A 50,773-nucleotide genomic window follows, 5' to 3' on the forward strand; every position below is an offset into this window, starting at 1 on the left:
CTGTCTTGCCGCAGATGATGTAGATGTTTTGCACGCTCGTAAAATCCTGTTTCATCCCTTCAGCTCCTTCATAATGGTTTGGATAATGCGCTCATCTACGCCATTGAAGAAGGAAATTTCAGCCACAGCGGTTTTAATTACACAACTTGGCTCAGCAGTGTATTGGAGAGAATGATTCGAAGAAATTTCAACTGGAATAGGATCGAGTTTGACGGGAACAATGGTTAATTTGTTTGTAGACATAATGGCACCTCCTTTGATTGATACATTTATCGTACCGGAGGTGCCTGATGTTTTATATGCGTTGTTTGATTACGGGCTTACACTTTACTTATAATGACTAAATTTCTATAAAAATTACCTAAGATTTTTTCCAATTATTTATTATTAATAAGGCACTTCACAATTTCTTAATACCCATTAGATGTTAAAACTTGTTCAATATATTTTTCGAAAGCATGTTCACTAATATCCTTGTTTAGCTCTTTAATAAAAGAAAGGTCAATGTTGAGGCATAATGTTTCATTTATCTTTAGATTAATAGAATCAACATTTTCTTCATATGCTTTAGCCAATTCTAAGTAGGAAATACTATACCTTAATAAGGATATTACGGTATCACCCATTTCAGAATCAGTAAATGATTTTATATGGAAAACTAATTCCTTTTCTTCATACTCATAATCTTTAATTGTAAGTTTAGATACCAGTAAGTGTTGGTTTAATGCCGAAAGCTGTTCATCAAACTCAAAATTGGAAGAAGTTTCTGGAAATACTTTATGTAGTTCATAATAAAACAGTTCATAAGCTATCGCAATTTGTTTAGCAATACATGAGAGCTTAATGATCTCATCCTTAAGTTCGTTAAAACTAATTTGTGCATAACTTGGATTATTTTTACTCCCTTTTTTATATGTAATTTTCTCATTTTTTGCATCTATACTATAGTCAAAATGTGCATCAGCATTTCTTAGGGAGTTATCAGTTTGAACATAAAGGATTGGAAAATTGTTAGCAATTGTCTTAAAACTTCCATTACTTGAGTAATTATAATACTTTTGCGAAAAAAAACGTTTATCAACTTCTGATAAATTGATATTCGGATTATCACTGTATTCAAGCATGAAAACTATTGGTGTTAATAAAGGGTTCAATACACCCTCGATTGTGTCTTTTAAATTATCTAGATGCATCATTATTATATCCCTTTTAGATATATTTTTCTGATTAATAGAATTTTGTGCTTGTGCTTTTGAACTCATATAGGTCATATTGCGAAAGGCTTTAAGCCGTATTTTATCAATTTGTATATAGTTTGAATTGAAAGCAGCGTTATTTATTTTAAAAAAGCTATGGAACAGTTCTAATATACTGATTACCCTTTTATCGATCTTATCTACTTCATTACAATTATTAATTCCAACAATACTTAATTCTCTAACATATTTGGAATATTCTTGTATCAAACTTGGATATTGTTGTATACCATTACTATTAACCTCATTTATGAGATTATTAGTAAAGGGTTTATATTTTATTAACCATTCATTTATACCTTTAGAAGTGATTGATAAATCTGGATCACTTTCCATTAATAATTCAAAATCAATTACGTTTCTTACTTTTTTCAATACTTCTCCTCCTTTTCTATATATTATTTCTACAGGCAGTAACTTAGTTATATTACTTCACTACCTTCAAGTTGTTTCATTGTTGGTAAATATAATGTCTGAATTAATGGGTTTATTATTCCAGAAGATAAAAAATCGATATATTCTTGATTTATCCTCATCTTCTTTTCAAATGTTTTATATGCTTTATTTGTTTCGGTGTACCTATTATGTATTGGTTGTTCCGCTAAAAATAATAATTGCTCCAAATATTTCCTTGCAAATAACTCATCTAGTCCACTTAAACAATATATGTCAACAGTATAGAAATACATATAAGGGCTCTTTCTATATATTTTATTTATTATGTTACCTTCAAAATCCCTTTTTGGTATTTTCCTTCTTTCATCTACCCACTCAGGCTTTTCAGGCATTTCAATATTAACCTCATAGGTAGTACTTTTTCTATCAGTTGCCATTAGATGCGTTCTAATTCGTTTATAAATGTTGTCACCTTCTCCTACATATATTGCATTACCTTTTTGATCACGAAAAACATAGCAACCACTTTGATCAGCATATTCTCCTAATGTTTCAACATCATTAATCTGTATATTTTTTACGATACTTTTAATTCCTTGTAACTGCGTATTTATAATAGAGGGTTCATCAAGACCTGTTGTTTCAAAGATTTCTGCATAAAAACCAAAACTATCATCACCATCGGAATGTGTCTTTTCTTTTAATGAATTATAGACAATTCGCCTATTATGTGTTGCTAATAATTCCTTCTCACTCTTTGGATTTGGTGCCAAAAACCTCACTCCCATTTTTTATTTTACTTATAGAAAATAATACCATACTGTTATATTTTAGTAGAGTAAGAAACCATTTCAAAGAGGGTGATTTCGACTATCTCTATTACTTTCAGCTCCTCCTTATCAAACTATACTTGTGGTTTTCTCTTATACGGCTTTAGAGCTAAAGCAGATATCCCTAACATCTACAATCTAATTAACAGAACTGATAATAAAGGTCCATTCTTTTGGAATGGACCTTTTAGTGTTACTTAATTTTTAGGTTTACCGTTATTTATGATACGGTTCTCCGTGATGTATCTAAATGAGGTTTTTTATCGTTGTATTAATAAATTCTATAGCCTTAAATAAGTAATCATTCATTTGCTCATTCCATAGGGCTAAGAATACCAAGAAACTTCCTAGAAAAATAACAACCTTTTTATATGAAAGCCGGCTTTTGGAATCATCCACAAACATTACAGCACCAGGAGATAAATTTCTCGTATATATGGTAGAATTTAGCGGGACATCTTTTCCTTTTTCTGATACTACAATTAGATTTTCACCATTTTCACCTTGTGTAATATTAATATCATAGAATAAACTTAATATCGGATTGATATGGTAAAGGTTATTATGCATATAAAGATATCCTATTACTAGAAAAAGCACTATAAATGCAAATATCGTTGGGATATTAAAGTCTCCGTCGCTGTTAGTAATATTTGAGTTAAATGAAATAAAAGGAATTATATAAGTTACTATATAATTTAAAGCTTCACTGCCCTTACTATTTATCATGACTAATTTAATTCGAAAATTAGGACTTGCCTTTAATGGTTTCTCTAAATATAATTTTAAAGTTAAAAGAGTGATTGACATAATCAACCAAATAAATAGACACAATACAAGGTTATTTATGTTCATTAGGAACAAGATAATAAATAGAGGCAAGTAAGAACTTAAGAAAAGCATATACCTAAATACTCTATTAATCATAAATTCTACTTTATCCCCCATGATATTATCCTCTCTCCTCATAAGTTAGCCTATGTTTATTCTTTGGTTAGCAAATATCCTTGTCTCACTTACTAATGTTTCTGCTGCCTCATCATTAATAATCCTTATTATTTGGTCCACTGACTTATAACTATTTTCTTCATCGATGCTAATTGTTTCCTTTTCTGAATCCAAACTAAAAAATAGACCTTCATGTATTGCTTCCTTGACCTTCTTAAAAGTCTCAAACGTAACATTCTCAAACTTACTCGCAGAACTTATCGTAAAGAGCTTCTTCTTAAAGTTCTTATTCCTGTTACAATGAGACTCTAAAACAAGAAAGTTATCTATTAAGCCGCTCCCATTAATACTTCCTAAGATAGCCTCGGAGTGCATGTTTATATGTTCTTCGTACTTAAATAAGCGTTCAAAGAAAAAGCCATGCGTTACAAAAATCTCATCATCAATACTAAATGCACAACATTTTTCATTTAACTCTAGGTGTGATACTTCTACTTTTTGAAGCAGGTCACCATCTTCATTTCCAAAACTATATAAGCTTTTTTTCGGCTTATAGAAGTTAGATTTTGAAAGTGTCGAAAATATTTGAACATGGAATTCTTTTGTTGTGTTATTATTTGTTACAATCACATCAATAACGTATCCCTTCATAGAGCTTGAAGACTCTTCGAAAACCTTCTTAGTAAGTCCAGTAGAGTTATCTTCTATGATGAGTTGCTCAATATCTAGAAAGTTCGGTACTTCACCTTTCTTCAAACACGAAACACTTTCATTACCATCTGGTGATGTATTATTGTGATATTCGAACAATTGAGCATCAATAGCATTTTCTAGATTCTTACAAATGATTGTCCTTAAATCTTCATGGGTGGACATATTCAGCTTATATAATTTAAAAGGTTCCTCTTCATCTGAAAGTAGAAATGCTGACAAACCATTAATTGAATAGTTTTCAGTACAATTAACGAAAATATCTTGTAAAACCTTAAAGTTAGTTTCCATACAATAACCTCGTTCAAAGTAGTTTAGTGATTCATATTTACTATTTTATCACAATCTTCTTTAAACGAAGGCTCTTGAATTTAAAAGTTCAATGCATAATGGAGTTGGATATCTTGAAAATTCTGTATTCCAATTCTCTTAATATAGATATTTTCTAAATGTATTCCATCAATAAACTCCAACTCTATTTCTGATGTTTTTTTGAATAACATATCGAGCTCCTTTTCATTTTCAATAACCACCATGGCTTGATACGTTGGTAACTTAAATTCTTGAATCTCTTCTCCATTACTTAGATACTCGAATAGACTGGAAAACTCACTGCGTAAGTAGTTTACCATTTCATTTGGTAAATCACCTGCAAGGTTATTAAGGTCCTTTAAGCAATAAATCATTTTCATTAACGATAACTCCTTGAAGGACTCTGTGTAAGCTCTGATACTATACAAGCTACGATTCCAACGACTGTTCCCATTAAAAAGTATTGCATTATTATTCCCCCTTTATTTTTTCAGATTAGTGTTCTTCTTCACATATACGTAAATAGATACGCCAAACGCCACGCCTGCTTTGAATAGGTCAATTGGTGTCATGAACTCACCTCCTTTACCGGAAAATCAAACACGTAAAAAGAGACGAAAACTCTTATAGAGCAAACCTCTCTGACTTGTAAACGTATTGATTGTTCTACCTTTCCGACTGCCATTTCTTCATACGAAGCTAATAGGCTTAACAAGTTCACCATCTTTCAGCAAACCAATTCCGATATCCTTCAAACCATGCTTATCCTGTAATAAGAACACAACGTTCGATGCACCGCCATCGTAGAAGAATACCCAACATGTTAGTTCTGGTTTGTTTTCATCTGGAATAGTAGCCTTAACCTCTTCGTTGCTTATGTCATCCACTGATAGGGTCCTAACGTCGGCTTTCCAGTCCTTCTGTGCTAAATGTGGATGATGCTCCTCCATGTAATTCCTGAATACATTAATAATGCTCATAGGTTATTTGCTCCTTTTCATAGGTCGATTAAAATAGAAAAAGGGGGAGAGAACTCATCCGTAATAGATGAATCCTCTCCCCCTTTAAAGGTGAAGTGTTTTGCAACTTCTTTATTGAGTTGTATTTGTATCGTATCAATCTTTCGGTCCTCATTGATGGTGATTTGACGGATGAGCAGGTGCATCAGCCTTTTCCTCTGCTCCCTGGTCAATGACTCTTGATAGGCACTTTTGAAGTTCTGCATGACCTGTTTGACCATTGAAAAGTTTATGAGTTGTGTACCACCTTGCCCCATTTGCAGTTCAATTGGAGATAGTCTCTCTTCAAGTCGTTCCTTTTCTTCATTCAAAGTGGATAACCGCTGCACAAGGTCTGCTTTTTGAATCAAATCATCCTCGTACAAACCAAGGACCTTCTCTTTCTTTTGTTGATTGGATTCTAGTGCCTTCTTCAAGGTCTCATATTCGTGTTGAAGCGGAGAAGAATCTCGTTCTTTCTTATTATTAATCCGTTCAACGATTTGCTCTATAAGCACGTCACTTGTGGCTATGTTTGATAGCTTTTCAAGTACATGAGGGTCTGCATAATCCGTTCTTACTCCATTCGAGCGACAAACCGCTGAACCTTTGTTCTTCCAAGCTCCACATACATAATACTCCAGAACCTTTTTTGTTCCGTCTTTGAGTGTATTCGTTGTCCTCCCAATCACCATTCCTGCTCCACATGCAGGACACTTCATGATACCAGTGAGCGGGAACTCGCCGTCATGTATTCGATTAGGCTTGCCGGTTCTACTAGCCATGATATTTTTCGCTTTTTCCCATGTTTCTTCTGAAATAATGGCTTCGTGCTGCCCCTTTTCAATCACAGGGTGAGGATTAATATTGTTTCTTCTCTTCTCGTTCCAATCTCTCCGGACATTGTAACGTATAAATCCTGCGTAAAGGGGGTTGCTTAGAATCGTTTTTACCCCGTTGATGGAGAAGTCTTTGTTCTTTTTTGTCCGGTGTCCTTCATTGTTGAGTTTGTTTGCGATAGATTTGTAACCATTGCCCTCAACGTAAAGGTCAAATACCTTTCGGACCGTTTGTGCTTCTGCTGGATTAACTACAAGTGTTGAGAGTTTTCTCTTTCGTTTTTCTCCTGGAACACTCACAACATCATAACCAAGCACCTGACCCCCATTCCAGGAACCCTCCTTCGCTCGTGCCAACATCCCCATTTTTACGTTTTGTGCAATATTGTCTCTTTCAAATTCAGCAATGACCGCCAACATCCGAAATTGCATTTTTCCTGCTGGAGTTTCTGTTTCGTAGCGTTCCGTAAATGAACGAAAAACAATGTTTCTCATTTCCAGTTCTTCGACAATATTTAGTAAGTCTTTTGTTTTACGAGAAAAACGATTCACCTTCCAAACGAGCACTAAGTCAAAGTCTTTACCTTTGGCATCATGTAGTAATTGTTGCAAGGCAGGTCGTCCCTTAATATTTTTCCCACTTTTACCCCTATCCACGTATTCCTTATGGACAATGTAACCTTCTCGCTCACACATTTCCCTTAGTACTCGGACTTGTTCATCAATACTGTAGCCTTCCTCTGCCTGTTCTAATGTGGAGACTCTAGCATATATAGCTGCTCTTTTCTGTGTTCCAGTTCGGCTGAATTGGTCAAGCTGGTCGTCGAGCTTTCTCGCATAGTTCGGCATCACGTTCACCCCCTTTCTTGTTTTCATCTTCAATTAACCAACGTGCTACCAGTGACAGCGGAATCCCTTGCATGGCTGCCAACCTTAAATGTCTCGTATTGAGTAATTTGCACATGTACTCAAACACTATCAATCCTTCTCCTGTAGAAGTGTCGAAAGTTTCCGTTACTGAGCAAATTTTCACACCATATCTTGCAAGCTCTCTTTCTATTTGTTGAAGTTCTTCCCCATCAGGAGAAAGCGTAAATATATCCCAAACAAGGACTACTCCGAACAAACCTTCAGCAGCATCCTCCAACATTTGCTTCAATACTTTTCTCTTTTCATGGGATTCCGAGCTTGGTTCCCAGTAGACTCTACTGACTCGATATCCAGCACGCTCACACTTTTCTTTTAATACCTGGACGTCTCGATGAATTCTGTACCCCTCCGGTTGAGTCCACGATGTATTTCTTGTGTAAATTACTATCCTGTCTTGGTTCTGCTGTGCAGTTTCATCTCTACTTATCATTGGAATCTCCTCCTTTGGGGTGTTTTGCAAGGTATTCTGTGACCATTTCTGCTAACATGTCTAAAAGATTTTGATATTCGTAGATAGAACCTTCTTTTTCGTTCATGGCAAGCTCTCCTCGTCGTAGTAATAATATATATTTCATTTCTTTGTAAGAAAGTGGGGGTAAGGGTGGTTAGCTAAAACAAAACTTTTTTCATGGGTTTTAAGCATTTGGTATTGAGCAGTTTTTTTGCTTTTTACACACCCCCTACACCCCCTTAGAACTGAAGAATATCGCCAGCGAGAGTAGGAAACTGTAAATCTTCTAAATCTATCAGCTTTACTCCGTCATAGTAGACAGTTCCTTTGACTTTCTTCTTCACAATCGGAATATTTTCACTGTCTAAAATTACTTTGAAATAGCGCCAAAATACTTGACGTGATTTCGTTCCTTTGTCGTCAATCCCCTGAACATTTAGCCATTGACTATACATATTGTAGAAGTCTGACTGTTTAGTGCGAGAACCGTCCTCTTGGACCACATGAGAGTGAAAAAAATCTCTCACTGGATTTTGCTCATCATAGTAGGCATTTTGGGTTTCTTCAATTGCTTTACAGGCACTGAACTGATAGTTATTGCTTCTCAACCGCTTCAATCCTAATATCGCCCAATTAAGAATTCCAGGCAGTTCCTTAAGCAGTTCGTCTTTTAAATCTACGTTTCGTTCTTCTTTCTTAAAGGTTCTTGAAAAAGGTACGATAATAAGTTTTCGAAAATAGCCTTCTGTAACGTCTGATGAGTCAGGAAGGTTGTTGACTAGAAACACCAAACGGCAGTATGGGCGGTAACTAATCGCAGGACGATACTTAATGTTAATAGTGATGTTATCTCCACTAACAATCGCCTTAAAGTTTTCCGTTTTAAGTGCCTTGCCACCCATTTCGTTCTCAGCAGATATGTTAAGTGATTTGCCAATCATGCTTTCCATACCAAATTGGTCATTAAACTTAGATAGAGGTACGCTGCTAACGTTTTGAGGACCCACTAATTCAGTGATAATGGAAGCCAAAACACTTTTACCATTCGCTCCACTACCATAGTAATAGACCGCCTTTTCTGCTTTGGTTTCCCCAGTCAGCCAGTATCCAATCAACTCTTGATGTACAGCGATTAGTTCAGGATTGTTGAGTGTAATATCACGCATGAAATCATCAAACTTAGGTGCTGTTGCATTCGCATCATAAGGAATGGGAATTTGAACTGTAGAAAGGTACATTGGCGAATGTTCATGTAGCCTGAACGTAGACAGATTTAACATGCCATTCTTTAAGTTGATAAAGTTGCGCCCTGTGTTCATCTCTTCAACAATAGGTGCTTCACGTTGGAGAGCTCGAATAATCTCAGTTTCATATGTGCTTTTCCAACTGTTCCATCTACCTTCATGCATCACTGCCCTGATTATTTTTCCGAGATTCACTTCAGAAAGCTCTTCATATACACCCATTTTGTTGTATAGAAAGAGTCTTCCGTCTCTTGTTGAACGCACATGGCAACGCTTGAGGAAATGCCTTGCAAAAACGTTGGCGTTAAAGTGGTATCGTTTCTTTTTGTCATCGTAAAGAAACCCTCTTTCTTCCGCCTTTCCAACCTTCAGAACTTGCCCCAGTTCCAAAAGCAATGCTTCCGGAACCAGTGAGTCAGCAATCAATTCGGCAGACTTGAATCGTTCTAAAGACTTGTGTTTAGGCATATCGTGGACATGTTCCATTAAAGCAGAGAAGAACGAATCTTCCTCTCCAACCACCTCCGTGCTAATAGCAGTTACCAATAAGGATTGTTTTTCTGGAACATCAATCTCCTGTACCAAAACTCTAAGGGTCTCCGAAGATTCTAGCAATCTTAGTTTGCTGATTGGATGATTTGATAAAAAGTTGTGAGCTTCTTTTTTATCCAGACGAACATTCTCATTTTTACTTACATTTACCTGTCCTACATCAAATCGCTCGTTTGCTTGAATAGGGTGATTTTGAGAAGCACTTGACTCCTCGCTGTTTGTATTAGGTTTACTATTGTGAAGCACCGGTCGCCTAACCTTTTTCAATGCCATTACGCTACCTCCCCATACAAGGCAAATGAACTGCAATTAATAATCTCTATAGGCTCGTTGTCCCTTGCTCCAAAGCATTTAGAGTTAAATTCAGGAAAGAAGTTAATTGAGCCATTACTTACAGATTTAACTGAGCATTCAGGGTCATCCATGTAGCAACCATCTTGAATCACAATTCCCCAAATTCCAGTCTGGTTAAGAAACTCTGCAAACTCTAGTTGTAACCCAGCGTATTGCCCTCTAGTCATTACCATCTGAAAACCCTTAGGGTAGAAGTCAATCTCTAAAAATTCTTCATGAATATTGATTCGATTCGCTAGTACTTTCTGACCTGAAAGGTCCTTTACTATTCTTTTAATATGTCTTTGCAATCCATCTCGAGAAGTGCCTTTAGGTATTGGAACCTGAGCCGCTAGACGGTAGATTGCATTGACACCGTCATAGTGGTCGTTCCTTGCCGCAGTTAAGGATGAAATTGCAATTTGATAATTATCTTTTTTTAGAATCATAATCTATACCTCCGTTGTTGTTTTGGTTTACGATTCTCATTGTATTTGGGAATTAATGAATCATCACGGAAAGATTTTAGAGGAAATGCTCAAAAAAATATTCCTTGACATAACAAAAACCTTCTGAGCCATTAACGCCCAGAAGGTTTTTGTTGTTTTTGTTCTATTAGCTCTTGTATCTCTTGTTGAATAGATGGAGGAAGTTCAAGGAAATCTGCCGTAGTATACATCTTCTTTTTATTTAATTGCGGATAAGAATTTACTACTTCAAGAAAGCATTCTTGGAATAGTAACTGCTGTTCTGCTTGCTGTCTATACAAAGCACTTAATCTCCTTAAATCATTCATATATTGTTCCTGAAATTCTAGCTTTGACTTTAGGCTGCTCAGGTCATCGAATAGAGAAAAATCATTCTTTACAATGCTCATTACCTCATTAATATTTTTCTCGCTCTCCAAGTAATAGTCATCGCTCATTTGGTCTTGCAGCCAGTCTCCAAATAACTTATTGTCTTCTTCTGTCAACTTTTGGCTTTCAATTTCTGCTAAAATCTCAATTAAGGTTGTCAGAGCTTTTTCATCTGTTTCTTGCTGTAATGTCTTTCCCTTAACCAGTTTTTTATTTAACAGGTCTAATGCTTCTTCATTTTTTGGATTTTCTAACATATTTCTAATCAACTTAACATAGGCATCTAGTTGCTCTATCGGAGCTTCAAACCTCTTAGTCTGATGCCCCAACATTTTACGGACTTTATTTATATGACTTCCAATTCTCTTTCTATTGGATTCAAACACACTGGAGTTAGTATCTTCATCTCCATAAACTTCTTTCGTTAGGTCTGTTATGTTAAAAGTATTCTTAGACACCTTAAAATCCGCCTTTCATTAAATCATTCTAAAAAAAACCGGAAATGAGAATCCGATTTTCATCTTGTACTCCTTATCTTACACTATTACATTTTATATCAATATCTCCTTCTAAGTAATCCACAAACCACCAATCTTCAAATCCTATTTTTCGTTGATAGATATTTTCGTTTTCAAGACAAATCTTTATTTCGATTTCTTCCCCATTATCTTTGCCTGTAAAATATACAAAAGACCAATCTTCCATATCGAAGGTTACACACTGATATGAGCGTTCTTCTAATTCAGTAATATACGCTGTATATATCATTTCTCAATATCCTTTTCTTGCAGTAATACTTCTTCATAAATTTTCTCGTCATTCTTCAGACAAACTAAATAGAGTGGTTGATTCGTATCAGCATTAGATGCTACACAAACCAACCACTCATGTTCTGCATTATTGTAAACACAAGAATGTACCATTACTATTTCCGGAGTAATGGTAAGCAATTCTTCTGTCACAAGTTTTTCATCAAGTTCCTCTTTATACAAAAGAACTGACTCCTCTCCAACTTGTTCTTCATCAACTTCAATTCCAAATTGTAAAGACATAAAGATAGCGAAATGTTCGGCGTTATAGTAACACATTACCCTTCCCCCCTTATATGTATCCTTTTTCTTTCAAGGATGTATACTTTCCCTCTCCAATAATAAGATGGTCCAACAGCTCAATACCCATCAGCTTACCTGCTTCAGCAAGACGTTTTGTAACATCAATGTCTTCTCTTGATGGAGTGGTTTCTCCTGAAGGGTGATTATGGGCTACCATGATGCTCGCTGCAGATGACAAGATAGCCGATTTCATAACTTCACGAGGACTAACGATGCTGGCATTTAAGCTACCAATATGGCAGACATTTATAGATACAGGTTGGTTCTTGGTGTCTAAGTTTACAACAATGAAGTGCTCTCGGTCTTTGTCCTCCAGGAAGGTTTTGAGTAAGTCATAGGCATCCTGAGGTGAACGGATACTTCTTTTCTTATAAAGAATACTAGACTCTCTAACCAATTTAACAGTTACAATATTAACTCTCTTTGCAGGTGAATTTTTCATTTATCATTACTCTCCTCTAATTAAAATTAAAGAGTATGCTCTCATGTATTATAGTAGATACGAAGCATACTCTTTTTTACTCAAATAAATAATATATACTTATAATCCCTTTCTTTACAGCCATCCATTGTTCGATGAATGAGTACGTGTAAAAAATAGAATCTTACGTTATAATGGTAAAAAATACTAAACGTTTTATGTAAATGGTGGTGATAGCAATGGCTAAAAATATTTCATTTTTAGAATTAGCTCGAAAAATACTATTAGAGACAAAGAGACCGATGACTGTTGAAGAGATATGGGACTATTCTATAAACACAGGCTACTATGAATTAGTAAACACTAAAGGAAAAACCCCCTGGAGAACGATGGGAGCACAAATTTATGTTAGTATAAGGGATAAAAAAGACTCATATTTTATTAAAATAGATTCAAAACCAAAAAAGTTCTTTTTAAAAGAATTATCAAATACAAACTGTGAAATAAATCAAATAATTAAAGATGAAGAAACAGAGGTTGAGGAACCGAAAAATTTCTCTTTTAACGAAAGAGAACTACACCCTTTTATTACATATTACGCAAATACTTTTATGAATGTTTATACCAAAACTATCTTTCATGAAAAATCAAACAAAAAGACGTATGCCCAATGGCTTCATCCTGACCTAGTTGGTGTATATTTTCCAATAGATGATTGGGATTCTGAAGTCTTAGATTTTGGAATGATTTTAGGCAGTCAGTTGATAAAAATTTATTCTTTTGAGGTTAAGAAGGAGCTAACTTTTTCTAATCTAAGAGAATCCTTTTTTCAAGCTGTATCTAATTCTTCATGGGCAAATGAAGGTTATTTAGTTGCTGCTAAGATATCACAAGATGATGAATTTATTACCGAATTAAAAAGACTATCTGCTTCCTTTGGAATAGGTATTATTAAATTAGATATTGAAGACCCGGATGCATCTGACGTAATGTTTCCTGCGAAATTTAGAAGTAATCTTGACTGGGACACTGTAAATAAAATCTCCAATCAAAATCCAGATTTTCGCGCACTCTTAAGAAGAGTGAAAAATGACTTATCAAATAAGGAAATCATTAAAGCGATGTACGATAAAGTCTTTGATTCTGATAGGCTAGTAAATATGTTAAAACCTTAATAGTCCTTTTTTATTTTATGTACTAATTTCCTTTATTCAGGGAATAGAGTAAAAAAAAGGGCTCCTCTTTTATATAAGGAGCCCCACCATAACTATATTATCAAACAAATTTTAGAAAATAATTTCATCATTATTGAATTTGTCACCAACATCTTCTAATGTTAAACTACCATCTTTAATTTTTTCCCCTCCCAATAATAGTTGCTCTACGCTTAGGACAGCACCTTTACGCTTTGTAAGATTACTTACACGAGCTAATTGTTTTTTATAGTCACCTTTAAAAAAACCACTTACGAATAAGAATTTAAAGTCCAAGATAGAATTAGGATACACTTTCCACCATTCGTTAGGATTAATAATAGCATTTCTATTATTATTTTCATCGACATAACGCTGCATTTCATCTGCCTGGGAGATTGGTAAACTATAACCATCTTTGTAAGCTTTGGTATCTAAAATTATTCCATAATCTGTTTTTAAACCATTGGTATATAGTGCGCCATCTGGTTTTCGACTCCCCCCTAGGTGCTTTCCATTATAATCATAAACTTCTTTCAAAAACTCAACTACTTTAAATTCGAACAAACGATTTTGCTTTGAATCCTGTGCAATTTCTATTAGTTCAATATATTCATGCGGTACGTGTTTTAACTTATGACGCAAATCGGATTTCTTCTTCTCCATTTCCCCCTTTACTAATGGTTCTGTTACGCCAAATTCAGGAATTTCGAATGGTTTAATTGTATCTTTAAAATGATAACCTTTATTCGTCACATTGATAAAAATTCCAGAGTTAATTAAACCTTTTACATCATTCTCAATTGTTTCTTCCAATTCTTCAAAGCCCAAAGCTTTTAATTTCACTTGAAGTTGAACAGTATTTAGAGCAGTGTTACTTCTCATTAACAAGTAAAGTGTATAAGCCCGTCTTGTTCTTACATACACTCTATCGTTAATGTTGGTAGCGAACATCTCCCAGTATACACGCTTTGGTACTCGTACATGTTTACTGGCACCTTTTGCTCTCCTTAACACATCAAGACCATCTTTTGTAATTTTAAAAGCATGAGATATATACTCATTTCGAGTAGAACCACCTACCGTTGGTACAACAAAATTTTTACGACCTTGTGCAACAAGCCCCATCTTTACAAGCCAGCCTGAAATCATCCGTGCATATTTATCCGCAGAACCTTCCCAATCAGAACGAATAGAATTCTTAATTGTTGGTGGTGATGAAGGTGCATTTGCTAACGCATCTAAAAATAAGTTTTGTGGTAATGAAGTAAAACCACTCTCTCCACTAAAGCCTAACTGTTTACCTAGGTCGAATTTTGTTAAATGCTCACCATTTTCAAGTAATGTCAATATTCGAATTGCTGGTGGATATGATGACAATGCTTCAATAAGTATGATTTTTTCATTTAGTGAATCATCTGTAGAACGAGAATATTCCAATCCAATATCAGTTAGGTAAAATGAGTCCTTATCTGAGTTATACTCAAGAAACCCCAATGCATGTGCCCAACGAACGAATCCATCAGAAGACCAATTATCAATGTATCCTTTTTTATTACCTTGGTCTTGAATCGCTGCTTGAATAATGGCATCACAAGGCGCTTGAGCTCTAACTGAAGTACCTGTACCAACCAACTCTTTATATGAGTAATAATTTTCTAATCGATTCATAGCAGCTATTAAAGTAGTTCTTACATCTTTATCTTTCACTAGATTTGGAATCTTTATATCCCTAACCTCTTTATATACTTTTGAGTTTTCATCGAATACTTGGACTGTTCGTTTTAGGTTCTCGAATTTACCTGGATTCTGTATCCAACCAAATGTACGAACCACTCGTTTTGTTGCCATCTAAATCACCTCGGTTTTTTTATAACTAAATTTTAACATATTCAGAAATAAAAAACCGATTGACTTAGGTCAATCGGAATAGTTCGTTATAAGCACTTCTTCACTTTCCCCTCGAGTTGTATTATGACTAGAATTGGCGTAATCATGGTGTAGGTAATTAATATGGTATTTCTTTGCCCATTCCAATAAAATGTGGTTTGTTTGTCCTTTGTGTTTAAGCACGTTTGATAAGGCAAATCGAACTCCGCTAGCATTTAAAGTATCTAGTATCTGTAAAAGTTTATACTCTTGGTCTTCATTCCAGTCTTTAAAACCTCGATTCCCATCGTTATAAGAGCCAGTAGTAATTAAGTAAGGCGGGTCACAATACACAAAGTCACCCTTACTTAGGTCCTTATAATTAAATAAATCAAACTCTTTTGTTGAGAATTCAATGTTTTTACTATGCAGCGCTTCAACAAATTTTATTAATTTAATCTCCAGAGCAGGAGAGAACTGACTACGATTACGTCCAAACGGATTGTTATATTCCTGATTGTTATTAAATCTAAATTGGTAATTAAATGAATAGCATATTAATGTATACAAGTCTAAGGGCTGCTTTGTTAAATTATAGTACTCTCTAAACTTTTTAAATCCTTCTTCATTTTCTTTTGAGAGATTATACTCCTTTATCCTATTGTGTATATGTTCTAAAACCTCTTCAACACTAAGACTTGCCATCTCTTTGAGGACGCCAATTACAAATGTATTAATATCATTTGCAATAATCCTGTTTGCATTGACATTAATAGCAACATTAAGACCTCCTGCGAATAAGTCAACGAAAGTGTTTATATCCTCAGGGAATAAAGGTATTATTTGCTTTAAAAGCTTGTACTTCCCACCAATATAATTTAGAGGACTTTTAATATATTCCTGTGCATGGTATTTACCCACTCTAATTGGAGGTCTTTTCAAAGTTGCGACATTATGTGTTGACCCAGTCTCAACTTTTATTCCATTTATGCTAAATAAATCTACCTTTTGGTATGATAAATCCTTCTTCTTTGAATTATTGTCTTCAAAGGCAACATCTTCAATTTCATCAGATAGTTCAATACTTCTATTCCCTTTTACTAAAGGAATATCTTTCTGGATATAGAAAAGTAATTCATTAAGATTAGATTCCTCTTGTTTATGTTTACTCTTGTATTTACGGTATGGTATTCTGGCTAAGTTAAAGGTGTCAGCTATACCATGTTTCTTTAGTACTTGTTCAATTTCATCAACCGTCATTAGACCTTCAGTACTGTAACTGACAATAATGTGTCGAAATTTTGCTTTTTCTATAAGGTCACTAAATACATTTAAGACGTCTCTCTTAGAACAGTATGCTGACTTGGTGTTTTGGTAAGGGCGCAAACCTGTTTTCCCGTATATTTCAGGATAATCGTAACGCGCTATTGTTTCAAGCAAATGGTAATTCGAGATATATTGCCTACTATTGTAAGGAGTGTCTATATATAGTACATCTCCACGCACCCGTTCTATTACTTGGTTTGCATCTTCATTAAAACTTTTATTTGTATAATAATTGTCTTTAACTTCAATTCTTTGTAGCTTTAGCTTGCTTAAGGCTCTTTTATCCCAGTGCTTCAAGTAAGCTCCATAAGTCCCAGAGATGTTCGAGATATATGGTATTGCCTCAATAAGTGTTGCTAATATATAAGCAAATTCTTTCTTGTTAATTAAGTTATTTTCTTTCCATTTATTAATTTGTTGCCTGATAAAGTCAATTCGGCTTGCATTCTCAACAGAAAAATACATTCGTTCACAACCATTATATGGTGAATAATTATGTGTTATAAAATAATCCGGTTTGATAATAATTTCTGCTGTTTCTAAAAATCCTAATGGGTCAGAAATCCCTCTTTGTTTTAATTTCGTGAACCTAGGAACATGGTTATTTTCAATACGTGCTTTCTGTAGAATATACGAGAAATATAAACTATCATTAGAATAAATGCAGTAATCTTTTTTAAAATATTCAGCTACAGTACCTGTTCCAGAAAACATGTCCATAAATACAGTAGGTGAATCTGTAATATTTTCATTAATAAACCCTTCTATGTTTGATAATAAATTTACCTTACTACCTATAAACCTCATTTTTTCACATCCTATAACATCCTTATTACATTTTGCTTTATTACTAAAAAAAATGCAAGGAATTTCTTTAAAGTTATATTAGAAAAATAAAAATAAGGGTTATTATAGAGTACAGGACCCTATAATAACCCTTTCAGATATTACAATATAATATTAATAACAAAAAACCTCATTTACTTATGATACGGTTCACCACGATTAATCCGAAACGCACGGTAAATCTGTTCAACTAATACCAAACGCATAAGCTGATGCGGAAACGTCATCTTTGAAAAAGAGAGCGTAGCGTTTGCTCTTTTCATCACTTCATCGCTGAGTCCAAGTGATCCTCCGATAACAAAGGCTACCTTGCTTTTTCCGTATGTAGCAAGTGAGTCTAAATCTTTTGCAAGCTCTTCAGATGAGCGCTGCTTACCATTAATGGCTAAAGCAATGACGTGTACATCTTGACCAATCTTACTTAATATCCGCTCTCCCTCTTTTTGCTTCACCTGAACCATTTCCGAATCACTTAAGTTTTCAGGTGCTTTTTCGTCCGAAAGTTCAATAATCTCAATTTTGGCATACGGAGCTAATCGTTTTAAGTATTCATCAATACCTTGCTTTAAGTATTTCTCTTTTAATTTTCCGATTGATACAATTGAAATATTCAAAATAATCTCCCTTGTAAATTATCCACAGATTTTATCCACATATCCACAAGACATATACACAATCTGTGTTTTTTTAGTTTTCCACTGTGTATAACGCTAGGTTTTCGCAGTATTCACATGTATGGTTGCGTTCATTTTCATCAATTTCTTTAAAAACCGGTGCTAACTCAATCTCATCTACGGCTACATCTAACGCTAATTCTGTATGCTCTAAGCAACAATAAATTTTCAAATTGCAATCTCCTTTCTTTTTTATAAGTATCAGTAAAAAGACCACAGAGAAAGTTCCTCTGTGGATAACTTTTTTGTTTATAATGGCTCTCGTGATAGCTTAACCGTTACTGTTTGCTTTTTACCTTGCCTGTAAAAAGTCACTTCCATGCTGTCACCTATTTCTTTGTCAATATATAAGTGCTTACGTAACCCTACTAAGTCTTTAATATCTTCTCCATCCAAAGCGACGATAACGTCATATTCTTTTAAGCCTGCTTTATCAGCTGGTGAGCCAGCGGCAACATTTAATACGGCCACACCATTCACAACATCTTTTGGGAGCTTTAACGTTTCTTTTAGGTGGTAGCCCGATATTTCACTTAATGATAATGCTTCAACACCTAAATAAGGTCTTCTTACTTCTCCATAATTTTCTAAATCATCCACAACAGGTCTTGCCATATTGATTGGAATGGCCAAACCAATCCCTTCAACTTCCTGCTGAGCAATCTTCATCGAGTTAATTCCAATCAGCCTGCCGTCAATATTAATCAAGGCACCACCGCTATTTCCAGGGTTAATTGCTGCATCTGTTTGAATAACTTCTGCTTGCCAATCCGGACTTCCATCATTATTTAGGTCCTGTGGAATGACACGGTTTACACCTGAGACAACCCCTTGTGTTACAGAACCAGAGAACTGTAGTCCAAGAGGATTCCCAATAGCAATAACGGGCTCTCCGACTTTCAGCTTATCTGAATCCCCATAGCTGGCGATCTTTGTTACATGTTCAGCATCAATTTCAATAACAGCCAAATCCATTAACTCATCGCTTCCTAGTGCGCGCGCGGGTACTCTAGAGCCGTCATATAAGCTGACTTCAATTTGCTGAGCACCTTGAATTACATGATGATTGGTAATGATAAAGGCTTTATTTCCCTGCTTTTTATAGATGACACCAGAACCGGTGCCAGCGTCTTGCCCGCTTTCGTTCCAAAAGCTTTCTCCTTGCTGGATATTTACCACTCCAACAACTGCTTCATTAACTTGATTAACAGCTTTCGTAATATCTGTGTTTACATCGACAGAAACCGTCTTTTGAACGATATCTTCACCATTTTGAATAGAGCCTTGATTTTCTTCTGCTGGAGGGTTTGGAAGTAAATTTAAATTCGATAAAAATGGAAGTGCAGTGACAACCACTATTCCTCCAATAATTGCTCCTATTAATGACGACAGAAACCAGCCCCCACGTCTTCTTGGCTTTTGACGTGAAGGAGATGGTTCCCGATTCTCATCATAATGTTCCATATACATCACCGACCTTTTCATTTATTATGATTATAAGTACCAAAACAGATGAACTATTACTTTTTTAGACACTCCTGCTTCTTTCTAACCATCTAACTGAAGTTATTTTTTGTTTTGTTTATGTAGACTATACATAAATAATCGATGTTGGTCTATTAGGGTCTGTATCATAAAGTTTTATCTGTTCTTTCACATCAATATCTTTTTCAGCTAAAACTTGTGAAACAGACATTCGCGCAATTTCTTTCATATTGTTATCTAGACTTAAATGAGCTAGATAAATTCTCTCTGTTTGATCACCAATAACGTCCGCCATTGCCAGTGCTGCATCCTCATTTGAAACATGTCCTACATCACTTAAAATACGACGCTTAACGCTCCAAGGATACCTTCCCATACGAAGCATCTCAACATCATGATTGCTTTCAAAAACAAAAGCCTGACTATTTTTAATAATGCCTTTCATGCGATCACTGACATAGCCTGTATCCGTAATTAACGTAAGTTTTTTATCTCCTTGATGAAAAACATAAAACATTGGCTCAGCAGCATCATGAGATACACCAAACGATTCAACATCGATACTTCCAAATGTTTTATTTTCACCAATTTCAAAATGAAACTGTTGGTCAGTTGATACTTGTCCAATTAACCCATCCATAGCTCTCCATGTTTTTGCATTTGCATAGATAGGCAATTTATATTTACGAGCTAGTACGCCTAACCCTTTAATATGATCACTATGTTCATGGGTTACCAATATTCCTGATAGGTTGTGAATATCTCGATCGATTTCTTGAAAAAGTGACTCCATTTTCTTACCACTTAAGCCTGCATCGACTAATAGCGATTGGTCTCCATCACTTACAAAAATCGCATTTCCAGTACTACCGCTAGCTAGCACGCTAAAATGCAAACTCATTTTTCTCACTCCAATATACTATTTCAAGCTTTTTTGGATGATTTGTCCTTCAAAAGCATTTACAAAATAGTCAACATCTTCATCTACGACAACGTGCCAAGTAGGCGCAAGAACCTGGGAGCTTGGCAGAGGTAAATCGAAGGTATAATAACCTAACTCTACTTTTGTTACCGTGCTTTTTTCGGTTAATTCTTCTTTCAAATACAGATTTTCAAGGACTTTAATTGGGGCAAGAACCTCTTGTTCATCATCTAAAGGCTCGATATTTTCCATAAACGTCTGCTCGTAAGAAGTAATTTCATTCTTATCATTCAAATGAGCAATGACAATGCCATTTTCGTTATCATAAATAACTTTATTTTTATACTGTTGGTAAAATGTAATCGTATTTTTATCTTCGTTAATTTTCCACAGCGTATATGCATTTCCGGAAAGAACATAGTCTTGTAAGAACTGATTTAACTTTGATGTTTTATTCTTTGCTGGAACAGGAATTGGTTTATCTAACGTACTTTCAATTGTTTTTTCATCAATTAATTTTGCTTTTTGTTTTTTAAGCTTCTTCAAGTCATTCTCACTAAACCTTTTACTGTTTGCATTTAATGAAGATGCTTTTTTTTCACTCTTAGGTAGCTCCGTATACATTATTCCTTCTGCTGCTAATTGATCTTCAATGCTTGATTCAACAAATAACGAATACTGGTCTTGATCATGCTTTTTCATGAATTGATAAATTAAAAACAGATCTAAAACCAGAAACGTTACGATAAAAATCGATTTCGTTTTATTCCAATCCACCGTTTACGCCTCCTTCATCAGGTAACGTAACTCGGTACCACTTATTATTATAGTAGTAAAACCAAGAAGGAACCAATGTAACCGAGTTTGAATCATACTCTGTTTTATCCGTATCTTGCTGCTGATTATCCCCAATACCTTCCTCAAGCTGATATCCAATTGATATATCATTTAACAGAGAAGGATCAAAATCCTGATGCTTCTCAATCATTTCAATTACTTCTTGAGGAGACTGTAACTGTACTTTCATTTCAGGTAAGGATACTTGAACAAATCGATACAAAGGTCGACGATAATTTAAGACCTCAGCATTGCCCCATCTTTGATAGATTTCTGTCATGCCCTGATTGCTGTATACAGGGTGATTATCATGATAATACCGGTATGTAATCTCTTTTGTTACACGATTCCAACTATCAAAACGGTAATCTGGCTCTGTCCATCCGGCATGATCATTAACAAAGCTAAAGCTACGATTTAATAAATTTGCGTCATCATTTGATTCCGTATTCGAATTCACCAAGTTTACATACTCCATGACGTTTGTCCTGGTATTTACATTAATAACTTTGGTTCCTTCTGTATATAATTCTCTATATGCTAAGCTTTCTGTACGAGCATAACTTGGATTTGTAAACAGCGCATTTTGAAACTTACGAATATCTAAAGGTGCTTCATATGCATACAGTTTATGCATGTGAGAAGTCTGAGCTGGTATGAAGATATAGCGATTCTCATTCTTTTTATAAACCAGACAACGCTCTGCTGATGTTCCTGCATCCGCTAATTTCTGCACATCGTTCTTGACTACATTACTAATTTTCACCGCATACACTTTTTGTTGGCTATAGTTCACCAAATACATATTTACAGATAAATTAGGGGTCTTTTTTATCTTTATGACTACACGATCAAAATCTACCCTTGGCAATTTATCCGTCGTAAAGCTAAACATTTGCTGAAAGGTTTCAACTGGTATTAGGTCTGGATATACAATTTCCACAGAGTTATTATCATGGACATAATTTAAAAAGCCACTAGGCTCAATAGCACTCGAAACGTCTGTAATATCCCCTAATTTCCACGTTCTCATTTCTTGTAACCATGAGTCTATTCTCTTTTCTTCATGTGATAAATAGTGACTACCACTTTGGTGATAGAGTACCTTTGTAGGACGTATATAATCCTCTAGTTCACTCTTTCCACCTACCTCAGCTTCTTGAAGGTTTTGGGTTTCAGTATTTAAATCAGAAGGGGATTGATAGGACCATAAATTCCAAGTGAGGAATAAGCTTAAAACCACCAAAATAACTAGCACAACGGTTTTTATATTTTCATATCTCATTCCCATTCTTCATCATTCTCACTTTCAATTGGAAGTGTGAAGTAAATAGATGTCCCAACCCCTTCTTTACTTTCTGCCCATATTCGACCATCGTGAGCTTCAATAATTTCTTTTGCAATAGCCAAACCTAAACCTGTCCCTCCTAGTTTGCGAGTTCTTGCTTTATCCACACGATAAAAGCGTTCAAAGATTTTGGACAGATTTGATTTTGGTATTCCCATACCTTGGTCTTTAATACTTACCACAATTTCATGCGTGTGTTGTTCAATAGAAAATGTAATTGTTCCACCTTCTGGTGAATACTTAATTGCATTTGAAATAATATTGTCTAATACTTGTGTAATTTTATCTTGATCAACTGCTACATAGATGGCTTCATCTGGAAGCTCTCTAACAAACGTAATTCCTTGTTCAATAGTCATTTCAAAGCGATCAATGATGTAATGATAAAACTTTACAAAGTTAACCGGGTCTCGACTAAAGCGATAGTCTTCGCTATCTAACTTAGATAGTTGTAACAAGTCATTGACTAATCGAATCATACGCTCTGTTTCTGTTTGGGTAACATGTAAAAAACTTGGTGCTATCTCTTTATCCTGCCATGCGCCTTCTGCTAAAGCGTCCAAATAGCTTCGCATTGTTGTCAATGGTGTTCTAAGCTCATGAGAGACGTTTGCTACAAACTCTCGGCGATCCTGATCAATTTTCTCCTGCTCTGTAATGTCGTGCAAGACGATAATGATTCCGTTGATAAAACCCGTTTCCTTTTGAATAGCTGAAACAGTTGCTCGTAAAATAAACGGCTCTGTTTTCGTACTAAAATCAAGAATAAGTGAATCTTGATTAGCCAATAGGCTTTCGAATGTATGTGTTTCATCTAAACCTAAAAGCGTCACAATTGGCTCTGACAATACTGTTTCACGTGAAACGTTTAACATTGACGCAGCTGGGTCATTAATTAAGATTACTCTACCTTTTCGGTCAGTAGCAATAACGCCATCTGTCATATGAGCAAGTACGGAGCTGAGCTTACGTCGCTCTCCCTCAGTAGTAGCTTGTGCCTCTTGAAGCTTTCTTGTCAAATTGTTAAACGTTAAAGCAAGTTGCCCTATCTCGTCATAACCATAGACCTTTGCTTTTCTTGAAAAGTTTCCTTTAGCCATTTCTAATGCCTGCTTACGCATTTCAGACATTGGTCGCGTAATCGTCTGAGCCAGAAAAACACCTAAAAGGGCAGTAATAACTAACGATATAACCGTACCAGAAGCAAAGATACTATTAATTTTCCTCATTTGCTCATAGACCGGTTCCATCGTCGCAATTAAATAAACAGCACCTAGTATCTCTTGTTCTGACTGTAAGCTTTCTCGATTATTTGGATTTGTAGAAGCATTTCCTCCCACATCATCCTGCAGACGAATAGGAACCGTCAATACTCTAATTCTGTCACCGCTTTTACGATATACTTTATTAGAAGATGTTCCTGCTAAAAGGGCATTCGTAACGGCTAAGTCATTTATTTTTTTCCCTACTATTTGTTCAGGGTTTGGGTTTGATGTCCCTATAATACGTCGATTCGGATCGATAACGCGTACCTCTAATATGTCTTTAGAGGAAATTCCCTGCATAGAAGCAAAATCTCTCAATACTACTTCTAAATCTTCTTCTAACGTAGGGGAAGTATCATTACGTGTTTTTTCTAGCTCTTGTTCAATATTATAAGCAAGTAGACCTACACGTTCCGTTAATGAGTTTGTAAAGTTATTAACAAGTTCTTTTTCTAACTGACGTACAAAGTAGACACCAATAATTTGCATTGCAATTAAAATAAGCAATACATAAATTAGCACAAACTTCAAATGAATGGACTGAAAAAAACGGACTTTCTTCATAATATAGCGTTACTCCTGTTCTGGACTACGCAAATAATAACCTACCCCACGTCTTGTTACAATCCACATTGGATGGCTTGGGTTATCTTCAATTTTCTCACGCAATCTTCGAACCGTAACGTCAACTGTTCGAACATCACCAAAGTAGTCATATCCCCATACTGTCTGTAACAAATGCTCCCGCGTCATGACTTGTCCAATATGTTTCGCCAAGTAATGCAGCAATTCAAACTCACGATGTGTTAATTCAATTGTTTCTCCACGCTTTGAAACAATATAAGCATCTGGATGAATGACAAGTGCACCGATTGTTATCTCATTACTCTCTTCTTCTTCAACACTATTTGAAATCTGTTGATGTCTTCTTAAATTCGCTTTTACTCGCGCCAATAGCTCTCTCGTACTGAAAGGCTTTGTTACATAATCATCTGCACCTAACTCAAGACCAAGCACTTTATCGATTTCAGAGTCTTTAGCTGTCAGCATAATAATTGGCATATCATACTTTTTTCGAACTTCTCGACAGACTTCCATGCCGTCCTTTTGTGGCAGCATAATATCTAACAGAATCATTTCTGGTTGTACTTCTTCAACTTTTTCAAGTGCTTCTACACCATCATAAGCACAAAACACTTCGTAACCTTCTTTTTGCAGATTAAATTTCAAAATATCTGCAATTGGTTTTTCGTCATCTACTACTAAAATACGTTTATCCATGATCATCGTTCTCCTTTTATCATTTCGAACAAAAATAGGAAAGTAAGTATTCATAATGTTTGAATACACTAATTGTATTATACTTCATAACATAGTAATCGTCACAAATTCATCCTCTACTATACAATAACCTCATTAATTTTCAACCATATACAAACAAAAAAGCATGACTTTTAAAAGTCATGCTTTTTATGGCTCGGGACGGAATCGAACCGCCGACACAAGGATTTTCAGTCCTTTGCTCTACCAACTGAGCTACCGAGCCATTATCAAATGGCGGTCCCGACGGGAATCGAACCCGCGATCTCCTGCGTGACAGGCAGGCATGTTAACCGCTACACCACGGGACCCTCAGCTTATAATATGTAATAAAAATGACCCGTACGGGATTCGAACCCGTGTTACCGCCGTGAAAGGGCGGTGTCTTAACCGCTTGACCAACGGGCCATAGTAAGTAACAAAAGTGAGCCATGAAGGACTCGAACCTTCGACCCTCTGATTAAAAGTCAGATGCTCTACCAACTGAGCTAATGGCTCATACTATGAATATCAGCGACATGTAATATAATAACATGATTTAAACACTGAATGCAATAGTTTTTTCAGAAGAATATTTTTAAAAAATGAATTCAATATAAAAAACCAACGTTTAAAAAACTAAACGTTGGTTTTTTTAAAAGTATTAGCTATAAACTCCGCGTAATACGTTTGTTTGTTTGCGATCTGGTCCCACTGAGAAAATAGATAATGGAATACCAGTTAATTGTGAAACACGCTCTAAGTAATGACGTGCGTTCTCAGGTAATTCATCTAAAGATTTCACACCTGTAATATCTTCCGTCCAACCTGGAAGCTCTTCATAAACAGGTTCACATTTAGCTAAAACGTTTAAGCTAGCTGGGAATTCCTCAACAATTTTACCTTCATAGCGATATGCTACACAGATTTTCAATTTTTCAATTCCTGTTAAAACATCGATTGAGTTTAATGATAAATCTGTAATACCACTTACGCGACGTGCGTGACGAACAACTACGCTGTCAAACCAACCAACGCGACGTGGACGACCCGTTGTTGTTCCGTATTCACGACCTACTTCACGAATTTGATCACCAATTTCGTTTGTTAGTTCTGTTGGGAATGGACCGTCACCAACACGAGTTGTGTATGCTTTTGAAACACCTACTACGTGCTTGATTTTTGAAGGCCCTACACCTGAACCGATTGTTACACCACCAGCAACAGGGTTAGAAGATGTTACAAACGGATATGTTCCTTGATCGATATCTAACATAACACCTTGTGCACCTTCAAATAATACGCGACGACCTTCGTCTAGAGCATCATTTAATACAACGGATGTATCAACAACAAATTTTGCTATCTGCTGACCATATTCGTAGTATTCATCTAAGATATCTTCTAATTTAAAGCCTTCTACTTCATACATTCTTTCAAGAAGACGATTTTTTTCAGCTAAGTTTTGTGTTAATTTTGCTTCAAACACTTCACGGTCTAATAAATCTGCAATACGGATACCTACACGTGCAGCTTTATCCATATATGCTGGACCAATTCCTTTTTTTGTTGTTCCAATTTTATTATCGCCTTTACGCTCTTCTTCTACCTCATCTAATTTTAAGTGGTAAGGTAAAATAACATGCGCACGGTTACTAATACGTAAGTTATCTGTTGTTACATTACGATCGTGTAAATATTTTAATTCTTGAACAAGTGCTTTTGGATCTACAACCATACCATTTCCAATTACACAAATTTTATCATCGTAAAAAATCCCTGAAGGAATTAAATGTAATTTGTACGTTTCACCATTAAACTTAATCGTATGACCAGCATTGTTTCCACCTTGGTAACGTGCAATTACTTCTGCATTTTCTGATAGAAAGTCTGTAATCTTCCCTTTTCCTTCATCTCCCCATTGTGTTCCTACTACAACAACTGAAGACATATCTTAAGCACCTCCGCTTAGTAAGCAACAGCCTACTACGACATAATTTAACCGTAAATAAGTGTATCAATTTATTATAGTAAAGTCAATGTAAATCCGAACTATTTAATCTAAATCAAAGATAATATACTGCTTTTTACCGAACATATACTAATATAAACAAAAAAACCTCTCGGATTGAGAGGTTTATGCACCTGGTGGTACACCCGAATCATCAAAGCGTCTTTCTAAGTTTACGAACTTATTATATTCCTTCACAAAAGCTAACTGAACCGTTCCAACTGGACCGTTACGCTGCTTAGCAATAATGATTTCAATGATGTTCTGATTTTCAGTATCTTTCTCATAGTAGTCTTCACGATATAAAAAGGCTACAATATCGGCATCTTGTTCGATACTCCCTGATTCACGAATATCGGACATCATTGGCCTTTTATCTTGACGTTGCTCAACCCCACGGGAAAGCTGAGATAATGCAATAACAGGAACCTGAAGTTCACGTGCTAATGCTTTTAACGAGCGAGAGATCTCTGATACTTCTTGTTGACGATTCTCGCCGCTTCGACCGTTCCCTTGAATTAACTGTAGATAATCAATTAAAATCATTCCTAGACCGCCTTCTTGCTTCAGACGTCTACATTTTGAACGGATTTCTCCTACGCGTACACCTGGCGTATCATCTATATAAATACCAGCATTAGATAAAGAACCCATCGCCATGGTTAGCTTTCCCCAATCCTCTGATGTTAAGGATCCTGTTCTTAGCCTTTGTGCATCAATATTACCTTCAGCACAAAGCATCCTCATGACAAGCTGCTCCGCTCCCATCTCCAAACTGAAAATCGCTACATTTTCATCTGTCTTGGTTGCTACGTTTTGTGCGATATTCAATGCAAACGCTGTTTTACCTACTGATGGACGTGCAGCAACAATAATTAGGTCATTTCGCTGGAATCCAGCAGTCATATGATCTAAATCCGTAAATCCTGTTGGAATGCCTGTAATATCACCTTTACGATTGTGAAGAACTTCGATGTTGTCATAAGTTTGCACCAAAACATCTTTAATATTTTGAAACACGCCCGTATTTTTACGCTGTGCTACTTCTAAAATATTTTTTTCCGCTTCATTTAATAAGACTTCGACTTCATCTTCTCTCGCATAACCTTCTGAAGCAATATCAGTAGCCGTTCGAATAAGCCTGCGAAGAATAGATTTTTCCTCTACAATTTTCGCATAATATTCAATGTTAGCAGCTGTTGGTACGGAATTAGCTAAATCACTTAGATACGCCACTCCACCTATTTCTTCTAAGATTTTTTGATTTGCTAAATCTGATGTAACCGTAACTAAGTCAACTGGTTCACCTTGATCTGAAAGTTTTAGCATACACGTAAAAATCTTTTGGTGAGCTGCTCGATAAAAGTCTTCTGGAATTAATAATTCAGACGCTAATGTTAAAGAAGATGGCTCTAGGAAAATTGCCCCTAATACCGCCTGCTCAGCTTCGATATTTTGAGGCGGTAGACGATCAGCAAAAAGATCATTCATAGTTTCTATGCCCCTCTATCGTTTTTTCGATTATCGCAAATGTTGGCGCGAAATTCTTCGCGCCAACGTTTGATTTATTCTTATTTTAACCCTACTATTTATAGACTAATCTCGCTTACCATTAGTTTTGTTCTGTTACATGAACTTTAACTGTAGCCGTTACTTCTGGGTGTAATTTCACAGGTACATTTGTATAGCCAAGCGCACGAATTGCATCGTCTAGCTCAATTTTACGCTTATCAATTTTGATATTATGCTTTTTCTTTAGCTCTTCTGCAATTTGCTTGCTTGTAATAGAACCAAATAAACGGCCGCCTTCACCTGATTTAGCTTTTAATTCTACTGTCAAAGATTCGAGCGTGTTCTTTAGCTCTTTACAATTTTCTAGCTCTTGAGCAGCTTCTTTTTGCTCTTTTTTCTTTTGAGCATCTAATACTTTTACATTACCACCTGTTGCTTCAACAGCATATCCATTTTTCAATAAGAAGTTATGTGCATAACCATCGGCTACGTTTTTAACCTCTCCTTTTTTACCTTTTCCTTTTACATCTTTTAAGAAAATTACTTTCATGATTTTTTCCCTCCATCCAAGTATTCATCAATTGCTTGTTTTAGTAGCTCTTCTGCTTGATCTAACGTCATGTTTTGTAACTGAGTAGCTGCATTCGTTAAATGACCGCCGCCTTGCAAGCTTTCCATAATTACCTGAACGTTGATATCACCTAGCGAGCGAGCACTGATTCCAACAAGCTGATCTCTTCTTTTTGAAATAACAAATGAAGCGACAACTCCGCTAATCGATAATAACGTATCAGCAGCTTGTGCAATCAACACTTGATCATACGTTTCAGCTTCATCTGCTCTTGAGATAGCAATCCCTGCTTTATAAATTTCCGCATGCTCGATAAAACGAGCTCTTTGCACATATTGATTAATGTCTTCTTTAAGGAATTTTTGAACAAGGACTGTGTCAGCCCCTTGAGACCTTAAAAAGGACGCAGCATCAAACGTTCGAGAACCGGTTCTAAGCGTAAAACTTTTCGTATCTACAATAATCCCTGCCAATAAAGCAGTTGCTTCTAGCATATCGATTTTAAAACGCTTAGGCTGATATTCTAACAGCTCTGTCACTAGCTCTGCAGTAGAGGAAGCATATGGTTCCATATATACGAGTAAGGGATCTTCAATAAAGTCCTCACCTCGTCTGTGGTGATCAATGACAACAACGTTTTCAACCCGATTTAATAATCGTTCTTCAATTACAAGCGAAGGCTTATGAGTATCGACGACGACAAGTAGCGTATCGTCACTCACCAGATTAAGCGCCTCATCAGGGGTAATGAATCGTTCCCAAAGATCCGGATTTTTCTTAATCTCTTCTAGAAGCCTCTTTACACCAGTGTCAATATGTTGAGGATCTAAAACGATAAATCCATCTTTTTGATTTACTTGTGCTACTTTTAAAATACCAATCGCAGCGCCTATCGCATCCATATCTGGATATTTATGACCCATAATAATAACCTGACCACTTTCCGTGATAAGCTCTTTTAAGGCATGAGAAATGACGCGTGCACGTACTCTCGTACGCTTTTCCATTGGATTTGTTTTACCACCATAAAACTTAACTTTACCATTTGGTTGCTTAATCGCTACCTGATCCCCACCACGTCCTAATGCTAAATCAAGGCTGGATTGGGCTAATGCACCTAATTCAGGTAATGGAGAGGTTCCGGTGCCGATTCCCACGCTTAGTGTAAGCGGTATATTATGTTTGGATGTTTCTTCACGCACTTGATCTAAAATTGAAAACTTACTGCGTTCAAGATGAAGTAACGTTTGCTCATTCATGATTGCAATAAACTTCTCAGAAGATGTACGCTTGATAAAGATACCATATTCTTGAGCCCAATGATTAAGCAGAGAAGTAACTTGGCTATTCAAGTTACTTTTCACTTGGTCATCCATTCCTTGTGTAAGCTCATCATAGTTATCTAAGAAAATAATACCAATGCTGGTTCTCTCATCAGCATACAATTTTTCGATTTCAATCTGCTCTGTAACATCGAAAAAGTAAAGTAGACGTTCTTCTCTTTTGATAATTACTTTAAATTTTCTTTCATGCAAAGTGACTACTTCTGTCTCAACTTCTTGTTTAATTAACGGAACAACACTTTCGGCTACATCATATAAAGAACGTCCTACTAATGAATCCTCACCGAAACAAGAAGCTAAGAAAGGGTTAGTCCATTGAATTTGATATTCATCATTAAACAACATAATCCCAATAGGCATCTCCATCAATGCCTCTTCTCCCACCTTTTTTACTCGGTGAGAAATCATTGAGATATATTTTTCAAGCTCGTCTACTAACATTCGCTCCATTTTAATAAATAGCAGCAAGGTGATAAGTAAAAGAACAAATCCCCCTACCCCAATCATCCAGTTATGATATGTCACTACTCCTACTAAAATAAGAGCAATACTGTACAGTAAATAAAATGGATAACGAATGATATTTTTCTTTGTAAAGACAGGCATCTGTTTCAGCTCCTAATCTTTAAGTTCCACATTAACTTTTATTTATCGACATTCCCGATACGCTTGCGTAAATTAAATCCTAAATCAATTATACCTAAGATACGTACAAATTGAAGGAGAATCGGCAGAATAAATGCCAAAATTGTTACAACCACTGGAATTGCTTTCGAATAACCTTTTTGATATGAAAAGTAAAAGATAAAAGAAAATCCTTGTAACATGACTAACATTTGCAAGGCCATCGCTAAATTTAAGATGGCGATAAACATAAATGACCCCTCTTCAAAATTAAATGAAGGAAATGATAAAATTAATACAATTAAATAGTACCAAATTACACTTTTAGGTAATTGCAGTTCACGAAATGGTGGAAATGATTCAATATCATGCTTCAAACGCTTTAATACAGATGCAGCGATTAACTGAGAAAAGAAGGCACAAACAACCCCCAACATGACAATAAACAGCGGAAGTAAATATTTAAAAGTTGTAATGGTTTGTTCCAACTGTTGAACCTGTTCATCTGTAACGGTTTGTCCTAAACTTTTCATCATATCAACGCTTTGATCAATTGAATGATTCAACGCATTGTTCATTTCACTAATTAAGTTAACATTCATAAGCAAACTTGATAGCACAAACATTAGCAAAAATGCAAGGCTAAAAGCAATGGTTCCACCTAACAACACGCTGTATCGCGCTTTTTTCCGTTGATACAAGTAGCCAATTACAATACCGCTTATACCAAAAACCATTGTTGCTGGTAATGTTACAACTGTCCCAAATAATAATGTTAACAATAAAGATACAACAAAAAACAGAATAGATCTTTTTACACCATGTCTAACTGTATAAACAATAAACGGTACAGCAAGAGCAAGAGTTAAAAACCCACCAATAACCGGTATGTATAGGAGAAACAACAACAGCGCTACAAAAAGGGCTAAAAGTGCTACTCCTTCGGTAATATAACGAATCCCTTTCACAACTTCACCTCGTATTGTATAAACTATTACTTATTGTATCGATTCAATACAAGAGAAGCAACTATTTCACCAGTTTATCTATTTAGATGTAAAAAGAGACAGCAAGGAAGTCCTCACTGTCTCTTTTTATATTCATTATTCACCTGAAACATATGGTAATAATGCCATTTGACGAGCGCGTTTGATAGCGATCGTTAATTTACGTTGGTACTTAGCGCTTGTTCCAGTTACACGACGAGGTAAAATTTTACCACGCTCTGAAACGAATTTTTTAAGCATATCTACATCTTTGTAGTCGATGTGAGTGATGCCGTTTGCTGTGAAGAAACAAACTTTACGACGTCTGTTACGTCCACCTTTACGTCCACCTGCCATTGAAATACGCCTCCTTCCCTTTTAAACTCTATCCGATTGTATACTTCGCACTTATCACTTTTTAGAATGGTAAGTCATCATCAGAGATGTCGATTGTTTCACCATTATTTGCAAATGGATCATTATCAACGCGAGTATAACCTTGATTACCTGAGTTACGGTTCTGATTATCTCCAAATGGAGAGCCTTGTCCAGATCCACCAGTGTTAGCAAAGTTATTGCGTTGCATATCCCCGCCACCACTTTTTGGTTCTAAGAATTGCACACTTTCTGCCACAACCTCTGTTACATAAACTCGACGACCGTCTTGTCCTTCATAACTACGAGATTGCAAACGTCCATCAACACCAGCTAAACTACCTTTTTTCAAAAAGTTTGCTACATTTTCAGCAGGACGACGCCATACGACACAGTTAATAAAGTCCGCCTCACGTTCACCCTGTTGATTTGTAAATGCGCGGTTTACTGCTAGCGTGAATGTTGCAACTGCAGCTCCATTGGGGGTATAACGTAATTCAGGATCTTTCGTCAAGCGTCCTACGAGAATTACGCGATTCATCATCAGAACCACTCCTTAAGGAAAAAACTATTTATTTAAACGAAAAATTAAGCTTCTTGTTTAACAACGATATGACGGATAATGTCTTCGTTGATCTTAGCAAGACGATCAAACTCAGAAACTGCTTCTGAAGTCGCTGCCACGTCAAGAATCATGTAGTAACCATCGCGGAAATCGTTGATTTCATAAGCTAAACGACGTTTACCCCATTCTTTAACGTTTGCAACTTCTGCACCATTGTCAGTTAAAACACTGTTAAAGCGTTCAACTAATGCTTTTTTTGCTTCGTCATCAATGTTTGGACGGATGATGTACATTACTTCATACTTTCTCATCACTGTCACCTCCTTTTGGTCTAACGGCCCTAAACGGGCAAGGAGCAATAATTATATTACTCACAATTTAAAATTATATCATGTGAACTTTCGAAACGCAATGATATTAAAAGAGTTTCATTCAAAAGAAAAAAAGCACGGCCTAGAGCCGTACTTTTTTATACGTTAAATCTAAAGTGCATAACATCGCCATCTTTAACGATGTATTCTTTTCCTTCAAGACGAACTTTTCCCGCTTCACGTGCAGCTCCCATTGTTCCAGCTGCTAGTAAATCTTCATAAGATACCGTTTCAGCACGGATGAACCCACGCTCAAAGTCTGTATGAATGATACCAGCACATTCAGGTGCCTTCATGCCTGTTTTGAATGTCCATGCGCGTACTTCTTGCTCACCAGCTGTGAAGTATGTTGCAAGGCCTAATAAATCATAAGTGGCACGAATTAATTGGTCTAAACCTGATTGCTCAATTCCAAGCTCTTCAAGGAACATTTCTTTTTCTTCACCTTCAAGCTCAACAATTTCAGATTCAATACGAGCACAAACTACAATTACTTCTGCGCCTTCTTCTTTCGCGTATTCACGTACTTTCGCTACATATTGATTTGATGATGCATCCGCTACCTCATCTTCTGATACGTTCGCTACATACAGAATTGGTTTAATTGTTAAAAGGTGTAGCTGCTTAGCAAGCTTTAATTGCTCATCAGTAAATGAAACAGAGCGAGCAGGTTGTCCAGCTTCAAAAGCTTCTTTTAACTTTTCTAAGATTTCATACTCATACATCGCTTCTTTATCTTTTTGCTTTGCCATCTTTTGAACGCGACCAATTCGCTTGTCCACCGTTTCTAAATCAGCTAGAATTAACTCTAAATTAATTGTCTCAATATCTGAAATAGGATCTACTTTCCCTGAAACATGAGTAATATTCTCGTCTTCAAAACAACGTACTACGTGACAAATCGCATCTACTTCACGAATGTGAGATAAAAATTTATTTCCTAATCCTTCGCCTTTACTCGCACCTTTTACAATTCCAGCAATATCTGTAAATTCAAATGTTGTTGGAACTGTCTTTTTAGGTTTTACAAGCTCAGTAAGTTTATCTAAACGCTCGTCAGGAACTTCTACAATCCCAACGTTCGGATCAATTGTACAGAAAGGGTAGTTAGCAGATTCTGCTCCCGCTTGTGTAATTGCATTAAATAAAGTTGATTTCCCAACGTTCGGAAGACCAACAATTCCAGCTGTTAAAGCCATATGATTATTCACTCCTCTTTTATATAACCGAAAACCAGTTAACCTTTCACAATTATAGTAATTCACATTTGAAAACACAAGCTTTATTGACTGGAAAAGCGTGTCCTAATCCTTCATTTATATGAACTACTTTTTCAGTTATTCTTCATGCTTTACTAAAATCTTTTTCATTTTTCGAGCAAAATCCTTACGAGGAATCATGACACTATGACCACAACCTTCGCATTTAATTCGAACATCCATTCCCATTCGAATTATTTTCCATCTATTTTCTCCACAAGGGTGGGGCTTTTTCATTTCTACAATGTCATTTAAACCAAATTCTTTTTGATTCAATTACTGTGACCTCCTTGATTTTCTCGATGATTTAATACACTTTTTTGATCTTCACCACGATTATACATAATCATCTTCGCAAAAGGAACTTCAATACCATATTCGTTTAATCTCATTCTTACTTCTTTACGAATCATACGTGAAATGTGAAAATGTCTCATCGGCTTCACTTCACTCGTAATACGCATAACAACTTCATTTGCTTGCATTGTTTGAACTCCTAGTAATTCTGGTGTTTTTACCATATCTTCATATTTCCCAGGTAATTCTTCTAATAACTCCAGAATAATTTTTTCTGCTTTTTGAATATCTTCCTCATATGAGATACTAACATCCACAAATGCGATACTATTATGCAGCGAAAAGTTTGTCACTTCTATAATACTTCCATTAGGCAAGATATTAATTTCTCCTGTCCAACTTTTAATTTTAGTTGTCCGCAAACCAATTTCTTCGACGGTGCCTTCAAATGTACCGATTCGTACATAATCTCCTACAGAGAACTGATCTTCAAATATAATAAAGAAGCCTGTAATAACATCCTTTACTAGATTTTGAGCACCAAATCCTACTGCTAAACCAACGATTCCAGCTCCTGCTAATAGTCCTTTTACCTCGATTGTCATCGTTTCTAAAATCATGACAAGCGCAATAAAGTACACCGCATACGTAAATATATTTTGAATTAAACGTACTAGCGTTGCTTCTCTTCGTTCTGAAATACGCAGTGGGCTCTTTGTCCGAACCTCTATCATTTTGTTTAAAAACATTTTCCCAAATCGAATTAACAGCATTGAAACAATAATAATGAGTACTACTTTAATAAAACCTATACCTATGTTAGCCCACGTTTCTTCTTTAAAGAACGTTTGAAAAGCTGTTTTAAAAAAAGCTTGAATTGATTCCATGTTGCAAGCTCCCATTCTCATGATTGTCATAATATTTTAGTTTATTTTAGCAAGTTTTATTTAATTTTTGTAGATATTTCGTATCGGATAAATTAGTAAAGCCGCTAATAAGAATAGATTAACCATACCATATAACGGGTATAGAACAGCAATTAACTTAGAAAAACCTAGCTTTGTAAATGGAATCATAATGATGACAAATATAATTGCCATTTTCCATAACGCAGTATTTTCACTCCTACGAAACCTAGTTGTTAAACCTAGTATCCCCGATACCGCTGTTGTATAGATAGCAACTAATAATAATACACTCATAATGATTAGCATAAAAAACGGGAAACTTTTCATTATAGCAAATAACGGAATTTCATAATCTGGTAACAAATCTGAAACCTGTAAAAGTGATTCATTATAAACAAAGGATAAACCACCAATTAACAAACCACTTCCAATGGAAGCGATATGAATCTCTACTTTTGTTTCAATCTCATTTCCAATGGTTGTGAGAACTGCAACGAGAGGGAGGATATTTAAAGCCGTAAAAGTAAATCCTGAAGACCAATTGTGCTGATGATGCCAGTCAATGTCCAAAACATGCTGACTTTTTAAAATAAAGAAAAGAAGGACGCTAATTAAACCAATAACGAGTACAGGCATAATGTAAGAATTAATCGAAAGCATTCCTTGAATACCTTTAATAAACACAAGAATAATTAACAAGCTAAAGGTCATAATTCCCAACCAATAAGGAAGCTGAAATGTTTCTAACGTAGCACCTCCACCTGCAATCATAATAACTGTTGTTGAAAATAAGTAAAAAATGATTAAGCTATCATAAAGAAACGCCCACCTTTTTCCAAACACTTCAATAAGTAATGGATAAAATTGATTAGTTTTCAATTGAAAACTAATACTCATAATCACGTTGCAGCAAATAATGAAGATAACAGTAAACAAAAGCAGAGCCAGTCCACTTTCTTCGCCAAAAAATTGCCAAAGTTCTCTTCCAGATGCATAGCCCGCTCCAATAATTGTACCTAAAATAAGAAACATCCATTTAAAGCCCTGCTTCAACATAAATTCCTCCTTTAAGCGAAATGTATGTATAGAATGTTAAGAATCTTCGTATACTGTTACTATTATGTATAAGGAGTGGAACCTATGAATCTAAAATCCTCCTTCTTTGAGAAAACATCACGTTCAATTCGCATTTTCCATGATGAAGAATTTGCTGCTCAACAATTAAGCAAACAGCTAGGACTGTTACTTCCAACTGATCCTGCTAGACCGGTCGTGATTGTTTGTATCGGAACAGACCGCTCAACTGGAGATTCATTAGGACCATTAGTAGGTACGAAATTAAAAGAAAAAAGCCTTTCTCATTTTCATATATACGGCACATTAAAAGACCCCATTCATGCTATAAATTTAAAAGATACTTTAAAAATCATTCAGAAAGAATTTGATAATCCTTTTATCATAGGCATTGATGCTTGTTTAGGAAGGATGAAGAGCGTAGGATCTGTTTCATTAGGAATAGGGCCGGTAAAGCCTGGGGCAGGCGTCAATAAAGAGTTACCTCCTGTAGGTGATATTCATATGACTGGGATTGTAAATGTTAGCGGTTTTATGGAGTTTTTTGTACTACAAAATACAAGGCTTTATTTAGTAATGAGCATTGCGGAATTAATTGCTACTAGTATTCAATATGCTTACCAAACCAGTAGAGGACCATCTGTTTCCTTGTCATCTCATAGCTATCGATTAGAATATGAAAAATAAAAAGGTTGTCCTAATAATTAGGACAACCTTTTTATTTTTGATCAATTGAAATATGTTCTAATAACTCTAATAGACGATTTAAATCATCTTGAGTAAAGAATTCAATTTCAATCTTTCCCTTTTTTTTGTTTCTCGTAATATTTACGGGAGTACCTAGCTTTTCTCTCAACTTTGTTTCATTTTCTTTAATAAAAATATCTTTTGTTTTTTTAGCTTTTTCTTTATCTGTTTCACGTGAAACAGATTGGTTGAGCTGTGATACATAAACTTCTAATTGTCGAACATTTAAATGCTCTTTTTTTATTTTTTCAATTACTTTTGGAAGTAATGATTTGTTTTTTAATCCGGCTAATGTACGGCCGTGTCCCATTGAAATTTCGTTACTTGAAATAAGCATTTGTACTTCTTCTGGAAGCTGTAACAAGCGTAAATAATTCGCAATATGCGGTCGACTTTTTCCTAAGCGAGCTGCTAATTGCTCTTGTGTCATATCAAGTTTTTCAATAAGAAGGTGATAGGCCATTGCTTCTTCAATTGGAGTTAAGTCCTCACGCTGTAGATTCTCAAGCAGTGCTAGCTCCATCATTTGCTTTTCCGAAAAATCTTTTACAATAACAGGAACGGTTGTTAAATTCGCTTCTTTTGCTGCTCTAAATCTACGTTCTCCAGCTAGAATCTCATATCCCTTAATACTTCTTCTAGCAACAATCGGTTGTAGAATGCCATGGTGTAAAATGGACTGCCTTAACTCCTCGATTGCTTCTTGCTGGAACGTTTTACGCGGTTGATAAGGGTTTGGCCTTAGTTCGTTGATATCGATATCCTGAATCGAATCAGTAGCTTGTGTATCTAACCCTGAAAATAAGGCATTAATCCCTTTACCTAATCCTTTCGCCATTATATATCACTTCCTTCGCAAGTTCCATGTATACCGCAGCCCCTCTAGACTTTGCATCATATAAAATAACTGGTGCACCATGGCTAGGTGCTTCACTAAGACGAACATTTCTTGGAATAATCGTTTGGTAAACACGTTCTTGGAAATACTTTTTTACCTCAGCAGTAACTTGGAGTCCTAAATTTGTGCGTGCATCTAACATTGTTAATAGGACACCTTCAATTCGAAGGTGATGATTTAAATGTTTTTGTACTAATCTTACTGTGTTGAGTAGCTGACTTAGACCTTCTAACGCATAATATTCACACTGAACAGGAATCAATACTGAGTCTGCTGCTGTTAAGGCGTTTAATGTCAATAAACCTAAAGAAGGGGGGCAATCAATAATAATATAATCATATTGATCTTTCACTGTTTCTAATGCCCTTTTTAAGCGTACTTCCCTGGAAATAGTTGAAACAAGCTCAATTTCTGCACCTGCTAATTGAATTGTTGCAGGGATAATTGATAAGTTTTCAACAGCTGTTGGACAAATGACCTGCTTTGTATCCATATCTTCTACAACAACATTATAGACACAAGCATCTACATCTGCTTTTTCAATTCCTACACCGCTTGTTGCGTTTCCTTGCGGATCACCATCTACTAACAGTACTTTTTGACCATGATGCGCTAAACATGCACCTAGATTGACAGCAGTAGTCGTTTTTCCAACTCCACCTTTTTGATTAGCAACCGCCACTATTTTCCCCAAGTTGTCACCTGCTTTCATTTCCTATCCAATTATTGTTCTTACTTTCATTTAGTGCTTAGACTAATTATAAAAAAGCCTCATCGTAAACGGATGAGGATTATTTTAATCTTTATTTCTTTGGAATTTTAATCGTAAACTGATAGTACTCCTCAAATTCCTCTTCTTCTGTATTCAACTTAATTCCACTATCATTAACCATTGTTAAAGACTGACGAATTGTGTTCATAGCAATACGAGTATCTTTACTAAATGCTTTTCGTTTTGCCCGTGGCTTTTTCACCTGTGTTTCCAATAATTTAGCTACACGTTCTTCCGTTTGTTTAACATTAAGCTTACCCTCTATAATGTCATTCAAAAGCTGAAGTTGCTTTTCTTCATTTTTAAGAGGAATAAGTGCTCGTGCATGTCTTTCTGTAATTAGTTTTTGTTTAATAGCGTCTTGTACAAGAGAAGGAAGTTTTAATAATCGAAGTTTATTCGCAATCGTTGATTGGCCTTTGCCTAGTCGCTGAGCAAGCGCTTCTTGCGTAAGATTATGTAACTCTAATAATTTCGCATAGGCTAATGCCTCTTCAATCGCTGTTAACTCTTCTCTTTGTAAATTTTCAATTAATGCTACTGACGCTGTCTCAGTATCATTAAAATCTTTTATAATAGCAGGAACTCTTTCCCAACCAAGTGACTGAACTGCTCGCCAGCGACGCTCACCAGCAATTAACTCATACTCATTATCACCGACTGGTCGAACAACAATTGGTTGTATAATACCATGTGTATGAATAGTAAGTGCCAGCTCTTCTATTTTAGATTGATTAAAAACCGTACGTGGCTGATAGCGATTGGGAGTAATACTTGAAACCAAAATTTGCTTTACTTCATCTTTTAAAACTTTTTCGACATTTTCAATTTGAGGTTTTTCTGAGGCTACCGAGATAGCTTCATCTTTTTCTTTTAAATTAAAAAAACGTGAAAAAGCAGATTTCATAATCCTACACCACCTTCAGGAAAATCCCGCCTTAAAACTAATTCGATATTTGTCGTTAATATCCTTCTTTGCTCTAGGAAAATGTTAATGTAAAGAATGTTTCTTAAGAAACATTCTTTACATTAGAGTGCCTTTTATCCCACTTATTCGAGTGGTGATTTAATAGGCATTCCTGGTTTTCTTGGATATTTCTTTGGCGTTTTTGTTACTTTGTCTACTAAAACAATATAACGCTCACTTTGTTCAAATGGCAACTGGAAATGTTCAATTTTTTGCACTTTTCCACCTAACACTTTAAAAGATTTTTCACCATTTTTTAATTCATCGGGTGCAGAAGATCCCTTCATTGCAATGAATCGACCGTTTTCCTTTACAAGAGGTAGGCACAATTCATTTAAAACTGAAATACGCGCTACAGCTCTAGCTGTTACTAAGTCAAAAGATTCACGAATTCCTGCTTTTTTTCCAAACTCCTCTGCTCGATCATGATAAAGTGACACATTTTCAAGACCTAGCTCTTCCGTTAAATGTGTTAAAAATGTAATTCGTTTTTTTAACGAGTCCACAATTGTAACGTGAAGATGAGGGAAGCAGATTTTTAATGGAATACTTGGAAAACCAGCACCCGCTCCTACATCACAAACACTCTCAATAGAATGAAAATCTTGAAAGAAAGCTGCTGATACAGAATCATAGAAATGCTTTTCATACACTTCACCATGTTCTGTAATAGCTGTTAAGTTCATTTTTTCATTCCACTCAACGAGAATTTTATAGTAACGTTCAAATTGATCCAGCTGAGAGGAAGAAAGAGTAATTCCTTTCTCCTCTAGCAACTGTTGAAACTGTGAAATATTCATCGCGTTACCCTTTCTTTTACAAATAGATTAGTCGTTTGAAACTTTTGCAATTTTACCTTGTTCGATATAAACCAGAAGAATTGAAATATCTGCTGGGTTAACTCCGGAAATACGTGATGCTTGGGCTACTGTTAGAGGCCGTACTTCTTTTAATTTCTGACGCGCTTCGTTAGCTAAACCATGAATAGCATCATAATCAATTAAATCCGGAATTTTTTTGTTTTCTAATTTCTTCAAACGTTCGACTTGCTGCAATGATTTTTGGATATAACCTTCATACTTCGTTTGAATTTCAACCTGCTCAGCTACTTCTGGATGAATTTCCGTTTCTGCAGGGACAAGTTGGCTAATATGATCATATGTCATCTCTGGTCTTCTTAGCAGCTCAAGGGCACGAATACCGTCTTTTAATTCACTACCACCTGCGCTTCTAATTACGCTTTGTACGTGTTCATTCGGCTTAATGATTGCAGCATGCAGACGATTTTTTTCAGCTTCAATCTCTGCCTTTTTAGCTTGGAAAGAAGCATAGCGCTCTTCGCTAATTAGACCGATTTTATATCCAACATCCGTTAAGCGTAAATCTGCATTATCATGGCGGAGAAGTAAACGATATTCTGCGCGTGATGTTAATAAACGATAAGGTTCATTTGTACCCTTTGTTACTAAATCATCGATTAAAACCCCAATGTAAGCATCTGCTCGACCTAAAATTAGCTCTTCCTTACCTAAAGCGCGACAACCAGCATTAATACCAGCAAGCAGACCCTGACCCGCCGCTTCTTCATAACCAGATGTTCCATTAATTTGACCTGCTGTATAAAGGTTTTTCACTTGTTTTGTTTCTAATGTTGGCCATAGTTGTGTTGGTACAATAGCATCGTACTCAATCGCATAACCAGCACGCATTAACTGAGCTTTTTCTAACCCAGGAATTGTTTCAAGCATCTTACGTTGAACATGTTCTGGTAAGCTTGTTGATAAACCTTGTACATAAACTTCTTGAGTGTGGCGGCCTTCAGGCTCTAAGAAAATTTGATGGCGTGGTTTATCATTAAAGCGAACAACCTTATCTTCAATTGAAGGACAATAACGTGGACCTGTCCCTTTAATCATTCCAGAATACATCGGTGATAAGTGAAGGTTATCGTCAATAATTTGATGAGTTGTTTCACTTGTATATGTTAACCAACAAGGTAGTTGATCCATAATAAATTGTGTTGTTTCATATGAAAAAGCGCGTGGCACATCATCACCAGGCTGAATCTCCGTTTTACTGTAATCAATCGTCTGGCTGTTAACACGCGGAGGAGTACCTGTTTTAAAGCGTACCATCTCTAAACCAATCTCTTCTAAGTGTTCCGATAACTTAATAGCCGGCTGTTGATTATTAGGACCACTTGAATACTTCAGTTCCCCTAAAATAATTTCTCCACGAAGGAACGTACCCGTTGTAATAACAACTGTTTTTGCTTTATATTCCGCTCCTGTTTGTGTCACTACTCCTGTACAAACACCATCTTCAACGATTAATTTTTCAACCATCCCTTGAACAAGTGTTAGATTCTTTTCATTTTCAAGTGTTTTTTTCATTTCATGTTGATAAGCGAATTTATCTGCTTGTGCTCGTAAAGCTCGTACAGCGGGACCTTTACCTGTATTCAACATTCTCATTTGAATGTGCGTTTTATCAATATTTCGTCCCATTTCTCCACCAAGTGCATCAATCTCTCTTACTACAATTCCTTTTGCCGGACCACCTACAGATGGATTACACGGCATGAATGCAACCATATCTAAATTAATTGTTAAAGCTAATGTTTTTGCGCCCATTCTTGCAGATGCTAGTGCAGCTTCACACCCGGCATGGCCAGCTCCAACAACAATCACATCATATTGTCCACCTTCATAATGCATAAGAATAACCTCCTTTTAACAATTTTTTATTTTCCAAGACAAAATTGAGAAAATAACTGATCAATTAAACTTTCATGTACAGCATCACCAATAATTTCTCCAAGGAGCTCCCACGTTCTTGTTAAATCAATTTGAACAATATCAATTGGAATTCCGCTTTCAATACCTTCAATTGCTTCATTGATTGCGTTTTGAGCTTGTGCTAATAATGCAATATGTCTTGTGTTTGATAAATACGTTAAATCTTGTGATTCAATTGTTCCCATAAAGAACAAAGAAGAAATAGCTTCTTCTAGCTCTGAAATCCCTTGTTCTTGCAACAAGGAAGTTGTGACAACTGAACGACTTCCAGCAAGATTTTTTACTTCTTCCATATCTAACTTTTGTTCTAAGTCCGTCTTATTAACAATGACAATGTAGTCCATTCCTTTAACTGCTTCAAACAGCTTACGATCTTCAGCTGTTAATTCCTCATTGTAATTGAGAACAAGTAAGATTAAATCCGCTTCTTTTAAATATTGTCTTGAACGCTCTACTCCAATTCGCTCAACAATATCTTCTGTTTCACGAATTCCAGCTGTATCTACCAGTCGTAGAGGTACACCACGAACATTGACATATTCCTCAATTACATCGCGGGTAGTTCCAGGAATGTCCGTTACAATTGCCTTAGTGTCTTGAACTAAGCTATTCAATAGCGAAGATTTTCCAACGTTTGGACGACCTACAATCACTGTTGCTAAGCCTTCACGCAAAATTTTACCTTGCTGAGATGTTTGTAGAAGATTATCAATCTCATTTCGAACTCGAGTAGCTTTTTCAATTAATACACGATGTGTCATTTCTTCCACATCATCATATTCAGGATAATCAATATTTACTTCCACATGAGCAAGCGTTTCAAGGATTTCTTGACGTAAACGGCGGATTAAATTAGAAAGTCGACCTTCCATCTGTCCAATCGCTACATTCATCGCTTTATCTGTTTTAGCACGAATTAAATCCATAACAGCTTCCGCCTGTGATAAATCAATACGACCATTTAAAAAAGCACGTTTGGTAAACTCTCCTGGTTCTGCCAGGCGTGCACCATTTGCCAAAACAAGCTGTAACACACGATTAACTGAAACAATTCCACCATGGCAGTTAATCTCAATAATGTCTTCTCTCGTAAACGTTTTAGGGCCTTTCATAATAGAAAGCATCACCTCTTCAATCGTTTGTCCATTTTTAGGATCAACGATATGACCATAATGAATGGTATGAGAAGGTACTTCATTTAAGCTTTTATTTGAAACACTCTTAAAAATACGATCTGCAATACTTACGGCTTCTTCTCCACTTAATCTTACAATCGCAATTGCTCCTTCTCCCATTGGAGTAGAAATTGCAGCAATAGTATCAAAATCTAACATTTGAGTTTCACCTCATCCCTTTGGACTAGTTATACTATTATTAAAACGATTTTTTACTATCGTTCACATTTTTATAAAAACAAAAACATGCCTTATTAAAATTAAGGCAATCAACTAACTAGGATACCACAATTCAATCAATAAAAAAATGAATAGTAGTTATGCACAATCTCAAAATAAACAGTACGTATTATTTTAACTTATCCACATGTGAATAACAATTGCTATCTTTCGTTTTTGTTTTTTAAACATAAAAAAAGTACTAATCACTTGTGATTAGTACTTTTAAAGACTGAATGTGCAGGACGCATGAGTACACATCGCTTTGGTTCTTCTCCAACAGATAAAGTCCCTACTTTTTTATTCTTAGCAAGTGCTTGATGAATAACTTTTCGCTCATGTGCAGGCATAGTTTCCAACTGCACTGATCGATTTGTACGTAGTACTTGATGGGCCATTTTTTCTGCTAACTGAACCAGCGTTTCTTCTCTTCTCTCACGGTAATTCTCTGCATTCAAAGTAATTTTAAAATAATGTTTGCTATAACGGTTTGCTACCAGTTGTGTTAAAAGCTGGAGCGCGTTAATCGTTTGTCCACGCTTACCGATTAATAGACCAATTGAAGAGCTTGAAATATGAATTTCACATTGTCTTGAGGTTTTTTTCACTTCAATTGCTGTTTCAATTCCCATTTGCGCTGTCACATCGTTAATATATGCTACAGCTTCTTCAACAGGATCTATTATTTTCTTTACATGAACAACAAAAGGCTTCCCTTTAAAAATTCCTAAAAAACCTTTCTTACCTTGTTCAATAATGGTAATCTCTGCTTTTTCTTTTGAAATATTTAATTTTGAAAGAGCTTGATTGACCGCTTCCTCAACAGTTGGAGCTGTTACCGTTATATCTTTCATTTTTTAGCTCCTTGAGAGGCAGGAGAACTTGCTTTTAAGTCTGGTCCTTTGATGAAGTACGTCTGTACAATCATAAAGATATTTCCCACAACCCAGTATAATGATAGAGCTGCCGGAAAGTTAATTGCAAAGACTACAATCATGATTGGCATTAACCATAGAAGCATTGCCATTTGAGGATTCTGATTTGCATTTCCTGCCATCATCATTTTCTGCTGAATAAATGTTGTAATACCCGCAATGATTGGTAATGCAAAATACGGATCACGTGACCCTAAATCAAACCATAAAAAGCTGTTATTTGCAATCTCTTCCGTTCTAGTAATAGCATGGAAGATACCAATTAAAATAGGCATCTGAATTAAGATTGGAAAACAACCCGCTAAAGGGTTTACATTGTACTTTTGGAAAAGCTGCATCGTCTCTTGCTGTAACTTTTGCTGAGTTTTTGCATCTTTTGAGCTATACTTTTCCTTTAACTTTTGCATTTCAGGTTGCAAAACCTGCATTGCTTTTGTATTTTTCATTTGTTTAACCATTAAAGGTAAAATTAATAATCGAATTAGAATAGTAACAATAACGATGGCAAAACCGTAGCTACCAAGTAAATTCGCAAAGTATACAATTACCATAGAAAGCGGATAAACGACATACTCATTCCAAAAACCTTTGCTATCAGCAGTAATCGGCTGATTAATTTCCGTACATCCAGCCAAAACCGTCAAAAGAAAGGCAAGTGTAATTCCTAGTAAAACTTTCTTTCTCACCTTTGCTCCTCCTTTAATAAGTTCCAACTCCCAAAACTGAGAGCTTGTCAAACACCATTATATAAGGATATAGTAGAAAAACAACATTTATTGTGAGTTCTTTTCCTCAGTTCGTGAACTATTGAGCCTATGCTGATAAAGCTTTGCTCTTTTAAATACATGCTGTAAACTTTTTTTAACTTCTTCATATTCCATCTCTGCTGCTGGCTTTCTAGCTATCACAATATAGTCTTTATCTTGTTTGAGATATGGTGCAATTTCAAACATGACCTGACGAGCTAGTCGCTTCACTCGATTTCGAGTAACAGCGTTTCCAATTTTTTTACCGACGGAAAAACCCACACGGAAATGCTGAAGTTCTGGTTGATCTAGTACATATATAACAAATTGACGGTTCGCAAATGAATGTCCTTTTTGAAAAACCTTTTGAAACTCTTCATTTTTCTTGATCCGGTATTTTTTTTTCATTTTAACACTCCTACCCTTTTTCAGGCACGTTTCCACCATGAATTCCATAAAGGATTAGAGGCAAACTTGTCCATTAAGTGAAAAAAAGACCACTGACGTCTCAGTGGTCTATTATGCTGATAATACTTTTCTTCCTTTACGACGACGACGAGCTAAAACTTTACGTCCGTTTGCTGAGCTCATACGAGAGCGGAAACCGTGTACCTTACTACGCTTACGTCTGTTTGGTTGGTAAGTTCTTTTCATCTATAAACACCTCCTCGAGGAATAACTGAAAAAGACAGTCCTAACAATTATAATGAAAATAAGTAGAAATTGCAATGTTATTTATAAAATAATAAATGCTTTTTCTAAATCCTTCTCAACATTCTTCTTAAAATCTTCTCCATTGTAATATTGTTGCCGTCTACTTGTCCATAGAAAATCGATACTTTCCTTCTTCTTTTTTATAGACAGATCTCTATCTCTACTTAAACTACCGATCAACTCAATCTCTTCCTCATTTTTAACCCCTTAAACAGAACTACGACATTTTTCTAAGATTTTATTCATAAAAAGTCGTTTTTTGTACTGTGGATAAGTTTTTTCGACAAATTTAACAATCCACTTTGCTTATCTACAAGTGGTACACATCATCTTGTGTTGTGGAAAACTTTACTCCACAAGGTGTAGTGATTGTGGATAAGTTTCGAAAATCCGTTGCAACAACCGTTATTCTTTGATATTATATTTTTGTTTTCACTCTTAATTACTTTTCCACATATCATTGTTATCCACATATTGTGGAAAAGTTGTGGACATGTTTTCCACCCTTGTTATGAACTGTTATCCACAACATGTGGAATATGTCGAATAGTTGCTTTTCTTCTATAATATATATTTACCCACATAATAGCAATTGAATAAATATAAACTTTTTATGCATAAACGTTTTTTGTCACTTGTACAAAACTTGTACAAGTCGTTATTTTAATGGAAAAGGAGGCTGACTTCTTTGGAAAATATTCATGATTTATGGAACGGAGCATTAGCTGAAATTGAAAAGAAGTTGAGTAAACCAAGTTTTGAAACATGGTTAAAATCAACAAAAGCTCACGCTCTACAAGGTGATACACTTATTATCACAGCGCCCAATGACTTTGCCAGAGATTGGCTAGAGTCTAGGTATTCTAACTTAATTGCTGAAACATTGTACGATTTGACCGGGGAAGAACTAGATGTAAAATTTATTATCCCTTTAAATCAATCTGAAGAAGAGTTTGATTTAACTCCTCCTAAAAAGAATGTAAGCAAAGAAGATGGACACGAATTCCCACAAAGTATGCTTAATTCCAAATACACGTTTGATACTTTTGTTATTGGTTCTGGTAACCGCTTTGCTCATGCTGCTTCCTTAGCAGTTGCAGAAGCACCAGCCAAAGCTTACAATCCACTTTTTATTTATGGGGGAGTAGGGCTTGGAAAAACCCACCTCATGCACGCAATAGGTCACTATGTGCTTGATCATAATCCAGATGCAAAAGTTGTATACCTATCTTCTGAGAAATTCACCAATGAATTTATTAACTCAATTCGTGACAACAAAGCGGTGGAGTTTCGTAATAAGTATAGAAATGTCGACGTTTTACTTATAGATGATATTCAATTTTTAGCTGGTAAAGAACAAACTCAAGAAGAATTTTTCCATACGTTTAATACGTTACATGAAGAAAGTAAACAAATTGTTATTTCAAGCGATAGACCACCAAAAGAGATACCAACTTTAGAAGATCGTCTTCGCTCTAGGTTTGAATGGGGTTTGATTACAGACATTACGCCACCAGATCTTGAAACGAGGATTGCTATTTTACGTAAAAAAGCAAAAGCTGATGGGTTAGTAATTCCTAATGAAGTAATGCTTTATATTGCTAATCAAATCGACTCAAACATCCGTGAATTAGAGGGTGCTTTAATCCGTGTAGTAGCATACTCCTCATTAATTAATAAAGATATCAATGCAGACTTGGCTGCTGAAGCTTTAAAAGATATTATTCCGAGTTCAAAGCCAAAAATTATTACCATTCAAGATATCCAACAAATAGTCGGACAGCAGTTTAATGTAAAGCTTGAAGACTTCAAAGCCAAGAAACGCACAAAATCTGTAGCATTTCCAAGACAGATTGCAATGTATCTATCTCGTGAGCTCACAGACTTCTCATTACCAAAGATTGGCGAAGAATTTGGGGGAAGAGACCACACCACGGTTATCCATGCTCATGAAAAGATTTCAAAGTTGGTTCAAACTGATTCACAGCTCCAAAAACATATTAAAGAAATCAGTGACTCTTTAAAGATCTAATTTTTTCTCTTGTTTTTTGTGTATAAGTGAGATAGGATTGTACACAGTCTGTCCACAGGTGGATAGGCTGTGTACTGGCGTTTTAAGGGGTTATCCACATTTCCACACGCCCTATTACTACTACTACTTTTTTTTATAATAAATTAATAAGCTGTTTAAACCGACTTTTAAAATAAAAAGGAGGAAGGATTTCATGAAATGTAAAATTCAAAAAGACTACCTAGTTCAAAGTGTTCAAGATGTAATGAAGGCTGTTTCATCTCGGACAACGATCCCTATTTTGACAGGAATTAAAATTGTTACAACAGAAGAAGGAGTGACTCTTACTGGAAGCGATTCTGATATCTCCATTGAATCATTTATCCCAAAAGAAGAAGATGGAAAAGAAATTGTAGAAATAGAGAAGACAGGAAGTGTCGTTTTACCTGCTCGTTTCTTCAGTGAAATCGTAAAGAAATTGCCAAAAGAAGTTGTAGAGCTAGATGTTCAAAATTTGTTTTTAACAATTATTCGTTCTGGAAAAGCAGAGTTTAATTTAAATGGTTTAGATGCTGAAGAGTATCCACATCTACCACAAATCGAAGAAAATAACGTATTTAGAATTCCTACAGATTTACTTAAAAACATGATTCGACAAACTGTCTTTGCTGTGTCCACCTCAGAAACACGCCCTATCTTGACAGGTGTAAACTGGAAAGTGGAAGGCAAAGCACTAACGTGTATTGCAACAGATAGCCACCGTTTAGCCTTGCGTAAAGCAAATATTCAATCTGAACATGATGTTTCTTACAATGTTGTTATTCCAGGAAAAAGTTTAAATGAATTTAGTAAAATTCTAGATGATTCCAATGAACTGGTTGATATTGTTATGACTGAAAATCAAGTTTTATTTAAAACGAAACATCTTCTGTTCTTCTCACGTCTACTAGATGGGAATTACCCAGATACTTCTCGTCTTATCCCAGCTGACAGTAAGACAGACGTTGTTTTAAACGTTAAAGAGTTTCTTCAGTCTATTGATCGTGCTTCGCTTTTAGCGAGAGAAGGACGTAATAACGTAGTAAAACTATCAACTTTACCAGACGGGATTATTGAAATCTCATCAAATTCTCCAGAAATCGGTAAAGTTATTGAAGAAGTTCAAAGTGAATCAATTGTGGGAGAAGATTTAAAGATTTCGTTTAGTGCAAAGTATATGCTTGATGCATTAAAAGCCCTTGAAGGTACAGATATTAAAATTAACTTTACCGGAGCAATGCGTCCATTTGTTATTCGAACATTAGAGAATGACTCAATGCTACAGCTAATTCTGCCGGTTAGAACATATTGATGTTGAAAGAGGCTGGGACAAAAGGTCTCTATAATCGAAAAAAGGTGAAGTCGCCGGTGCGACTTCGCCTTTTTTCAATTATTTTAAAGATATAAAGGCAAGATCTCACCCCCTTGCCACATATTTTCGTATATTCACGGCCATTAGTGCGAGGCCGGTTTCGTTTTCGACTTTGGATTTCCCACGAACAGAAAATCGTGTGAAACCTAAATTAGCCTTCAAGAATCCAAAAACTGGCTCCACGTCCATTTTACGTTGACGATAAATTTTAGCCGTTTCTTCTTCCGAAA

At 35.7% G+C, this 50,773-nt stretch carries 52 protein-coding genes and 4 tRNA genes; 4 read left to right on the forward strand and 52 right to left on the reverse strand.

Annotated elements, in window-relative coordinates:
- Window positions 1-51: 51 nt before the first annotated feature.
- The 15 genes from AS180_RS10150 to radC all read right to left on the reverse strand — a co-directional run bounded on the left by AS180_RS10150 (window position 52) and on the right by radC (window position 12,211).
- The gene (locus AS180_RS10150) at window positions 52-243 is read right to left on the reverse strand and encodes a hypothetical protein (RefSeq protein ID WP_025910450.1); all 192 of its coding nucleotides are present in this window, start codon (window positions 241-243) and stop codon (window positions 52-54) included.
- A gap of 167 nt (window positions 244-410) precedes the next feature.
- Window positions 411-1,631, reverse strand: a complete 1,221-nt coding sequence (locus tag AS180_RS10155; protein WP_062686761.1) for a hypothetical protein — start codon at window positions 1,629-1,631, stop codon at window positions 411-413.
- Between the two features lie 47 nt (window positions 1,632-1,678).
- On the reverse strand, window positions 1,679-2,425 hold the full coding sequence (locus tag AS180_RS10160; RefSeq protein ID WP_062686762.1) for a GIY-YIG nuclease family protein: 747 nt from the start codon (window positions 2,423-2,425) through the stop codon (window positions 1,679-1,681).
- 303 nt (window positions 2,426-2,728) lie between these two features.
- Complete coding sequence (locus AS180_RS10165) at window positions 2,729-3,292, reverse strand: hypothetical protein (RefSeq protein WP_139325282.1); 564 nt, start codon at window positions 3,290-3,292, stop codon at window positions 2,729-2,731.
- Between the two features lie 162 nt (window positions 3,293-3,454).
- On the reverse strand, window positions 3,455-4,432 hold the full coding sequence (locus AS180_RS10170; RefSeq protein ID WP_062686764.1) for a Kiwa anti-phage protein KwaB-like domain-containing protein: 978 nt from the start codon (window positions 4,430-4,432) through the stop codon (window positions 3,455-3,457).
- Window positions 4,433-4,512: 80 nt separating this feature from the next.
- The gene (locus tag AS180_RS10175) at window positions 4,513-4,833 is read right to left on the reverse strand and encodes a hypothetical protein (RefSeq protein ID WP_062686765.1); all 321 of its coding nucleotides are present in this window, start codon (window positions 4,831-4,833) and stop codon (window positions 4,513-4,515) included.
- 309 nt (window positions 4,834-5,142) lie between these two features.
- The gene (locus AS180_RS10180; protein ID WP_226372954.1) at window positions 5,143-5,340 is read right to left on the reverse strand and encodes a hypothetical protein; all 198 of its coding nucleotides are present in this window, start codon (window positions 5,338-5,340) and stop codon (window positions 5,143-5,145) included.
- Window positions 5,341-5,450: 110 nt separating this feature from the next.
- The gene (locus tag AS180_RS10185) at window positions 5,451-7,139 is read right to left on the reverse strand and encodes a recombinase family protein (protein ID WP_062686767.1); all 1,689 of its coding nucleotides are present in this window, start codon (window positions 7,137-7,139) and stop codon (window positions 5,451-5,453) included.
- Window positions 7,102-7,650 (reverse strand): recombinase family protein, encoded by a 549-nt coding sequence (locus tag AS180_RS10190; RefSeq protein WP_062686768.1) that lies wholly within the window; start codon window positions 7,648-7,650, stop codon window positions 7,102-7,104. The genes AS180_RS10185 and AS180_RS10190 overlap by 38 nt, the downstream gene beginning before the upstream one ends.
- A 260-nt stretch (window positions 7,651-7,910) precedes the next feature.
- Entirely contained in the window at window positions 7,911-9,740 is a 1,830-nt protein-coding gene (locus tag AS180_RS10195) for a DNA primase family protein (protein ID WP_062686769.1), read from the reverse strand.
- Window positions 9,740-10,249 carry a hypothetical protein gene (locus AS180_RS10200; protein ID WP_062686770.1) on the reverse strand — a complete coding sequence of 170 codons (510 nt, stop codon included), beginning with the start codon at window positions 10,247-10,249 and terminating at the stop codon, window positions 9,740-9,742. The genes AS180_RS10195 and AS180_RS10200 overlap by 1 nt, the downstream gene beginning before the upstream one ends.
- A 131-nt stretch (window positions 10,250-10,380) precedes the next feature.
- Window positions 10,381-11,115: a hypothetical protein gene (locus AS180_RS10205; RefSeq protein ID WP_062686771.1), complete on the reverse strand. Its 735-nt coding sequence runs from the start codon at window positions 11,113-11,115 to the stop codon at window positions 10,381-10,383.
- Window positions 11,116-11,188: 73 nt separating this feature from the next.
- On the reverse strand, window positions 11,189-11,425 hold the full coding sequence (locus AS180_RS10210; RefSeq protein ID WP_062686772.1) for a hypothetical protein: 237 nt from the start codon (window positions 11,423-11,425) through the stop codon (window positions 11,189-11,191).
- Window positions 11,422-11,745, reverse strand: a complete 324-nt coding sequence (locus AS180_RS10215) for a hypothetical protein (protein ID WP_062686773.1) — start codon at window positions 11,743-11,745, stop codon at window positions 11,422-11,424. Before AS180_RS10215 ends, AS180_RS10210 begins: the two co-directional genes overlap by 4 nt.
- 13 nt (window positions 11,746-11,758) lie before the next feature.
- Complete coding sequence (gene radC, locus AS180_RS10220; RefSeq protein ID WP_062686774.1) at window positions 11,759-12,211, reverse strand: RadC family protein; 453 nt, start codon at window positions 12,209-12,211, stop codon at window positions 11,759-11,761.
- A gap of 218 nt (window positions 12,212-12,429) precedes the next feature.
- Between radC and AS180_RS10225 the strand changes: the two genes are divergently transcribed.
- On the forward strand, window positions 12,430-13,365 hold the full coding sequence (locus tag AS180_RS10225) for a COG2958 family protein (protein ID WP_197414239.1): 936 nt from the start codon (window positions 12,430-12,432) through the stop codon (window positions 13,363-13,365).
- Window positions 13,366-13,476: 111 nt separating this feature from the next.
- Here the strand turns inward: AS180_RS10225 and AS180_RS10230 are convergent, their stop codons facing one another.
- The 26 genes from AS180_RS10230 to AS180_RS10350 all read right to left on the reverse strand — a co-directional run bounded on the left by AS180_RS10230 (window position 13,477) and on the right by AS180_RS10350 (window position 37,132).
- On the reverse strand, window positions 13,477-15,234 hold the full coding sequence (locus AS180_RS10230) for a restriction endonuclease FokI C-terminal domain-containing protein (protein WP_062686775.1): 1,758 nt from the start codon (window positions 15,232-15,234) through the stop codon (window positions 13,477-13,479).
- Between the two features lie 69 nt (window positions 15,235-15,303).
- On the reverse strand, window positions 15,304-17,385 hold the full coding sequence (locus AS180_RS23210; protein WP_062686776.1) for a Dam family site-specific DNA-(adenine-N6)-methyltransferase: 2,082 nt from the start codon (window positions 17,383-17,385) through the stop codon (window positions 15,304-15,306).
- A 173-nt stretch (window positions 17,386-17,558) separates the two neighbouring features.
- A complete protein-coding gene (rlmH, locus tag AS180_RS10240) occupies window positions 17,559-18,038 on the reverse strand; it encodes a 23S rRNA (pseudouridine(1915)-N(3))-methyltransferase RlmH (protein WP_025907898.1) in 480 nt (159 codons plus the stop codon).
- Window positions 18,039-18,111: 73 nt separating this feature from the next.
- Window positions 18,112-18,270, reverse strand: a complete 159-nt coding sequence (locus AS180_RS21665; RefSeq protein ID WP_064484031.1) for a CxxH/CxxC protein — start codon at window positions 18,268-18,270, stop codon at window positions 18,112-18,114.
- A 77-nt stretch (window positions 18,271-18,347) separates the two neighbouring features.
- Window positions 18,348-19,562: a S1C family serine protease gene (locus AS180_RS10245; RefSeq protein ID WP_025907897.1), complete on the reverse strand. Its 1,215-nt coding sequence runs from the start codon at window positions 19,560-19,562 to the stop codon at window positions 18,348-18,350.
- 127 nt (window positions 19,563-19,689) lie between these two features.
- Complete coding sequence (locus tag AS180_RS10250; RefSeq protein ID WP_025907896.1) at window positions 19,690-20,484, reverse strand: MBL fold metallo-hydrolase; 795 nt, start codon at window positions 20,482-20,484, stop codon at window positions 19,690-19,692.
- Window positions 20,485-20,502: 18 nt separating this feature from the next.
- The gene (locus AS180_RS10255) at window positions 20,503-21,282 is read right to left on the reverse strand and encodes a two-component system regulatory protein YycI (protein WP_062686777.1); all 780 of its coding nucleotides are present in this window, start codon (window positions 21,280-21,282) and stop codon (window positions 20,503-20,505) included.
- Window positions 21,269-22,633, reverse strand: coding sequence for a YycH family regulatory protein (locus AS180_RS10260; RefSeq protein WP_025907894.1), 1,365 nt, complete (start codon window positions 22,631-22,633; stop codon window positions 21,269-21,271). Before AS180_RS10260 ends, AS180_RS10255 begins: the two co-directional genes overlap by 14 nt.
- Window positions 22,624-24,519 carry a cell wall metabolism sensor histidine kinase WalK gene (gene walK, locus AS180_RS10265; RefSeq protein WP_025907893.1) on the reverse strand — a complete coding sequence of 632 codons (1,896 nt, stop codon included), beginning with the start codon at window positions 24,517-24,519 and terminating at the stop codon, window positions 22,624-22,626. Before walK ends, AS180_RS10260 begins: the two co-directional genes overlap by 10 nt.
- A gap of 9 nt (window positions 24,520-24,528) precedes the next feature.
- Window positions 24,529-25,236, reverse strand: a complete 708-nt coding sequence (yycF, locus tag AS180_RS10270; RefSeq protein ID WP_025907892.1) for a response regulator YycF — start codon at window positions 25,234-25,236, stop codon at window positions 24,529-24,531.
- Window positions 25,237-25,428: 192 nt separating this feature from the next.
- Window positions 25,429-25,501, reverse strand: a tRNA-Phe gene (locus tag AS180_RS10275).
- 9 nt (window positions 25,502-25,510) lie between these two features.
- Window positions 25,511-25,586 (reverse strand) — tRNA-Asp (locus AS180_RS10280).
- Between the two features lie 25 nt (window positions 25,587-25,611).
- Window positions 25,612-25,683 (reverse strand) — tRNA-Glu (locus tag AS180_RS10285).
- A 17-nt stretch (window positions 25,684-25,700) separates the two neighbouring features.
- Window positions 25,701-25,773 (reverse strand) — tRNA-Lys (locus tag AS180_RS10290).
- A gap of 145 nt (window positions 25,774-25,918) precedes the next feature.
- Window positions 25,919-27,205, reverse strand: coding sequence for an adenylosuccinate synthase (locus AS180_RS10295; protein WP_062686778.1), 1,287 nt, complete (start codon window positions 27,203-27,205; stop codon window positions 25,919-25,921).
- Window positions 27,206-27,391: 186 nt separating this feature from the next.
- A complete protein-coding gene (dnaB, locus tag AS180_RS10300) occupies window positions 27,392-28,756 on the reverse strand; it encodes a replicative DNA helicase (RefSeq protein WP_025907890.1) in 1,365 nt (454 codons plus the stop codon).
- 121 nt (window positions 28,757-28,877) lie between these two features.
- Window positions 28,878-29,327 carry a 50S ribosomal protein L9 gene (rplI, locus tag AS180_RS10305; protein ID WP_025907889.1) on the reverse strand — a complete coding sequence of 150 codons (450 nt, stop codon included), beginning with the start codon at window positions 29,325-29,327 and terminating at the stop codon, window positions 28,878-28,880.
- Window positions 29,324-31,297 (reverse strand): DHH family phosphoesterase, encoded by a 1,974-nt coding sequence (locus AS180_RS10310; RefSeq protein WP_061785681.1) that lies wholly within the window; start codon window positions 31,295-31,297, stop codon window positions 29,324-29,326. Before AS180_RS10310 ends, rplI begins: the two co-directional genes overlap by 4 nt.
- Window positions 31,298-31,335: 38 nt before the next feature.
- Window positions 31,336-32,283, reverse strand: coding sequence for a YybS family protein (locus tag AS180_RS10315; protein ID WP_062686779.1), 948 nt, complete (start codon window positions 32,281-32,283; stop codon window positions 31,336-31,338).
- A gap of 135 nt (window positions 32,284-32,418) precedes the next feature.
- Window positions 32,419-32,658, reverse strand: coding sequence for a 30S ribosomal protein S18 (rpsR, locus tag AS180_RS10320; RefSeq protein WP_013059913.1), 240 nt, complete (start codon window positions 32,656-32,658; stop codon window positions 32,419-32,421).
- Between the two features lie 61 nt (window positions 32,659-32,719).
- Window positions 32,720-33,220: a single-stranded DNA-binding protein gene (gene ssb / locus AS180_RS10325; RefSeq protein WP_025907886.1), complete on the reverse strand. Its 501-nt coding sequence runs from the start codon at window positions 33,218-33,220 to the stop codon at window positions 32,720-32,722.
- A 44-nt stretch (window positions 33,221-33,264) separates the two neighbouring features.
- On the reverse strand, window positions 33,265-33,552 hold the full coding sequence (gene rpsF / locus AS180_RS10330; RefSeq protein WP_062686780.1) for a 30S ribosomal protein S6: 288 nt from the start codon (window positions 33,550-33,552) through the stop codon (window positions 33,265-33,267).
- A gap of 158 nt (window positions 33,553-33,710) precedes the next feature.
- The gene (ychF, locus tag AS180_RS10335; protein WP_062686781.1) at window positions 33,711-34,811 is read right to left on the reverse strand and encodes a redox-regulated ATPase YchF; all 1,101 of its coding nucleotides are present in this window, start codon (window positions 34,809-34,811) and stop codon (window positions 33,711-33,713) included.
- A 138-nt stretch (window positions 34,812-34,949) separates the two neighbouring features.
- Entirely contained in the window at window positions 34,950-35,147 is a 198-nt protein-coding gene (locus AS180_RS10340; protein ID WP_025907883.1) for a DUF951 domain-containing protein, read from the reverse strand.
- The gene (locus AS180_RS10345) at window positions 35,144-36,055 is read right to left on the reverse strand and encodes a mechanosensitive ion channel family protein (RefSeq protein ID WP_062686782.1); all 912 of its coding nucleotides are present in this window, start codon (window positions 36,053-36,055) and stop codon (window positions 35,144-35,146) included. The genes AS180_RS10340 and AS180_RS10345 overlap by 4 nt, the downstream gene beginning before the upstream one ends.
- Before the next feature lie 60 nt (window positions 36,056-36,115).
- Entirely contained in the window at window positions 36,116-37,132 is a 1,017-nt protein-coding gene (locus tag AS180_RS10350) for a YkvI family membrane protein (protein ID WP_062686783.1), read from the reverse strand.
- A gap of 84 nt (window positions 37,133-37,216) precedes the next feature.
- Here AS180_RS10350 and yyaC point away from each other — a divergent pair, with 84 nt between their 5' ends.
- Window positions 37,217-37,837: a spore protease YyaC gene (gene yyaC, locus AS180_RS10355; protein ID WP_025907880.1), complete on the forward strand. Its 621-nt coding sequence runs from the start codon at window positions 37,217-37,219 to the stop codon at window positions 37,835-37,837.
- Between the two features lie 31 nt (window positions 37,838-37,868).
- Here the strand turns inward: yyaC and AS180_RS10360 are convergent, their stop codons facing one another.
- The 10 genes from AS180_RS10360 to rpmH all read right to left on the reverse strand — a co-directional run bounded on the left by AS180_RS10360 (window position 37,869) and on the right by rpmH (window position 47,061).
- Window positions 37,869-38,735: a ParB/RepB/Spo0J family partition protein gene (locus AS180_RS10360; protein ID WP_025907879.1), complete on the reverse strand. Its 867-nt coding sequence runs from the start codon at window positions 38,733-38,735 to the stop codon at window positions 37,869-37,871.
- On the reverse strand, window positions 38,716-39,489 hold the full coding sequence (locus AS180_RS10365) for a ParA family protein (protein WP_025907878.1): 774 nt from the start codon (window positions 39,487-39,489) through the stop codon (window positions 38,716-38,718). Before AS180_RS10365 ends, AS180_RS10360 begins: the two co-directional genes overlap by 20 nt.
- Before the next feature lie 109 nt (window positions 39,490-39,598).
- Window positions 39,599-40,474 (reverse strand): nucleoid occlusion protein, encoded by an 876-nt coding sequence (gene noc / locus AS180_RS10370; RefSeq protein WP_025907877.1) that lies wholly within the window; start codon window positions 40,472-40,474, stop codon window positions 39,599-39,601.
- Between the two features lie 143 nt (window positions 40,475-40,617).
- The gene (gene rsmG, locus AS180_RS10375; RefSeq protein WP_062686784.1) at window positions 40,618-41,334 is read right to left on the reverse strand and encodes a 16S rRNA (guanine(527)-N(7))-methyltransferase RsmG; all 717 of its coding nucleotides are present in this window, start codon (window positions 41,332-41,334) and stop codon (window positions 40,618-40,620) included.
- A 27-nt stretch (window positions 41,335-41,361) separates the two neighbouring features.
- Window positions 41,362-43,251 (reverse strand): tRNA uridine-5-carboxymethylaminomethyl(34) synthesis enzyme MnmG, encoded by a 1,890-nt coding sequence (gene mnmG / locus AS180_RS10380; RefSeq protein ID WP_025907875.1) that lies wholly within the window; start codon window positions 43,249-43,251, stop codon window positions 41,362-41,364.
- A 26-nt stretch (window positions 43,252-43,277) separates the two neighbouring features.
- A complete protein-coding gene (gene mnmE / locus AS180_RS10385; protein ID WP_062686785.1) occupies window positions 43,278-44,666 on the reverse strand; it encodes a tRNA uridine-5-carboxymethylaminomethyl(34) synthesis GTPase MnmE in 1,389 nt (462 codons plus the stop codon).
- Window positions 44,667-44,932: 266 nt separating this feature from the next.
- A complete protein-coding gene (gene jag, locus AS180_RS10390; RefSeq protein ID WP_062686786.1) occupies window positions 44,933-45,580 on the reverse strand; it encodes an RNA-binding cell elongation regulator Jag/EloR in 648 nt (215 codons plus the stop codon).
- Window positions 45,577-46,347 carry a YidC family membrane integrase SpoIIIJ gene (spoIIIJ, locus tag AS180_RS10395; protein ID WP_062686787.1) on the reverse strand — a complete coding sequence of 257 codons (771 nt, stop codon included), beginning with the start codon at window positions 46,345-46,347 and terminating at the stop codon, window positions 45,577-45,579. Before spoIIIJ ends, jag begins: the two co-directional genes overlap by 4 nt.
- An 87-nt stretch (window positions 46,348-46,434) precedes the next feature.
- On the reverse strand, window positions 46,435-46,815 hold the full coding sequence (gene rnpA / locus AS180_RS10400; RefSeq protein ID WP_025907871.1) for a ribonuclease P protein component: 381 nt from the start codon (window positions 46,813-46,815) through the stop codon (window positions 46,435-46,437).
- A gap of 111 nt (window positions 46,816-46,926) precedes the next feature.
- Window positions 46,927-47,061, reverse strand: coding sequence for a 50S ribosomal protein L34 (rpmH, locus tag AS180_RS10405; protein WP_025907870.1), 135 nt, complete (start codon window positions 47,059-47,061; stop codon window positions 46,927-46,929).
- 748 nt (window positions 47,062-47,809) lie between these two features.
- On the opposite strand from rpmH, the gene dnaA reads away from it, so the two are divergent.
- Complete coding sequence (dnaA, locus tag AS180_RS10410) at window positions 47,810-49,153, forward strand: chromosomal replication initiator protein DnaA (RefSeq protein WP_025907869.1); 1,344 nt, start codon at window positions 47,810-47,812, stop codon at window positions 49,151-49,153.
- Window positions 49,154-49,346: 193 nt separating this feature from the next.
- A complete protein-coding gene (gene dnaN / locus AS180_RS10415) occupies window positions 49,347-50,483 on the forward strand; it encodes a DNA polymerase III subunit beta (RefSeq protein ID WP_062686788.1) in 1,137 nt (378 codons plus the stop codon).
- Between the two features lie 105 nt (window positions 50,484-50,588).
- Here the strand turns inward: dnaN and AS180_RS10420 are convergent.
- The coding region (locus AS180_RS10420; RefSeq protein WP_139109167.1) for a transposase at window positions 50,589-50,773 on the reverse strand (185 nt) is incomplete at its 5' end.

The sequence above is a fragment of the Priestia veravalensis genome (assembly GCF_001457055.1).
Classification (GTDB): domain Bacteria; phylum Bacillota; class Bacilli; order Bacillales; family Bacillaceae_H; genus Priestia; species Priestia flexa.

Excerpts from the sequence above, each read along its gene's own strand:
- AS180_RS10150 (WP_025910450.1), bottom strand. The coding sequence starts at position 243 with ATGTCTACAAACAAATTAACCATTGTTCCCGTCAAACTCGATCCTATT.
- AS180_RS10165 (WP_139325282.1), bottom strand. The coding sequence starts at position 3,292 with ATGTCAATCACTCTTTTAACTTTAAAATTATATTTAGAGAAACCATTA.
- AS180_RS10170 (WP_062686764.1), bottom strand. The coding sequence starts at position 4,432 with ATGGAAACTAACTTTAAGGTTTTACAAGATATTTTCGTTAATTGTACT.
- AS180_RS10175 (WP_062686765.1), bottom strand. The coding sequence starts at position 4,833 with ATGAAAATGATTTATTGCTTAAAGGACCTTAATAACCTTGCAGGTGAT.
- AS180_RS10185 (WP_062686767.1), bottom strand. The coding sequence starts at position 7,139 with ATGCCGAACTATGCGAGAAAGCTCGACGACCAGCTTGACCAATTCAGC.
- AS180_RS10190 (WP_062686768.1), bottom strand. The coding sequence starts at position 7,650 with ATGATAAGTAGAGATGAAACTGCACAGCAGAACCAAGACAGGATAGTA.
- AS180_RS10195 (WP_062686769.1), bottom strand. The coding sequence starts at position 9,740 with ATGGCATTGAAAAAGGTTAGGCGACCGGTGCTTCACAATAGTAAACCT.
- AS180_RS10200 (WP_062686770.1), bottom strand. The coding sequence starts at position 10,249 with ATGATTCTAAAAAAAGATAATTATCAAATTGCAATTTCATCCTTAACT.
- AS180_RS10210 (WP_062686772.1), bottom strand. The coding sequence starts at position 11,425 with ATGATATATACAGCGTATATTACTGAATTAGAAGAACGCTCATATCAG.
- AS180_RS10215 (WP_062686773.1), bottom strand. The coding sequence starts at position 11,745 with ATGTGTTACTATAACGCCGAACATTTCGCTATCTTTATGTCTTTACAA.
- radC (WP_062686774.1), bottom strand. The coding sequence starts at position 12,211 with ATGAAAAATTCACCTGCAAAGAGAGTTAATATTGTAACTGTTAAATTG.
- AS180_RS10225 (WP_197414239.1), top strand. The coding sequence starts at position 12,430 with ATGGCTAAAAATATTTCATTTTTAGAATTAGCTCGAAAAATACTATTA.
- AS180_RS10230 (WP_062686775.1), bottom strand. The coding sequence starts at position 15,234 with ATGGCAACAAAACGAGTGGTTCGTACATTTGGTTGGATACAGAATCCA.
- AS180_RS23210 (WP_062686776.1), bottom strand. The coding sequence starts at position 17,385 with ATGAGGTTTATAGGTAGTAAGGTAAATTTATTATCAAACATAGAAGGG.
- AS180_RS10245 (WP_025907897.1), bottom strand. The coding sequence starts at position 19,562 with ATGGAACATTATGATGAGAATCGGGAACCATCTCCTTCACGTCAAAAG.
- AS180_RS10250 (WP_025907896.1), bottom strand. The coding sequence starts at position 20,484 with ATGAGTTTGCATTTTAGCGTGCTAGCTAGCGGTAGTACTGGAAATGCG.
- AS180_RS10260 (WP_025907894.1), bottom strand. The coding sequence starts at position 22,633 with ATGGGAATGAGATATGAAAATATAAAAACCGTTGTGCTAGTTATTTTG.
- walK (WP_025907893.1), bottom strand. The coding sequence starts at position 24,519 with ATGAAGAAAGTCCGTTTTTTTCAGTCCATTCATTTGAAGTTTGTGCTA.
- yycF (WP_025907892.1), bottom strand. The coding sequence starts at position 25,236 with ATGGATAAACGTATTTTAGTAGTAGATGACGAAAAACCAATTGCAGAT.
- AS180_RS10295 (WP_062686778.1), bottom strand. The coding sequence starts at position 27,205 with ATGTCTTCAGTTGTTGTAGTAGGAACACAATGGGGAGATGAAGGAAAA.
- dnaB (WP_025907890.1), bottom strand. The coding sequence starts at position 28,756 with ATGAATGATCTTTTTGCTGATCGTCTACCGCCTCAAAATATCGAAGCT.
- rplI (WP_025907889.1), bottom strand. The coding sequence starts at position 29,327 with ATGAAAGTAATTTTCTTAAAAGATGTAAAAGGAAAAGGTAAAAAAGGA.
- AS180_RS10310 (WP_061785681.1), bottom strand. The coding sequence starts at position 31,297 with ATGCCTGTCTTTACAAAGAAAAATATCATTCGTTATCCATTTTATTTA.
- rpsR (WP_013059913.1), bottom strand. The coding sequence starts at position 32,658 with ATGGCAGGTGGACGTAAAGGTGGACGTAACAGACGTCGTAAAGTTTGT.
- ssb (WP_025907886.1), bottom strand. The coding sequence starts at position 33,220 with ATGATGAATCGCGTAATTCTCGTAGGACGCTTGACGAAAGATCCTGAA.
- rpsF (WP_062686780.1), bottom strand. The coding sequence starts at position 33,552 with ATGAGAAAGTATGAAGTAATGTACATCATCCGTCCAAACATTGATGAC.
- ychF (WP_062686781.1), bottom strand. The coding sequence starts at position 34,811 with ATGGCTTTAACAGCTGGAATTGTTGGTCTTCCGAACGTTGGGAAATCA.
- AS180_RS10345 (WP_062686782.1), bottom strand. The coding sequence starts at position 36,055 with ATGGAATCAATTCAAGCTTTTTTTAAAACAGCTTTTCAAACGTTCTTT.
- AS180_RS10350 (WP_062686783.1), bottom strand. The coding sequence starts at position 37,132 with ATGTTGAAGCAGGGCTTTAAATGGATGTTTCTTATTTTAGGTACAATT.
- yyaC (WP_025907880.1), top strand. The coding sequence starts at position 37,217 with ATGAATCTAAAATCCTCCTTCTTTGAGAAAACATCACGTTCAATTCGC.
- AS180_RS10360 (WP_025907879.1), bottom strand. The coding sequence starts at position 38,735 with ATGGCGAAAGGATTAGGTAAAGGGATTAATGCCTTATTTTCAGGGTTA.
- noc (WP_025907877.1), bottom strand. The coding sequence starts at position 40,474 with ATGAAATCTGCTTTTTCACGTTTTTTTAATTTAAAAGAAAAAGATGAA.
- rsmG (WP_062686784.1), bottom strand. The coding sequence starts at position 41,334 with ATGAATATTTCACAGTTTCAACAGTTGCTAGAGGAGAAAGGAATTACT.
- mnmG (WP_025907875.1), bottom strand. The coding sequence starts at position 43,251 with ATGCATTATGAAGGTGGACAATATGATGTGATTGTTGTTGGAGCTGGC.
- mnmE (WP_062686785.1), bottom strand. The coding sequence starts at position 44,666 with ATGTTAGATTTTGATACTATTGCTGCAATTTCTACTCCAATGGGAGAA.
- jag (WP_062686786.1), bottom strand. The coding sequence starts at position 45,580 with ATGAAAGATATAACGGTAACAGCTCCAACTGTTGAGGAAGCGGTCAAT.
- rnpA (WP_025907871.1), bottom strand. The coding sequence starts at position 46,815 with ATGAAAAAAAAATACCGGATCAAGAAAAATGAAGAGTTTCAAAAGGTT.
- rpmH (WP_025907870.1), bottom strand. The coding sequence starts at position 47,061 with ATGAAAAGAACTTACCAACCAAACAGACGTAAGCGTAGTAAGGTACAC.
- dnaN (WP_062686788.1), top strand. The coding sequence starts at position 49,347 with ATGAAATGTAAAATTCAAAAAGACTACCTAGTTCAAAGTGTTCAAGAT.